We start from the raw sequence: 55851 nt of genomic DNA, 5'->3' as shown, positions 1-55851 counted from the left end.
TATCCCACGACCACGGGCGTGCCGATGCCGATGACCGGCGGGGTGATCGCCAGACCCTGACCATGACTGCCTGAGGTCACAGGCGGTTGATGCAAATGCATCTATTCTTGACGGCGGGATGCAAATGCATCTATTTTGGATGCAGTTGCATCTAACCGCCGGGATCGCGCCATGACCGCATCACTGAAACTGATCAGCCACAAGCTTTGCCCCTACGTGCAGCGTGCCGTGATCGCGCTGAAGGAAAAGGGGGTGCCGTTCGAGCGGATCGATATCGATCTCGCCAACAAGCCCGACTGGTTTCTCAAGCTCTCGCCGCTCGGCAAGGTGCCGGTGCTGGTGGTGACGACCGACAAGGGCGAGGTCGCGCTCTTCGAGAGCAACGTGATCTGCGAGTACATCGAGGAGACGCAAGGCGGCGTGAGGCTGCATCCGGGGGATGCGCTGCAGCGTGCCGAGCACCGCGCCTGGATGGAGTTCGGCTCGGCGATCCTTGGCGACCTCTGGGGGCTGGAGACGACGACCGATCCGGCGACGTTCGAAAGCAAGCGCCAGGCGCTCGTTGCGAAATTTGCGCGCGTCGAAGCCGCGCTCGGCGCAGGCCCGTTTTTCGCCGGCAATGCGTTCAGTCTGGTCGACGCCGTGTTCGCGCCGATCTTCCGCTACTTCGACCTGTTCGACGAACTGACGGAGCACGGCATCTTCAACGATGTGCCGAAGGTCCGTGCCTGGCGCGCGGAGCTCGCGAAACGCCCGAGCGTGCGCAGCGCGGTCGGCGCGGACTATCCGCAATTGCTGCGGGCCTTCCTCGTCCGCCACGACGCGCATCTGCTCAAGCTCGCGGCCTGAGAGCACGCGGATGTCGCCGTCGATGGCCTGGCTCATGCTCGTGATCGCCGGCGCGCTCGATGTCGGCTGGGCGATCTCGATGAAATATGCGGAAGGCTACACCCGCATCGGCTGGAGCATCGCTTCGCTGGTGTTGCTCGCCGCTTTCGTCTTCCTGCTCGGGCGCGCCTTGAAGGTGCTCGAGGTCGGCATTGCCTATTCGGTGTGGACCGGGATCGGCGCGGCCGGCACCTTTCTGATGGGGGTGGTGCTGTTCGGCGAGACCTTGAGCGCGATGAAGCTTGCAGGCATCGCGCTCGTCTTGATGGGGATCGTCGCTCTCAAGCTGGCTTGAGCTGCAGACTCACCGCACGTTGGCAAGGCGCATGTCGAGATAGGCCGTGATGGTCTCCATCAACGGCTCGAGCTTGGAATCGAAGAAGTGATTGGCGCCAGGAATGATCTGCTGGTCGATCACGATGCCCTTCTGTGTCTTCAGCTTCTCGACCAGGGTGTTGACGTCCTTGGGCGGCACCACCGCATCCTTCTCGCCATGCACGATCAGGCCCGACGACGGGCAGGGTGCGAGGAAGGAGAAGTCGTAGAGATTGGCCGGCGGCGCGATCGAGATGAAGCCCTCGACCTCGGGGCGGCGCATCAAAAGCTGCATGCCGATCCAGGCGCCGAAGGAGAAGCCGGCGACCCAGCAGGCGCGCGCCTCGGGATTGATGGTCTGCGCCCAGTCGAGCGCGGCCGCCGCATCCGACAATTCACCGGTGCCGTGGTCGAACGAGCCCTGGCTGCGGCCGACGCCGCGGAAGTTGAAGCGCAGCACCGAGAAGCCGCGATGCGCGAAGGCGTAGTAGCACTGGTACACGATCTGATGGTTCATCGTGCCGTGGAACTGCGGATGCGGATGCAGGATCATCGCGATCGGCGCGTTCTTCTGCTTGGCCGGGTGGTAGCGGCCTTCGAGACGGCCAGCAGGGCCGGTGAAAATGACTTCGGGCATCGGTGATCTCTTGATTGATTTCCTGGAGAGATGATCCCTAGCAATCAACCGATTGCGGCCTCGTCGGCAGATGCCGACCGAAGCGCGAAGGACGGGTGAGAAGGCGCGCCTTGCGGTGATGCGCTGAGAGCGCGCGGTGACTTGACGGTGCGCGTTCTAACATAGGCTGAGGGTCAAAAAGCAAGCATCTTGAACATCAACCAATGGGCTCAAGGCGTTAGCGTGTCATGAGCGCGTCACGCCGGCCGCTCATTCGGAATTGGGTTGCCAAGTCCGTGCCTGCAGCCCATGTCGGGACGGCGCGAAAGATCTCCGCGACGTGAGGTAATATCCTACTCAATGCGAACCCGGGTCTATCTCGATTGGAATGCGACCACGCCGCTCCGCCCGGAAGCGCGGGCTGCGATTCTGGCTGCCTACGATCTGACCGGCAATCCCTCCTCGGTCCATGCCGAGGGGCGGGAGGCGCGAAGGCTGGTCGAGGAGGCCCGCGCCACGCTGGCAGCTGCGGTCGGCGCGCAGCCGCGCAACGTCGTCTTCACCTCCGCTGGAACCGAGGCCAATGCGCTGGCGCTCTCGCCGGGTTTGCGGGGGCGCTCTGGCGGCCAGGTCGAGCGGCTGCTGGTCTCTGCGGTTGAGCATGTATCGGTGCTGGCCGGCGGCCGATTCCCGGCGGACAAGATCGGCCTGATCCAGGTCACGCGCTCCGGGGTGGTCGACCTCGATCATCTGAAGGCGCAGCTCAAGGACGGCCCGCCAGCCCTGGTCTCGATCATGGCCGCCAACAACGAGACCGGAGCGCTCCAGCCCGTCGCCGAGGCTGCAACGATCGTCCACGAGTCCGGCGGTCTCCTGCACGTCGATGCGATCCAGGCGCTGGGAAAAGTCCCGTTCGATATCAATTTGGTAGGCGCTGACCTTGCGACCTTCTCTGCGCACAAGATCGGCGGCCCCAAGGGGGTTGGCGCATTGGTGATGAGCGAAGGGATAGGCGGCCTGGAGCCGGCATTGCGGGGTGGCGGGCAGGAGCTCAACCGTCGCGCCGGAACCGAGAACGTCGCGGGGATCGCCGGCTTCGGCGCGGCGGTGAAGGCCGCGCTTCAGGCTCTGCCGGAGGATGCGAAGCGCATGACAAACCTCAGAGATCATTTGGAAAATGGCTTGCGCGGAATTGCCGGGGCGACGATCTTTGCGGACGGCGTGGCGCGGTTGCCGAATACCGTGCTTTTCACCGCGCCAGGCCTGAAGGCCGAAACCGCCGTGATCGGCTTCGATCTGGAGGGCATCGCCGTCTCCTCTGGATCCGCCTGTTCCTCAGGCAAAGTCCAGCCATCCCACGTCCTTTCTGCGATGGGCTATGATCCGGCGGTGGCCCAGGGAGCGGTGCGTCTCAGTCTGGGCTGGTCCACGGAACCAGAGCACATCAATAGGGCGTTAGAGGCTTGGCGAAAGCTTGGTAATACCCTACTTAAGGGCTAAGCGACGAAACACGGCTTGAACGGTTCTAAGCCCGTGCTTTCCGCTGAGAAATATCGTAATACTCGTCCGAGTTTGATCCACCGCGGTCCTTGAAACCGCGAGCGGAGGATGGAATGCCAGCCGTACAAGAGACGGTCGAGCGCGTGAAGCGCATCGACGTCGACCAGTATCGTTATGGGTTTGAGACCCTGATCGACTCCGAGAAGGCCCCCAAGGGGCTGTCGGAAGAGATCGTAAAATTCATCTCGCAGAAAAAGAACGAACCCGCCTGGATGCTCCAGTGGCGGCTGGAAGCCTATCGGCGCTGGCTGACCATGACCGAGCCGACCTGGGCCCGCGTCGAATATCCCAAGATCGACTTCCAGGACATCCACTATTATGCGGCACCGAAACCGAAGAAGACGGTCACCTCGCTCGACGAGATCGATCCGGAGATCCTGAAGACCTACGAGAAGCTCGGCATTCCCCTGCGGGAAGTCGCGATGCTCGAGGGTATCGAGCCCAAGGTGGGCGAGCAGGATCCGGCGCAGCGCAAGATCGCGGTCGATGCCGTCTTCGATTCGGTCTCGGTTGCGACCACCTTCAAGGCCGAGCTGAAGAAGGCCGGCGTGATCTTCATGCCGATCTCGGAGGCGATCCGCGAGCACCCGGAACTGGTGCAGAAATATCTCGGCTCGGTTGTCCCGACCTCCGACAATTTCTACGCGACCTTGAATTCGGCGGTTTTCTCCGACGGCTCGTTCGTCTACGTGCCGCCGGGGGTGCGCTGCCCGATGGAGCTGTCGACCTATTTCCGCATCAACGAGCGCAATACCGGCCAGTTCGAGCGCACGCTGATCATCGCCGACAAGGGCTCCTACGTCTCCTATCTCGAAGGCTGCACCGCGCCGCAGCGCGACGAGAACCAGCTGCACGCCGCCGTGGTCGAGCTCGTCGCGCTCGACGATGCCGAGATCAAATATTCGACGGTGCAGAACTGGTACCCCGGCAATTCGGAAGGCAAGGGCGGCATCTACAATTTCGTCACCAAGCGTGGCGACTGCCGCGGCGCCCATTCGAAGATCTCGTGGACCCAGGTCGAAACGGGATCTGCGATCACCTGGAAATATCCGAGCTGCATCCTGCGCGGCGACAACTCCCGCGGCGAGTTCTACTCGATCGCGATCTCGAACGGATTCCAGCAGGTCGATTCCGGCACCAAGATGATCCATCTCGGCAAGAACACGTCGAGCCGCATCATCTCCAAGGGCATCGCCGCCGGCAAGTCGCAGAACACCTATCGCGGTCTCGTCACCGCGCATCGCAAGGCGACCGGCGCGCGCAACTTCACCGCCTGCGACTCGCTGCTGATCGGCGACAAATGCGGCGCGCACACCGTGCCCTACATCGAGGCCAAGAACTCCTCGGCGACGTTCGAGCACGAGGCGACGACCTCCAAGATCTCCGAGGACGTGCTGTTCTACTGCATCCAGCGCGGGCTCAGCCAGGAAGAAGCGGTCGGCCTCGTCGTCAACGGCTTCGTCAAGGACGTGCTGCAGCAACTGCCGATGGAGTTCGCGGTGGAAGCGCAGAAGCTGATCTCGATCTCGCTCGAGGGATCGGTCGGCTGATCGCCGACCCCAGCGGTGCGCACCTTGCGCTCCAACATCAATTGATAGACTGGATACAAGATGGCTTTGCTTGAAGTGAAAGACCTCAAGGTTCGTGTCGAGGAACGTGAGATCCTCCATGGGCTGTCGCTGACCGTGAACGAGGGCGAGGTGCACGCGATCATGGGGCCGAACGGCTCCGGCAAGTCGACGCTCTCGCATGTCATCGCCGGCAAGCCCGGCTACGAGGTCACCGACGGCCAGATCCTGTTCAAGGGCGAGGACCTGCTGGAGATGGAGCCGGACGAGCGCGCTGCCAAGGGCGTGTTCCTGGCGTTCCAGTATCCGGTCGAGATTCCCGGCGTTGCCACCATGACGTTCCTGCGCACCGCGCTGAACGCGCAGCGCAAGGCGCGCGGCGAGAGCGAATATTCGACTCCGGATTTCCTGAAGAAGGTCCGCGAGGTCTCGAAGTCGCTGAACATCCCGCAGGACATGCTCAAGCGCGGCGTCAATGTCGGCTTCTCCGGCGGTGAGAAGAAGCGCAACGAGGTGCTGCAGATGGCGCTGTTCGAGCCGAGCCTGTGCATCCTCGACGAGATGGATTCCGGCCTCGACATCGACGCGCTGCGCATTGCGGCCGACGGCGTCAACGCGCTGCGCTCGCCGGGGCGCGCGATGGTCGTCATCACCCACTATCAGCGGCTGCTCAACTACATCGTGCCCGATTTCGTGCACGTGATGTCGAAGGGCCGCGTCGTGAAGAGCGGCGGCAAGGACCTGGCGCTCGAGCTGGAAGCGTCCGGCTACACCCAGTTCGAGGACGCCGCGTAAGGAATTTTGCGATGAACGTTGCTGTGGCAAAGACCGGGAACGGCCGCGCGGTGAGTGATCTCTTCGCCAGCGCCGAAGGCCGCTTGCCGGGTTCGCCTGACGTGATCGCGGCGCGCCGCGAGGCGTTCGAGAGCTATGAGCGTCTCGGCCTGCCGCACCGCCGGATCGAGGAATGGAAATACACGGATCTGCGCGCGCTGGTCGGTGAGGTGTTGCCGCTGGCGGCCGCGCCCGATGCGGCTGCGCTGAAGCGCGCCGCGGACGCCGTCAAGGCGCAGGCAATCGCAGGCGCCTGCAAGCTGGTGCTGGTCGACGGCGTGTTCGCGGCCGATCTGTCCGATGTGAAGGCGCTGGCCTCTGAAGTAACCCTCAAAGCTCTGCGGGAGATGCTGGACAAGGATGCCGGTCTCCTCAAGACCGCGTCCACCGATGCCGTGATCGCGCTCAACGCGGCGCTGGCGACCGACGGCGTGGTGCTCTCGATTGCCGATGGTGCGCAGCTCTCTGCGCCGGTCCAGATCATCCATGTCGCAACTGCCGCTTCGGCGTCGGCCTTCACGCGCTCGCGGGTGGCCGTCGGGAAGGGCGCCCGCGCCACCATCATCGAAAGCTTCGTCGCGGCCGGCGCCAAGGCCTACCAGGTCAACGACGCCGTCATCGTCGCGATCGGCGACGACGCCGACGTCGCCCATATCCGCCTGATGGATGATGCGCCTGATGCGGTGAACGTCACCTCGCAGTTCGTCACCGTCGGCGCCAACACCAAGCTGAACTTCTTCAACATGACCACCGGCGCGGCGGTCAGCCGGCTGCAGGGCTTCATTACGTTCTCGGGCGAGGGCAGCGAGCTCGCGGTCAACGGCGTGAACCTCCTGAAGAAGACCGAGCATGGCGACACCACGTTGGTGGTCGACCATGCCGTGCCGAACTGCGTCAGCCGCGAGACGTTCCGTGCGGTGATCGACGATCGCGCCCATTCGGTGTTCCAGGGCCGCATCATCGTCCGTCCCGATGCGCAGAAGACCGACGGCAAGATGATGACCCGTGCGCTGCTGCTCTCGGACGAAGCCGAGGCCGACAACAAGCCCGAGCTGGAGATTTTTGCCGACGACGTCTCCTGCGGCCACGGCGCCACCGCCGGCGCGCTGGATGACAGCCTGCTGTTCTATCTGAAGGCGCGCGGCCTGCCCGAGAAGCAGGCCCAGGCGCTGCTGATCCAGGCCTTCGTGGGCGAGGCGATCGAGCAGATCGCAGATGACGGTTTGCGCGAGCACGTGATCGGCATCGCCGAGCGCTGGCTGGAGCAGCGGTCATGAGCACGCATCCGGCCGTCAAGAACGGCGCCTATGACGTCGCGCGCGTGCGCCAGGACTTTCCGGCGCTCGCCATGCAGGTCTACGGCAAGAAGCTGGTCTATCTCGACAACGCGGCTTCGGCGCAGAAGCCGCAGTCGGTGCTTGACCGCATGACGCAGGCCTATACGAGCGAATACGCCAACGTGCATCGCGGCCTGCACTACCTCGCCAATGCGGCGACGGAGGCGTACGAGGGCGCGCGGACAAAGGTCGCGCAGTTCGTCAACGCCCGCCGTACCGAAGAAATCATCTTCACCCGCAACGTCACCGAGGCCATCAACCTCGTGGCGTCGTCCTGGGGCGAGCCGAACATCAAGCAGGGCGACGAGATCGTCCTCTCGATCATGGAGCACCATTCCAACATCGTGCCCTGGCACTTCCTCAGGGAACGTCATGGCGCGGTGATCAAATGGGCGCCCGTCGATGATGACGGCAATTTCCTGATCGACGAGTTCGAGAAGCTGCTGACGCCCAAGACCAAGCTTGTCGCCATCACCCAGATGTCGAACGCGCTCGGAACGTTCGTTCCGATCAAGGAGGTGGTGCGGCTGGCCCACGATCGCGGCATTCCGGTGCTGGTCGACGGTGCGCAAGGCGCGGTGCATCTGCCCATTGACGTGCAGGACCTCGACTGCGATTTCTACGCGTTCACCGGCCACAAGATCTATGGCCCGACCGGCATCGGCGCGCTCTATGCCAAGCATGAGCACCTTGTCGCGATGCGGCCCTTCAACGGCGGCGGCGAGATGATCCGCGAGGTTGCGAAGGACTGGGTCACCTATGGCGATCCGCCGCACAAGTTCGAAGCCGGCACCCCGCCTATCGTGGAAGCGATCGGCCTTGGCGCTGCCATCGACTACGTCAACTCGATCGGCAAGGAGCGCATCGCCGCCCATGAGCAAGATCTCACCACCTATGCCCAGGAGCGCTTGCGCGAGATCAACTCGCTGCGGCTGATCGGCACGGCGCGCGGCAAGGGCCCGGTCATCTCCTTCGAGCTCAAGGGCGCACACGCCCATGACGTCGCCACCGTGATTGACCGCCAGGGCATTGCGGTACGCGCCGGCACCCATTGCGTGATGCCGCTTTTAGAGCGGTTCAACGTGACGGCCACCTGCCGGGCCTCGTTCGGCATGTATAATACGCGGGAAGAAGTCGATCATCTGGCACAGGCGCTGCTGAAGGCGCGGGATTTGTTCGCATGACTGACACGGCCGAAGTCAAAGCCAATCCGATGGAGACCCAGTCGGCTCTGCCGCCTGAGGAGACCGAGCGTCTCACGACCGAGATCATCGCCGGGCTCAAGACCGTGTTCGACCCGGAGATCCCCGCCGACATCTACGAGCTCGGCCTGATCTATAAGGTCGAGATCAAGGACGATCGTTCGGTCGACGTGCTGATGACGCTGACGACGCCGAACTGCCCGGCCGCCGGCGAGCTGCCGACCATGGTCGAGAACGCGGTCGCCAGCGTTCCCGGCGTCGGCGTGGTCAACGTCAAGGTCGTCTGGGAGCCGCCGTGGTCGCCGGAACGCATGAGCGACGAGGCGCGCCTCGTGCTCAACATGTGGTAACGGTGTCAGCCCGCATTGAATTCGCTCCTCAACGGACCACATAGATAACATGACCCAGGCGACACCAGCATCCTCCACTCCGAAGCCGCGGCGGCCGCGCCCGCAGGTGATGCGGCTGACGGACGCTGCTGCCCGGCGCATCACCGAGCTGACCCAACGGGCGGATTCGGAGATCGTGGGCCTGCGCGTGGGGGTAAAGAATGGCGGCTGCGCCGGCCAGTCCTACACGGTCGAATACGCCCACGAGATTCGCCCGACCGACGAGGTCGTCGAGGACAAGGGCGTCAAGATCCTGGTCGATCCCAAGGCCGTGCTGTTCCTGCTCGGCACCGAAATGGACTACAAGGCCGACAAGATGCAGGCCCAGTTCGTCTTCAACAATCCCAACCAGGTCTCCGCCTGCGGCTGCGGCGAGTCGGTCGAGCTGCGGCCGGCCAAGATCGACGGGTAGCGCCTTCTCAGTACTCTCGTGTCCCGGACGCGCTGCAGCGCTATGGCGCGTCGAAGACGCGCGTAAACGCGCTTATGGCGCTGCTGCGCAGAGCCGGGACCCACGCTATAGTCGTCGGTGCAGAAGACTGGGCCCCGGCTCAGCAGCGCCATAAGCGAGTCGAAGGCGCGCGTAAGCGCGCTTATGTCACGCTGCGCCGCGTCCGGGGCACGAGAGAGCGTGCCCATGGACCGCGAATTCCTGATCGATCTGTTCGCCGATTTCGGCCCCGTCACCATTCGCAAGATGTTCTCCGGCTACGGCATCTCCGCTGACGGCGTCAATTTCGCGCTGTCGCTGCGTGCCGGCCTGTTCTTCCGTGCGGACGAGACGACCATTCCGGATTTCGAGGCCGAGGGCTCAAAGCCATTCCAGTACGCGACCCGCGCCAAGACCGTGCTGGTCAACTCCTACTGGGAGCTGCCCGCGCGCCTGTTCGATGATTCTGCAGAGCTTGCCCAGTGGGCGAGGGCGGCACTCGCCGCGGCTCAGCGCGCCAAGTTGAAGAAGCGGCCGAAGGCGAACAAGGCGGCGAGCAAACCCGCGAAGAAGGCTGTCAAGCCTGCGAAAGCGTCGAGAACGGTGACCAGGAAGAGTTCGCTTCGAAAGCGTGCCAAGCGAAAGGCCTGACGATCAATCCACGGCCTTGGTCAGGCCGACCCTCATGTCCTTGGCCGTGAAGACGCAGCTGCCGTCGGCAAGCACGCGGCCGTCGGCAATTCCGAGCACCAGCTTGCCGCGCCGGACCATGCGCATTGCAACCTCGTAACGCACGCGTTTTGTGTCGGGTGTAATGGTCCCCGTGCACTCGACTTCCCCGACGCCGATGGCGCGGCCCTTGCCCGGAGAGCCCGACCAGCCGAGCCAGTAGCCGATCATCTGCCACATGGCGTCGAGCCCCAGGGAGGCCGGCATCATCGGGTCGCCGTGATAATGGCAATCGAAGAACCAGTGGCTCGGTGTGATGTCCAACTCGCCGACGACATGGCCCTTGCCGAACTCGCCGCCGTCCAGGCTGATCTCCGTGATGCGGTCCATCATCAGCATCGGCGGTGCCGGCAGCTGCGCATTGCCCGGGCCGAAATAGCCGCCCTCGCTCGATCTCAGCAGCTCGTCCCTGGTGTAGGACGGTTGCGGCGTATGGAAATCGTGAGGATTGGGCAAGATGATGGGTCCTCGATGCCCGCGTCAGGCGCCGCGGCGGCGAGGAAGATGTCGGTCCGCAAGTGGGAATGTCAAGCGCGGACGGCGGCCGTCTCACGCCACCCGGCTGCGCGTCTCGACCGCGTATTCGGGATCGGCTTCGCAAATCACGCGGTTGCGGCCGTTGCGCTTGGCGGCGTAGAGGCAGGCATCGGCACGCTCGATCAGCGCGTCCGTGTCGTCGCCCTCCTTGAGCATGGAGACGCCGACGGAGATGGTGACGCGGCCGAGAATCTCGCCGGTCGATTTCTTCTTCAGTTCCTTCGCCATCACGGCGCGGCGGATGTGGTCGGCCACGGTGAGCGCCTGGCGCAGCGCGGTGTTGGGCAGCACGACCGCGAATTCCTCGCCGCCGTAACGCGCCGTAATGTCCTGGCCCTTGATGGTCTGCTTCAGCGAGAGGCCGACGAGCCGCAGCACCTGGTCACCGGTGAGATGGCCGTAGGAATCGTTGAACGACTTGAAGTGATCGATGTCGAACAGCAGCAGCGACAGCGGCTCGCCCGAGGCGAGCGCGCTCTGCACGGCCATGCCGATCATGCGGTCGAAATATTTGCGGTTGCCGAGGCCGGTGAGCGGATCGGTCAGGCTCTCGGCGCGGATCGCTTCCAGGCTCTGCTGGAGATTGCTGATCTCGTTCTTCGACAGCGTCAGCCGGTCTTCCAGCGCCTTGTTGGTCTGACGCATCTCGCTGGTCGAGCGCAGCAGCGCTTCGACGATACCCTTGATCTGGTCGCGACTCTTGGCCGACGACAGCTTGTCGGTCGCGCCCGACAGGCTGGCATCGTAGGCGCCGGTCATGCCGAGCGCCTCGCCCAAGACCTTCATCACGTCGTCGATCTCGCCGATGACGCGCGCGCCGACCTTGTCGATGCGATCGGTGGTCTTGATGTGGGAGAGATAGGTCTCGTAGATCTGCTCGAGATCGGCTTCGGTCAGCTTGCCGCTGCGCGCCAGCGTCTCGTTGATGATCTTGTTGAGCGGCGCGTTGTAGCCGGTGGCGTAGACGTACCAGATCTCATAGTTGCGGGGAATTGCCGTCTGCCGAAGCGATCGGATCTGACCGAGCGCCACCTCGGCGAACGCCATTGTGCGTTCGTGTTCGTCGAGCACCTTGATCACAGAACATACCCCACAACGGTCGGCGCGCCATCGACCGCAGCAATGCTAAAATTAATTATCTTCGTAGGCTAACGGACGATCGTGAACGCCCCGTAAATATACGTCCACGAAACCTCTAAAAACGTGTATTTCGATTTTCTGCAACCGAAAGCGGGAAGCGCACTTCAGGCGCCGGCAGGGGAGCGAACTGGCCGCAGCAGAAACGCCGGCAGATGCGAGTGATCGCCCGGCTCGGTGTCGATCTCGCGCTGGCGGCGCGGCTCGGGACGGCCGATCGAGGGCACATGGGAGGTGTTGGCCTGCTGGCGCGCATCGTGCCGCGGCTCCGCCCGGCGCTTGTCGTCGGACCGATGCCTTGCCGCGGCGGGCTGTCTTGCCTCGCGCGGCTCGTGGCTGCGCTCGCGGTCGTGGCCGCGTTGCGGCTTGCCGCGTCCGCCGCGTGAACGTTCGCGACCGCGCTGCTCGCGCGGACGCTCGCCGGCATCGGCGGCCTCGGCTGGGACTTCGTAATCGCCTTCGGCGCGCGGAATGCTCTGGCCGATCAGCTTTTCGATCGCCGCCATCGACTTCTGGTCGAGCGGTGTCACGATCGAGATCGCGGTGCCGGTTCGCCCGGCGCGGCCGGTGCGGCCGATGCGGTGGACGTAATCGTCGGCGTGATGGGGAACGTCGAAATTGAAGACGTGGCTGACCTCGGGAATGTCGAGGCCGCGGGCGGCGACGTCGGAGGCGACGAGCAGCGGCAGCTCACCCTTGCGGAACTGGTCGAGCGCGGCCATGCGGGCGGGCTGGTCCATGTCGCCATGCAGCGCCCCGACGCTGAAGCCGTGCTTCTGAAGCGATTTGTGGACGATCGCCACCTCGCGCTTGCGATTGCAGAAGATGATCGCGTTCTTGAGGTCCTTGGCCTCGCGTAGCAGGCGGCGAAGCAGCTCGCGCTTCTCGTGCGCCTCGCGTCCGGCGGGCACCTGGGCCTGCGTGACTGTCACGGCGGTGGTGGCGGGCCGGGAGACCTCGACCTTCTGCGGATTGTGCAGGAAGGCTTCGGTGATGCGCCGGATTTCCGGCGGCATGGTCGCGGTGAAGAACAGGGTCTGCCGCGTGAACGGGACGAGCTTGCAGATGCGTTCGATGTCGGGAATGAAGCCCATGTCCAGCATGCGGTCGGCCTCGTCGATGACGAGCAGCTCGACGCCGGTGAGCAGAAGGCCGCCGCGTTCGGTATGGTCGAGCAGGCGGCCGGGGGTTGCGATCAGCACGTCGACGCCGCGCATCAGCTTGGCATCCTGGTCACCGAAGGAGACGCCGCCGATCAGGAGGGCGACGTTGAGTTTCTGGCCGGCGCCGTAGCGGTCGAAGTTTTCCTTCACCTGGGCCGCGAGCTCGCGGGTCGGCTCGAGGATCAGCGTGCGCGGCATGCGCGCCCGGGCTCTGCCCTTTTCGAGGATGGTGAGCATCGGCAGCACGAAGGCCGCGGTCTTGCCGGTGCCGGTCTGGGCGATGCCGAGCACGTCCTTGCGTGCGAGCACGTGGGGGATCGCCTGTTCCTGAATGGGGGTGGGGGTGGTGTAACCGGTGGCCGCCACTGCGGCGAGGACTTTTTCGGACAGTCCGAGGTGAGAAAAGGACATTGAGCCTCTGGTCGAAACCGCCGTTCGGAATCGAGGGTAATAAGGCTGTCGCGTTCCACCCCGAAACGGCGCGCTCTCAAAGAAGCTGGGGGTGCTGACTCACGCGGACAAAGCGCAAGGCCCAGGAATCGCTCTTCGATCTGAGCCGCGTCGCCCCGGAACATAGGGAGGAATTGGCCAAAGTCAATGGAGCGGACGCGGGAAGGCCCTAAAAAACCTGAGGTTTTTGCCCAAATTGCGGGCGCGGCTTGGGTTTTCCGCTCCTCCAGCGGTCCGGCCGGAACCGCCAAGACGAGGGTTAATGCCCGTCCGAAGCCTTGGCCCGGAAGTCGCCGGGAGCCATGCCATAGGCGGCGTTGAACACCCGGTAATAGGTCGCCAGGCTCTCGAAGCCGCAGGCGCTCGCGATGTCGGCGATCAGCCGTTCCGGCGTGTCGCGCAGCAGGCGGCGGCTCTGTTTCAGACGCTCGTCGGTCACGGTCTGCGAGAAGCTCTTCTCCGCCGTCTCGAACAGCATGTGGAGATGACGCACGGAGATGCCGAGCAGGTCGGCCACCATGGTCGGCGCGAGATGAGGGTCTTGCAGACGGCGTGCGATCAGCCGCCGGGCCTGTGAGAGGCGGGCGGTCCGCAGCGCGGCCTGTCCGCGCCGGCTGCCGGGCCGCACGATGCCGCGTTCGATCAGCGCCAGATGGGCCAAAGCTTGAACCAAGGAGGTCTGGACCACGGAGGCCGCATCGGCGGCGGCATCATCCGCGCCGGCCTCGCCGAGATCGGCAAGGCAGGTAGCGAGCAGGGGCGCCAGGGCTGCATCGTTGAAGGTGCGGGGCGACAGCTCGCGCATGCGCTTGTCCTGCGCCGGGATGCTGCTCATCGGGATCTTCAGGATCCGGAGATGGAAGCCGCCGGCGCCCAGCGGCGCGGTGCGGTAGGGCAGGTCGGTATGGCTGGTGGCGAAGCTACCGCTCGCGATCGAAAAGTCGCTTGTGCGCATGCCGCCGAACCAGCCGCCACTGCCGAGCTGCTGGTAGACGCAAATCGCGTCACCCGGGGCGTTGGCGATGTCGGACGCACTGCGCTCGACCGCGTAGGGCGAAGCCTTCAGCTCGACGAGGCCGGCGCCGCCAAGCTGGCGCAGCGAGAATTCGCCGAAGAAGTCCGCGCGCCGTTCGGGTTCGAGCTCGGCGGTGACGCCGAACAGGCCCTTGGCGCGCACCTCGCGCCAATAGTCGAAGCGGTCCTGCGGCTCCACCTCGTTCGTACACCAATACACGGAAGACTCCCCTTCGGATGACCTGACCAGAGGAGCAGATTCACCCCAATTATTCCATAGGCGAGCTGGCGGATGGACAGCGACGCCCGAGACGGAGTCGGTAAGGCAGGCCAAGCCGCCTGTGCATTTCACTCCCGATTGGAAGCTTCCTCCGGCTGGGGCGCTGGGCTCTGAGCGGCCTCCAATCTTACCGGAGCTCCTTTCGCGGGCGGAGCTTTCGGCAGGACCTTTGCACTCTGCATCTGCTTCTTGGGTTCGCTTCTTTGCTGCTCTCGAGCGGCCGATGAAGCCTGGACGGGCGCGGTCGCGATGTTGAGGCTCAACAATTTCCACTGGCGAGAAGAGGCTTCAAACACGAGATCGAACTTCACCTGCTGCGGACTCGTTGGAACGTAGCCGGAGATGCGAAGGTGCCCGTCGGCGTCTATGTCGGGAGTGCCAGAAAGCTGAGGTGACAACAGCATCACACTAAATAAGCTGAGATTGCTCCTTCTCATGTCTGCGAAAACGAGCGCAAGATCGGCGGATGTGTTTCTAATCTGGAACTCTCGTGAGGCGAGATCCCGCAGGACCGTGTAGTTTCCGGACTGGTTGGCATCGTTGAGCGTCAGCAATGTTGAACGCACCAACAGCAGAGCTTGGTCGACCGGCACATGGACCTTGGTTCGTGCCGGCGCCGCGGGGGCTCTTTCGGTTGGGGTGGCGCCAGGAGCTGCACCGCCCGACGAGTTCTGGGAAGGAATGCTGGTCTGCGACGAAGCGCTGGTTGGGCGGAGGACCATGACACACAGCGCCAGGATGAAGGCGGCATAAAGCGGGGGGCGCAGCATGACACCTACCATCCGACGCGCAGGCCTGCGCGCGCGCCAACGAGGTTCTGATTGGTCGAGTAGCCCACGCCGCCTGTGAACTGCAGATTATCATTGAGACGGACCGCGCCGTTGAGTGCCAGACCGTTTTGTCCCTGGAAGTTGCCATAGTTCATCGTGAACGCCACGCGCTCGCTTGGGAGCACCGTTGGCACGCCTGCCATGGCCATTGCCATGGCGACGCCGGCCGTCGCTTTAGTGGTCCGATTTGAAATTTCGTCGATCCTGCTATTTACCCCCGCAAGCGCCTGGTCGAACTGTCCTCCCAGTGCCGAGAGGCTGGCATCAACATAGCTCTTGTTTGCAGCATCCGTTCCTGCCAGCGGGGCGGCAACGTTCTGAATTCTGTTGGCGCCCATGTTGACCGAGGCGCCGGGTGACACCTGCAGCGCTGTCGTGATGTTGGCCGTGCCGATGTTCGCCGTCGTGACGTTCGCCGTGGTCATATTCGCCGTAGTGACATTGGCAGTGGTCACGTTAGCAGTCGTGATCGTAGCCGTCGTCACGTTGGCGTTGGTTGCGTTGATCAGAGGCGTGTTGACCGAGGTATTTGCCGTCAATGTGTCGGTTGTCAGATTGCCTGTGTTGGTAATGCCATTGAACGTCGCGAGACCCGCCACGTTGAGGGTGCCTCCGATCGTGGCATTGCCTGTCGTGCTCAACGTGTCGGTAGAAATGTTTCCGGTGTTGTTGATGCCCGAAAAGTTCTGGGAGCCCGCAAAGGTCACCCCTCCGTTGAAGACAGCATTTCCATTGAATGTAGCCGTCGTGCCGGTGGCAAAGGTCGAATTGCCGTTGACGTTGGTCGTGCCCGTTGTCGTGGTGCCGTCCACGGTCATGTCCTGCGCAGCATGAATACTGTCACCGAAAAGCAGGGGGCCGGCGAAGAACGGGTCGAAGGGATTGGAGCAGTCGTCGTCCTGCACGATCAGAACTTGCTGTTCGCTGCCGTTTACGAAAGAACAGACGGCATGGATCGCATGGGCCGGTTTCGGCGCCAACATGCAGGCGGCGACGGCGAGCAGCGGACCCCAATTCTTCAATGAACGGCTGGTGAGGCTTTGTTGGGATATCATTTCGAATCTCCAGAAGCCGAGGATGTAACCTCTGAAACGGCTTGTCGTGCGTAATCTTGCACAACGATCGCCGATCTTCTGTCGTCGGCAGGCAACAGCGTTGTCGGATGGGTTTACATAAGACGAGTGAGGCTTTGCGATTTGCGCGACAGCGCGTCAGCATGACGCAGGCCTGTTGATTGATCCGCGCTCATTCTTGATGTTAGGCGAGTGGGATCTTTGCTTTTTACGAAGTGAGGAACCAGTCCGAATCTTGCAATCTTTGCGTGAATCGCTAGCTTCCAAAGCTCATTGGAATGCACCGTCCCATGGCTTGTGCCAGCGAATTTGCACCCCGACGCTTCAGCACCGATGACTTGCCCGAGCGAGAAAGGCTCGCCCGATGGCGTGAGGAGTTCGGAAGGACGCTGGTACGTGTAGATATCGAACCCTTGTCGAACGACGTTCCGTTCAGGGCGGAGGCCGTGCTTCAAAACCTCCCGGGTGTGCGCCTCGCGTCCTGCGATGGCTCCGCGGCGCGCCTCGATCGCACGCGCGCGTTGGCTGCCGACGGTGGGGACTGGATTGGGTTATTCATCAATCTTGGGCAAGCTGCATCCGTATCCCAGCGCGGTGCCGAATTGGAGCTTGGACCGGGTAATGCGGCGTTCGTCCGCCCGGGCGAAGCTGCCCTGCTGTGCGGCACAAGACATCTCCATTTGTTGTTTCCGCGCGCCGCTCTGGCCCTCCGGACACACGATTTGGACGGCGCGGTCATGCGGCCAATTGCGCACAACGATCCGGCGCTGCGGCTGCTTCTCGGGTACCTTGATCTCGTTCAGAATGCGCCTGGTCTTGAGCAGACCGCGCTGCAGCAAACGGTTGTCAATCACATTCACGATTTCGCTGCGCTGATGATCGGCGCCAACCGCGATACGCGACAGCAGGCAAGGGGCGCGGTCGCGGCGGCACGTTTGGCCGCTGCCATCGATTTCATCGGAAAATCCTTTACGGATCCCGGATTGTCGCTGGCATGTGTTGCCGATCGTCAACACATCTCGGCGCGCTATCTGCAGGAACTGTTGGAGAAGTCGGGGGCATCATTTACCGCACGCGTGAACGAATTGAGGTTGAAGCGGGCGTTTGCGCTCGTCACAAAATTCCCGGACCGGCCTGTGTCCGAGATTGCGGCTCAGGTTGGATTCTCGAATGTCTCGCATTTCAATCGATTGTTCCGGAATCGGTTCGGCGATAGCCCAAGTGGGGTACGCGACCGTGCCTGACGGTTCTGGCCGATGATGGATCCCGTCGCCCGTGATGATAGGCGCTTGAACCGATCTGCCCAGTTTGCGCACTATGTATTGAGCATTTTGGCCAGGGATGCGGGGGCGGGAACTTCACATGACATGTATGTTGTCCAAGGCGGCTTTGGCTCTCGGCCTGGCTGCGTTGCTGGTGGGCGCAGCTCCCGCCCAAGCCGAGAAGCGCGTCGCGCTGGTCGTCGGTAACAACGACTACAAGAACGTGCCGAAGCTGCTCAAGGCGGTCAACGACGCCCGCACCATGGGTGATACGCTGAAGCAGCTCGGCTTTTCGGTGATGGTCGCCGAGAACCAGAACCGGCAGCAATTTTCCGAGACGTTGCTCGCGTTCGACAAGGCGGTCGAGCCCGGCGACACCGCGTTCTTCTTCTATGCCGGTCATGGCTTCGAGATCGCCGGCCAGAACTATCTGCTGCCGACCGACGTGCCCGCGGCGACGGAAGGACAGGAGGAGCTGGTGCGCGATGCTTCCATCCTGGCCGACCGCATCGTCGAGCGCCTGCAGAACAAGAAGGCGCGGACCTCGATCCTGGTGTTCGATGCCTGCCGCAACAACCCGTTCGAACGCAAGGGCACCCGCGCGGTCGCCGGCGGCGGCGGGCTAGCGCCGATGACGCAGCTGCCGGAAGGCGTGTTCTCGGTGTTTTCGGCAGGACCTCGCCAGACCGCGCTCGATCGTCTGTCCAATGACGACACCAATCCCAATTCGGTGTTCACGCGCACTTTCGCCAAGGAGCTGCTCCAGCCCGGCGAGAACCTCGTGCAGGTGGCGCAGCGCACGCGCCGTCTGGTCAGCGAGATGGCCGACACCGTCAAGCACAGGCAGGTGCCGGTCTATTTCGACCAGATGGTCGACGACGTCTTCCTCAGCGGCATGGCGAAGGATACCACGGCGCGGCCGGCCGAGCCGCCGCAGAAGCTCACGGCGCTGCCGCCGGTGTCGGTGCCGCAGATCCCGAAGGAAGAGACGATCAACGCGCCGATCGCGAGCTTCTCGCGGCACGATGGCGGCTGGAGCATTACGTTCTCCTTCGCCGATCCGACGCTCGGCATTTCCTGGCGCATGGCCGGCAAAGGCGATTTCCGCGAAACCGGCTTCATCGACACGCTCGATCCGCGCACGCGCAAGCGGATGCCGAACCCGTCGATCGAGCTGCCGCCGGATGCGCAGGCCGGCACCATCGAGGTCCGCTATGTCGATCAGTCCGGCGAGACGCAGGGACCGTTCCCGATCAAGTTCGATCCCGAGGCCGCACTGATCCGCGACCAGCGCAAGATCCTCGACATGACGTCGACCAGCTGGCTGTCGTTCCGCGTGTTCAACGGCCTATTGGTCTACTACACGCACCTCGTGTCGCACCGCTGCGCCATCCGCGAGGTGCGCATCGGCATCGACACCGCCGTGCCCAACCAGGTGCTGAAGATGCCGCCTTGCGACATGCGCGACCCCAGCGCAATTACCGCCGGCATGCCGCTCTACGTGAAGCTCGCACCAAGCACGCAGTCCGTCTCGGTGGAGCTGACCTATCGCGACGGCAGCGTCTCGGAGATCAAGACGTTTCGGAGCGCGAACCGGAGTAATAATTGATACGCTGTTCGGCCGGAGGATTGTGATGGGATCACCTTACGACGTGGACGAACTTACATCGGACAAGCCAAGGTGAAAGTGCTAGAGCAGGGGATGATAAAATTCATCATCGTCACGTTCCTTACGACGCTTCCGGTTCTGGCCCAGACCACTCCAGTCCCCGCACCGCCACCACTGACCGACCGCGAGCGAGTCCAAGCAGACCGTTCGAAAGCCGCCGAAGATGAGAGGCTAGCTCCGATCACTCGACCATGGGATCGCGATGCCGATGGCAAGCGCCCATGGGAACGGAAGTCGTCAAAGCCCTGAGACGAGCGAACATCGCTTCCCAGCGGAAGGAACAACTCCTTTGGTCCCTGGATTGTCTGTCAAACCAGGGAGACGATCCATGATCCGCAGATCCATTCTCGTGACCATCGCTTGTGCCGCACTTTCGACGGCGGCCTTTGCCCAAGGCGGCGGTGGTGCTGGGGGCGGCGGTGGTGCAGGTGCAGGTGGAGCGGCCGGCGCCGGCACGGGGACCGGTGGCGCCAGCTCGGGGGCTGCGGCCAACTCAGGTGTCGGAGTGGGCTCGTCGTCCAGCAGCGCCAACTTCGGGCCGTCGGCTCCCTCCGGGATGGGAACGCATGACACCACCACGGGAGCCAACGTCAACACCAACATCGGCCGACCCAATCCGAATGTTCAGCCCCCGACCGCGAACGCCAAGACGCCGGCAGCAGCGCAAGCCGAGCGAAACATGGGCGTCGGTCACGCCCCCAACGGGTTGCCGATCGGCAGTCCGGGCACCGGGACCAGCAACGAGGACCAGAAATAGTCTGGCCCCGTTTCACACAAGGCCCGCGTTCTGCGGGCCTTTTGTCGGGCGCTTGTTTGCCGCTGGAAACCGCGGTGCGCTTTTCCCTGCAAATTGAGACTGCCTTCGGCCTGAATCGCGCTAGTATCGTCCGGCATAGCTTGATCGATGCTCACGGCGCGGATCGCGGCGGCAATGATATCCGAGCAACAACAAAGCCGGACCATGAAGGTCCGCTGCTGCATCGTCGGCGGCGGCCCGGCCGGCATGATGCTCGGCTATCTCCTGGGACGGGCCGGCATCGATGTCGTGGTGCTGGAGAAGCATGCGGATTTCTTCCGCGACTTCCGCGGCGACACCGTGCATCCCTCGACGCTTCAGGTGATGGACGAACTCGGGCTGATCGACGGCTTCCTGAAGCTGCCGCATCAGCGTCTGCAGAAGATGGACGGCCTGTTCGGCGGCACGCCGGTGCGCATCGCCGATCTTGGCCGGCTCCATACCAAATATCCCTTCATTGCCTTCATGCCGCAATGGGATTTCCTGAATTTCCTGCGCGAGGCCGGCCGGCGCTTTGCGCAGCTCAAGGTGATGATGAGCACGGAGGCGGTGGATCTGATCCGTCGCGGCGAGACGGTCGCCGGCGTGCGGGCGAGGACGCCTGACGGCTTCATCGACATCGAGGCCGATCTCACCGTTGCCTGCGACGGCCGCCATTCGATGGTGCGCGAGCGCGCCGGCCTTGCGGTCGAGGAGATCGGCGCGCCGATGGACGTGCTTTGGTTCCGCGCCGGCCGCAGGCCCGAGGAGACTGAAAGCCTCTTCGCGCGGATCGAGCCTGGCAAGATGATGGTCACCTTCGACCGCGGCGATTACTGGCAATGCGCCTATGTCATCGCAAAAGGACAGTATGAGGCAGTCAAGGCGAGGGGACTATCGGCGCTGCTCGACGATGTCGTGCGCATGGCGCCGATCCTCAGGTCCGGCATCGCCGAGGTGAAGAGCTTCGACGACATCAAGCTGCTCACCGTCGCGATCAACCGACTGACGCGCTGGACGCAGCCGGGCCTGCTGTGCATCGGCGATGCCGCGCATGCGATGTCGCCGGTCGGCGGCGTCGGCGTCAATCTCGCCGTGCAGGACGCGGTCGCGACCGCCAACCTGCTGGCGGACAAGCTGGAGCACGGTTGTCCCTCGGAGAACGAGCTCGATGCCGTCAGGCGTCGCCGCGAGTTTCCAGTGAAGATGACGCAAGCAATGCAGGTGATCGTGCAGAACAACATCATCCGCGGCGCCTTACAGGGCGGCGACCAGCCGCTGAAGGTGCCGCTGATCGTGCGCCTCATCACCGCGCTGCCGTGGCTTCAGGGCATTCCGGCGCGCCTGATTGCGCTCGGCGTGCGGCCCGAGCACGTGCATTCGCGGGCCGCGCCGGGATCGTAGCGCAAGGCTTCGGTAGGGATAACGCCGTGCTAAATCGCGCACTGCGCGTTGCGCGCTTGCAACAGCCCCAACGGATTCACAGGCCGATGCGTGCCCAGCCGCCACATTAACCGTGTTGATTTCAATTTTAGTAAGAGCCGTCGGTGACCGTGCGGCCATCAAAGACACGGGGTGTACCATGCGTAACAAATTGATTGCCGCCTTCGCCTGTACGACAGCTCTGATTTCGACCGGCGCTGCTTCGGCGGCCGATCTCGCTGCGCGCTACACGAAGGCGCCCGCCTATGTCGAGCCGCTGTTCAACTGGACCGGTTTCTATGTCGGCGGCCACATCGGTGGCGCATGGACAAACGAGCAGTTCATCAACAACGGGACCGGCGCGGCGTTCGGCGATTTGCTTCCGGGAGAGGGCTATCGTCAGCGCAATTCGGGCGTCATGGGCGGCGCGCAGATCGGCTACAACTGGCAGGCCAACAACTACGTGTTCGGTGTGGAAGGCACGATCTCCGGCCTCGACAACAAGGGTACGGTCGTGAACACCGCGTTCGCACCGGCGAACGATGTGTTCTCCTGGCGTGCCAATGTGCTGGCGACGGTCGTCGGCCGCGCCGGCTTTGCCGTGCAGAACAACCTGTTCTACATCAAGGGCGGCTATGCGGGGGTCAACAACCGGCTCTCGGTCACCGACCCGGTTGTGACGGGTACGGGCGGACAAACTCACTGGGCCAATGGCTGGACCGTCGGCGCTGGCTGGGAATACGGCATCACCCGCAACTGGATCGTCGGCCTCGAATACAATTACGCGGCCTTCGGCAGCCAGACCTATCAGCTCGGCGGCACGGCGGGCAATTACACCTTCGATGCCAAGCCGCGTGACATCCAGTGGGCCGTCGTGCGCGCGAGCTACAAGTTCGACGCGCCGACCATCGCCCGCTACTGAGCACGTCGACGCAACGCGACCAACGATCAAAAAAGAGCACTGCCAAAATTCAAAAGCCTCGGCTTCGACCGGGGCTTCCTTTTTGTGCGCAATGTTGTGGTGCAGGCCCGGACTCAGGCCATCACCGAGAAGCCGCCGTCGACCGGGATCGCGGTGCCCGTGACGAAGTTCGACGCGGGCGAGGCGAGGAACACGGCGATGCCGGCGAAGTCGTCGATGTCACCCCAGCGTCCCGCGGGCGTGCGCGCCAGCACGCGCTCGTGCAGCCCCGAGACCTGCTGCCGCGCGCCGCGGGTGAGATCGGTGTCGATCCAGCCTGGCAGGATGGCGTTGACCTGGATGTTGTCGGGCGCCCAGGCATTGGCGCAGGCGCGGGTGTACTGCACGATGCCGCCCTTGCTCGCCGCATAGGCTGTCGCGAAACTCGCGCCGAAGATCGACATCATTGAGCCGATATTGATCACCTTGCCGTTGCCGGATGCCTTCAGCGCCGGATAGGCCAGCTTCGAGCACACGAAGGCGCTGGTGAGGTTGGTGTCGATCACCTTGTTCCATTCGTCGAGCTCGAGTTCGTGCGGCGGCTTGCGGATGCTCATGCCGGCATTATTCACGAGGACGTCGATGCGGCCGAGCTCCTTCACCACGCGGTCGATCATGGCCGCGACGGCCGCCTTGTCGGTGACGTCAGTCGCGACGGCAATCGCCTTCACCCCGCGCTGCCTGAGATCGGCGACCGCTTCCGCGGACTTGGTCTCGTTGCGTCCGATCACGGCGATGTCGGCGCCGGCATCGGCAAGGCCGCGCGCCATGCCGAGCCCGATGCCGCCATTGCCTCCCGTGACGATCGCGACCTTGCCGCGGAGATCGAACCGGCTGGATGTCATGCTTGTATTCCCTGGTTTCTTCTATTGGTTGCTCTGCCAGATCAGCACCAGCCCGAATCCGGCCATGGCTGCGCCATAGCCGGCCCATTGCAGCTGGTTGACCATGAAGCTCGACCGCGGCCACGGGACGGTGCCCGTGCCCTGTCCGATCCAGAGCAGGCCGACGGCGGTCGCAAACAGGCCTGCGACAAGCAGTAATCTGCGCATGCATTCCTCCCGTTGGTCTGGTTCTGTCGCGGTCTGCGGCATCAACGATCGCCGCGGCCACGAAAACTTCGACTCAGACTAGCCGTGGCTTCGGTCCGGATACAATGGCTGGGTGCAGATCGTCGGGAGCACGCCTATGCGCTCCCTGCAACGAAAAAGCCCCGGACGATGCCGGGGCTTTGACGTCTGAACGGGAGGTCAGATCAGTACTTCGCGACGACCGGACCGGTCCAGTTGAAGCGGTAGACCAGCGAGGTGCTGATGGTCTGCACCAGGGGCTTGAAGCTGATGGAGTCGGTCGTCGCGACGTTGCCAACGTCGGTGCGGACGGCAATGTCCTTACGATCGTAGTAGGCAGCACGATATTCGGTCTTCATGAACCAGCCCGGCGCCGTGATGCCGAAGATGTTCAGATTGTTCTCGACGCCACCGCCGACGAACCAGCCATTGCGGTTGAACGAGTCGGTGTGGAAGCCCGAAGCCGTCCCGGCGAGATTCGTCAAGCCAGCGCCCGACCAGTGCGATCCACTGTAACCGCCATTGACGTACGAGAGAACATTCGGAGCAACCAGATAGCCGACGCGAACACCCGCAGCCCATGCGTCCTGCATCTTGATGCGGCCGGTCAGCGCAGCAAACTCATCGTTGATGCTGCCGCGCAGGCTGCCGAACTGACCATCGGCGAACACACCAGCCACCCAGGTGCCGGAGAACTGCCAGTCGTAGCCGGCACCGACCGTTCCAAACCAGCCATCGCCGCCAACACGCTGATCGATCGTCACGGGAACTCCAACGAAGTTGGTGTGGGAGTCCGCATCCCAGACGCCGCCGCCGGCGCCGCCGAAGATGTAGAAGCCGGTCCAGCTGGCGACGGGCGCCGCGACCGGAGCCTTCGTGTAGGGACGAGCCGCAAGGTCGGCCGCCGAGGCCGAACCGGTCATCGCCGCGACCGCGGTCAGAGCGAGCAAAGTCTTCTTCATGTCAAAATCCCCAACCTTAGGTCTGTAGGCGCGAGCGCACCGAAGTTCGTATCATCTGATACCCGGACTATAGACGGTTCTCGCCGAAATGCTGTTGCCGGGCAGGCACAGTCGCCGGAAAACGCCGGTGCGTGGGTATTCGGAGCGCCATCGCGCAAATCAAAATTAATTCGATATTTCAACGCGTTGGGGAATTTGAGAATTTTGATTTCGGGTAACGTCTCGTTAGCAAATTCGGCTTTGTCCGAAATGGAGGCAATCCTGCCTCGCGCTTGGCGCCGGTGAGTCGATGGCTGAGTCGCCATGCGGCGATTGCGGGACGCGACGAAAACATCGACGGATCGTCCGGCCGGATCGCCGGAAAATGCGGTCACCCCCTCAAACAAAACGGCCCCGGCTTTAGGCCGGGGCTGTCTCGGAAGGCGGCCGGCCTGGTTACGGCCTCACACGTCCAGCAGCTCTTCGCTGGCAAATTCGGCCTTGTCCGAGATGAATGCGAAGCGCGCCTCGGCCTTGGTGCCCATCAGGCGCTCCACCGAATCGGCCGTGGTATCGCGATCGTCGGCGAGCAGCACCACCTTGAGCAGCGTCCGCTTGGTCGGATCCATGGTGGTCTCCTTGAGCTGCGCCGGCATCATCTCGCCGAGGCCTTTGAAGCGGTTCACCTCGACCTTGGCGTTGGCGCTGAACGCGCTCTTGAGCAGCGCCTCCTTGTGGGCGTCGTCGCGGGCGTAGACCGACTTCGAGCCGTGGGTCAGCTTGTAGAGCGGTGGCACCGCGAGGAAGAGGTGGCCCTCGTCGATCAGCCGCGGCATCTGCCGGTAGAAGAAGGTGATCAGCAGCGAGGCGATATGGGCGCCGTCGACGTCGGCGTCGGTCATGATGATGATGCGCTGATAGCGCAGATCCTCTTCGCGATAATGCGCGAGCGTGCCGCAGCCGATCGCCTGCACGAGATCGGAAAGCTGCGCGTTCGCCGTCAGCTTGTCCTTGCCGGCGGAGGCGACGTTGAGGATCTTGCCGCGCAGCGGCAGCACGGCCTGGGTCTTGCGGTCGCGCGCCTGCTTGGCGCTGCCGCCGGCCGAGTCGCCCTCTACGATGAAGAGCTCGGAGCCTTCGGTGCCGGCGTCGGTGCAGTCGGCGAGTTTGCCGGGCAGGCGCAGCTTCTTGCCCGCGGTTTTCCGCGCGGTCTCTTTCTCCTGGCGGCGGCGCAGCCGCTCCTCGGCGCGGTCGATCACGAAGTCGAGCAGCCGGTTGGCCATGTTCGGATTGCCCGACAGCCAATGGTCGAACGGATCCTTCATCGCCTGCTCTACGATGCGCTGCGCTTCGGCGGTGGCGAGGCGGTCCTTGGTTTGGCCCTGGAATTCAGGCTCGCGCACGAACACCGAGAGCATCACGGCCGCGCCGACCATCACGTCTTCCGAAGTGACGGAGGCCGCGCGCTTGCCCTGGCCGACGCGCTCGGCGTGATCCTTCAGGCCGCGCAAAAGTGCGCTGCGCAGGCCGGACTCGTGCGTGCCGCCATCGGGCGTCGGCACGGTGTTGGTGTAGGAAGACAGGAAACCGTCGGCATCCGCCGTCCAGGCCACCGCCCATTCGCAGGCGCCATGCGCGCCGTTGCGGCCCGACTTGCCGGAGAAGATGTCGGGATGCACCAACGTGTCGGCGTGGATTGCGGCCGCCAGGTAATCCTTGAGGCCGCCGGGGAAGTGGAACGTCGCCTCGGCCGGCACGTCCTCGATGCCCTTGAGCAGCTCGGGCGCGCAATTCCAGCGGATCTCGACGCCGCCGAACAGATAAGCCTTCGAGCGCGTCATCTTGAACAGGCGCTGCGGCTTGAACGCCGCTTTGGCACCGAAGATGTCGGTATCCGGCTTGAAGCGCACGCGCGTGCCGCGGCGGTTGCTGACCTTGCCGAGGTCCTCGAGCTTGCCCTTCGGGTGACCGCGCTCGAACGTCATGCGGTAGAGTTTCTGGCTGCGCGCGACCTCGACCTCGAGACGCGAGGAGAGGGCGTTCACCACCGAGATGCCGACGCCGTGCAGACCGCCCGAGGTTTCATAAACCTTGCTGTCGAACTTGCCGCCCGAATGCAGGGTGCACATGATGACTTCGAGCGCCGACTTCTTCGGGAATTTCGGGTGCGGATCGATCGGGATGCCGCGGCCATTGTCGGTGACGGTCAGGAACCCGTCAGCGCTGAGGTCGACCTCGATGAAGGTCGCGTGCCCGGCCAGCGCCTCGTCCATCGAGTTGTCGATGACTTCTGCGAACAGGTGATGCAGCGCCTTCTCGTCGGTGCCGCCGATATACATGCCGGGCCGGCGCCGCACCGGTTCCAGGCCTTCGAGCACCTCGATGTCGGCCGCCGTGTAATCGGCTTCCCCGCCGCTTCCGCGTGACGCCGCCTTGGCGGCACGGGGTTTCGGCTCGTCACCGCCGAAAAAGTCGTCTTTTGCTTTGGGTTTCAATTGCTTGGACATATATCTTGATGCGTTTTGAGGGCCGCGGAAGCGGCGAATCGGTTAGGCCGACTATGCCACTTCTCACTCGGAAAGGTTACCGCGGGCCGGGCGGTGTGGGTTGGGAGCCAATCCCGGCGATTTTACGCCGCAGCCCCACCAGTTCCCGCCAATTTGACGTTCCCACCCGAGCATGTCGGGATTTTGTGACTTGATGTCACACAAGTCCTTGGCTTACCAGTCCTTTTCATCGAGCAGCACCTTGAGACGGGGCGGGAAGGCTATTTTTGATGGAGCAGTTTGCGCACGGCCTGGCTGACCTCGTGCGTGTTCACCAGGCTTGGGCGGCGCCAATCGTGTTCCTGCTCGCCTTCGGGGAGTCGCTTGCGTTCATCTCGCTCTTGATCCCGGCCTGGGGCGCGCTGGTGGCCATCGGAGCGCTGATCGGGGTGAGCGGCATCAACTTCTATCCGGTCTGGATCGCCGGTGGCCTCGGGGCGGCGCTGGGCGACTGGGTCTCGTACTGGTTCGGCTACCGCTACAAGGAGCACGTCGCCCAGATGTGGCCGCTCTCGCGCTACCCGGAGCTGCTGCCCAGGGGCGAGGCCTTTGTCCGGAGCTGGGGGATACCCAGCATCTTCATCGGGCGCTTCTTTGGGCCCTTGCGCGCCTCGGTGCCGCTCGCGGCCGGCATCTTCGAGATGCCCTATTGGAGCTTCCAGGCCGCCAATTTCGTCTCGGCCCTGATCTGGTCGGCCGTGCTCCTGCTGTTCGGCGACGTGCTCGCCAAGATCATGGAATGGATCTGGCGCGTCATCTGACGCCAGAACCTTGACGGGAACCGCAACTGGCCTTATAGCCGCGCGCCATGATCAACGCCGCGACCATCCTGTTCGCTCGTCGCCGCCGCCGCAGCTTAGCGGTTTGGGCGGTCGATCGCGTTTGAGATCATCGTCTTTGCCGCTGGACCCGATCCGCGGCATTCTCTCCTGTCAGCGCGATCTGATCCGGCGGCTTCCCCCGAGGAGGCCCAGCAGGAGACCACGATGTACACGCCACCCCATTTCAAGCAGGACCGCGCCGCGAGCCTGAAATTCGCCGAAGAGCGCGGCTTCGGGACCATGTGCGCCTTTGACGGCCACAAGCCCGTTGCCTCGCCATTGCCGTTCTACCTGACCTATGCCGCGGACGGCACGCCGCAGGCCGCCTTTCATCTCGCCCGTCACAATCCGCTGCTAAAGCTTGCGGGGGGTGACGTGTCCTGGCTGCTCGCGGTCAACGGTCCCGATGCCTATGTATCGCCGGACTGGTACGTCTCGCCGGATCAGGTCCCGACCTGGCTCTACCAGTCGGTGCATCTGACCGGGCCGGTGCGGCTGTTGTCGGACGATGAGCTGTCGGTGCAGCTCGACACGCTCAGCGCCAAGTTCGAGAGCCGGCTCTTGCCGAAAAAGCCGTGGACGTCAGGCAAGATGACAGCGGGCCGGCTCGAGACGATGAAGAAGGCGATCGTTGGGCTGGTCATGACGGTTGAGGAGGTCGAAGGCAGCTTCAAGCTGAACCAGCACAAATCCGACGCCGACTATGTGGCGATCGCCAATGCGCTTAGCGCCGGCGATGCCGACGCCAAGCAGATCTCACATTTGATGCGGCAAGCCAGGCCGCAAGCCTTCGCAGAACAAGTTTTCGCAGACGATACGAACATGCTCGAAAGGAGCGCACCATGAGCCTCGCTGACACCACCAAAGCCCCGATCGCCAGCGCGGCCAAAAAGCCCGCCACCGTCTTCGTCGACGGCGGCTCCGGCACCACCGGGCTCGGCATCAACGAGCGGCTGAAGCTCCAGAGCGACGTCGCGGTGAAGACCATAGCCGATGACAAGCGCAAGGACCCCGCGGCCAAGAAGGCGCTGATGGAAGAGGTGGACCTCGTCATCCTCTGTCTGCCTGACGACGCCGCCAGGGAGACGGTCGCGCTCGTCGACAGCATGGGAACTTCTGCGCCGAAAGTGCTGGACGCTTCCACCGCCTATAGGGTCGCGCCCGACTGGGCCTATGGCTTTCCCGAGCTGACGCCAGACCAGGCCGGCAAGATCAGGGCGGCGAAAAAGGTCTCCAATCCCGGCTGCTATCCGACCGGCGCGATTGCGCTGCTGCGGCCGATCGTCGATGCCGGCCTGCTGCCGCAGGACTATCCCGTCACCGTCAACGCGGTGAGCGGCTATTCCGGCGGCGGCAAGTCGATGATCGCGAGCTTTCAGGATGGCAGCGCGCCGTCATTCGAGCTCTATGGCCTCGGCTTCGAGCACAAGCATCTGCCGGAGATGCAGCTCTATTCCAACCTGACGCGGCGGCCGATCTTCATTCCCTCGGTCGGCAACTACCGGCAGGGCATGCTGGTCTCGGTGCCGCTCCAGCTCGACACGCTGCCGGGCAAGCCTGCCGGCGCCGACCTGCAAGCGGCGATGGCAAAGCGTTACGCCGGCTCGAAATACGTCAAGGTGATGCCGCTGCAGAACGAGGCGACCAAGGGCGGCCGGCTCGAGCCGGAGGCGCTCAACGAGACCAACATGCTCGAGCTCTACGTCTTCGCCAGCGACAAGTATCATCAGGCATTGCTGGTCGCCCGGCTCGACAATCTCGGCAAGGGTGCATCCGGCGCGGCCGTGCAGAACATGCGCCTGATGCTGGGCCTGCCGGAGGAGTAAGGCACGCTCTCGTGCCATGGACGCAGCGCGGCGCCGCTTCGGCGGCGCGCTGCAAAGGCGGCGAGCGACTTGGCTCGCGCGCCGTTCCTTACTGGAGAACGACGTCGGCCGGGAATGGCCGGACAGGCCGGCCGGCACACACATTGTTGCGGGCGGTCACGCTGTCGAGATGGTATTTCTCGAGGTCGCTCAGCAAGCGATTGGAAATATCGCACACGTCCTGGTGGTTGCGCGCGTAGTCGACCGCGGCGGCCCAGGCGAGGGACGCGCGAACATAGGCATCGCAGCGGCTCGACATCAACGCGCGCGTCATCGGCTTTGTGGCCTCGACGGCCTCGCTGCGCAGGCGCGTCAGTTCAGGGCATTGCGCCTGCGCGCCGGCCTGGCTGCAAGCTCCGGCGAGCGCGATCATTGCGACGGCTGAAAGACAGGTCCGCATCAGGCATCCTCGCATCGGTTGCCTCGGCTCGCATGACAATATCGTAGATTGCAGGGGCCTGCAGCTCCTTTCGGATGCTCACACCACCCCGAAGATCGCCAGCGCCAGCACGGCCTGGGCGAGGAAGCCGACGGTGAAGGCCAGCGTGCGGAACACCGGGATTCCCATCGCATAGACGATGGTATGTGCGACGCGCGACCAGAAATAAACGGCGCAGGCGAGCACGGTCCATTTCGTGGAATAGTCGATTGCGTTCAGGATCAGCACCAGCGGCGCGAAGATCACGAGGTTCTCGACCGCATTGTCATGCGCGAACATCAGCCGGTTCGCCCACTCCGCCTGCGGCTTGTCGCCCCGCGAGGGGTTGGCCATGGCACCGCTCAACCCGCGCACCTGGCATCGGTTGATGATGTAGGGAATCCAGAGAACCCCCGTCAGGATCACCGTCAGTGTCAGCCAGAACAATTCGCGTGTCATAGTGCCGATCCCCTGTGTCGTCGCTGGATTGAGACGAGTCTATACGAAAGCACGCGAGATTCCGCTATGCGCGAACTCTGACATAGCTGCCGGGTGCGTCCTCGATCGGTGGGAATGCGTCGCTGCCGACCGCGCGCGCCGGGACTTCTTCGGGATCGAGTCGGCCCAGCCACTCCCGCCAGTCCGGCCACCACGAGCCCTTGTGCTCCACGGCGCCCTTCATCCACTGCGCGACGTTGACGTCCTTGATGTTGTCGTTGGTCCAGTACTGGTACTTGTTCGAGGCCGGCGGATTGACCACGCCCGCGATGTGACCCGAGCCCGACAACACGTACTTCACCGGACCGCCGAAAAACTGCGAGCCGTACAGCACCGATTCAGCGGGGGCGATGTGATCCTCCCGGGTGGCGAGATTGTAGACGGGCACCTTGACCTTGGAGAGATCGAGCAGGGTGTTGTCGAGCACCATCGTGCCGGTCGACAGCCGGTTCTCCAGATAGCAGTTGCGCAAATAATAGGAATGGTTCGCCTGGGTCATGCGCGTCGCATCGGAATTCCAGTGCAACAGGTCGAACGCGCTCGGCTGCTGGCCCTTCAAATAGTTGCTGACGACATAGGACCAGATCAGATCGTTGGAGCGCAGCATGTTGAAGGCCATCGCCATCTTCGAGCCTTCGAGCACGCCGGCCGTCTTCATGTCCTGCTCGAGCGCTGCGATCTGCTCCTCGTCGACGAACACGAGGAGATCGCCGGCATGGGTGAAGTCGACCTGGGCGGCGAAGAACGTCGCGGACGACACGCGCTGACGGCGCTTCTCGGCGAGCCAGGCCAGCGTGGTCGCGAGCATGGTGCCGCCGACGCAATAGCCGGCGGTATGCACCTTCATCTCGCCGGTGACCTTCTCGATCACGTCCATCGCCGTGAGCAGGCCTTCCTTCATGTAGTCTTCCCAGCCCTTGTTGCCGAGCCGCTTGTCGGGATTGACCCATGAGATCACGAACACGGTGATGCCCTGGTCGACGCACCACTTGATGTAGGATTTCTCCGGTTTGAGATCGAGGATGTAGAACTTGTTGATCCAGGGCGGCACGATCAGGAGCGGTGTGCGCAGCACCTTCTCCGTCGTCGGCGTGTACTGGATCAGTTGCATCATCTCGTTCTGGTAGATCACCTTGCCCGGGGTCGTCGCCATGTTGACGCCGACGACGAGATTGTCCGGATTGGACTGGCGGATCTTCAGCATGCCCTTGCCGGCCGCGATGTCCTCGGCCAGCATCTTGAGGCCGCGCGCGAGGTTCTCGCCGCTGGATGCCACCGTCTCGCGCAGCACCTCGGGATTGGTCAGCACGAAGTTCGATGGCGAGAGCGCATTGGTGACCTGCTGGACATAGAACTCGGCCTTGCGGCGGGTGTGCGGATCTAGCCCTTCAGCATCGCGCACCAGCTCCTGCGCCCATTTGGTCGTGAGCAGATAGAGCTGCATGACGAAATCGAAGAACTGGTTCGATTTCCATTCCGGATCGGCAAAGCGCTTGTCGCGCGGCGAGGGTGCGATCGCGGGGTCGGCGTCCTGACCGGCCATACGTCGCACCGCCGAGCCCCAGAGGTCGAGATAGTCCTTCGCGAGCTTGGTCCGCAGATCGGAGGAGCGGGACGTATCCGACAGCCAATATTCGGCGACCGACGTGAAGGTCTTGACCACCTCGGCAAGCTCGGCTGGCGGGCGATCCTGCACCTCGCCGCTCTCGCGCGGCTTGAGGTAAGCGGCGAGCGCCTTGCCGCCGCTCTCCATCGCCCGCGCGACATTCATCGCGAAGGCTTCCGCATCGAACTTCGTCTCGGGTTTCGGCGTGTCGGTCGTGGCCATACTCATGAGCAGAACAGTAACGATTCATTCCGTATTCGTCACCGCGAAGCTCGCATGTTTGACGTTAAACACTCTCGAAGATGTGTTGCACTGCGACAAATCTTCTTGGTTCCGTCACAATCAAGCCGCACCGCTCGGCTTGGTAGCGCCGGGCTATTTTCTCGCTCACGCCATTTGGGCAGCAATGGTTTGAGCTTGGGTTCGGTCTTGGGGTAAGGTTGCCCGGGGCCGTGCTTTGGGACGAGTAGGGGATTTCCCAAGTGTTGGCGTTATGGGACCTGCAAAAGACGCTGTCGATCCGCGGCGCGCTGTTGATCGGGGCGCTCGCGCTGGGCGGGTGTTCGAGCCAGCTCGCGGATCTGACGCCCACCGATGCGCAGCCGCATGCCAGGGAGTCCGGCACCTATCTGCCGGTGCATGATCTGCCGCCGGATCGCGACCAGGCGATCATCCCGCCGGAGCAGCGCGCCAAGATCGAGGCCGAGCTCGCCGCCGCACGCGATCGCCAGGCTGTGGCCGCCAAGGACGCCAAATAGGCCCGTGACGGGAGACGGGCAACGTAATCGCTGGCGCCTCCGCTTTGCCGTGCTAAAAGACCTCGGTTCAGCCAAGAGTCAGGGCGAACGACTTCAGTCTTCGTCGTCGACGATTGCTCTAAGTATTTGATTTTGAGTGATTTTCGCGATGATCCTGAACGCCTTTTGGAATGGCCCTCGTGGCCTGTCGATTCTGTCCTGACCGGTTGCCCGGAGCCCAGAGAGCCATGGAAGAATTTTACCGCATTCGCCGCCTTCCGCCTTACGTGTTCGAGCAGGTCAACCGGGCCAAGGCGGCTGCGCGGAATGCCGGCGCCGACATCATCGACCTCGGCATGGGCAATCCGGACCTGCCTGCTCCGCCTCATGTGCTGGAGAAGCTGAAGGAGACCCTCGGCAAGCCGCGCACCGACCGCTACTCGGCCTCGCGCGGCATCCCCGGACTGCGCAGGGCCCAGGCCGCCTACTACGCCCGCCGCTTCGGTGTGAAGCTGAACCCCGACACCCAGGTGGTGGCGACGCTCGGCTCGAAGGAGGGTTTTGCCAACGTGGCGCAGGCGATCACCGCGCCCGGCGATGTCATCCTCTGTCCGAACCCGAGTTACCCGATTCATGCGTTCGGCTTTTTGATGGCGGGCGGCGTGATCCGCTCGGTGCCATCGGAGCCGACGCCGCAATTCTTCGAGGCGGCGGAGCGGGCGATCATCCACTCGATCCCGAAGCCGCTGGCGCTCGTTGTCTGCTATCCCTCGAACCCGACCGCCTATGTCGCGAGCCTCGACTTCTACAAGGACCTCGTCGCCTTCGCGAAGAAGCACGAGATTCTGATCCTGTCCGATCTCGCTTATGCCGAAGTCTATTTCGACGAGAACAACCCGCCGCCCTCGGTGCTGCAGGTGCCGGGCGCGATGGACTGCACCGTCGAGTTCACCTCGATGTCGAAGACCTATTCGATGGCCGGCTGGCGCATGGGCTTTGCCGTCGGCAATGAGCGCGTGATCGCGGCGCTCGCCCGCGTCAAATCCTACCTCGACTACGGCGCGTTCACGCCGGTCCAGGTCGCGGCGACGGCTGCGCTGAACGGCCCGGACGATTGCATCAAGGAAATGCGCGACACTTACCGCAAGCGCCGCGACGCGCTGGTGGAATCGTTCGGCCGCGCCGGCTGGGAGATTCCGCCGCCGGAGGCCTCGATGTTCGCCTGGGTGCCGCTGCCGGAAGCGTTCCGCAGCATCGGCAGCATGCAGTTCGCGACCCTGATGGTGGAGAAGTCCGGCGTTGCGGTCTCGCCCGGCGTCGGCTTCGGCGAGCATGGTGAAGGATATGTCCGCATCGCCATGGTGGAAAACGAGCAACGGATCAGGCAGGCCGCGCGCGGCGTGCGCCGCTTCCTTGAAAGCGGCATCGAAACGTTGCACAACGTCGTTCCGCTCGCCAATCGGCGTTGAGTTCTCTTCGGCAGGTTTTCTAAGACATCATGGTTGCACCCCTGAAAGTGGGCATAGCGGGGCTCGGCACCGTGGGCGCCGAAGTTGTCCGATTGATTGAAACGCAGGCGCGCGTGCTCGCGGGCCGCAGCGGCCGCGGCATCCGCGTCGTCGCCGTCACTGCGCGCTCGAAGGCGAAGAATCGCGGCATCGACCTGCGCGGCGTCGAATGGGCCAAGGATCCGATGGCGCTCGCCACTCATCCCGAGATCGATTGCTTCGTCGAGCTGATGGGCGGCGCCGGCGATCCGGCGCTGTCGGCGGTGGACGCCGCGCTGGGCGCCGGCAAGTCGGTCGTCACCGCCAACAAGGCGCTGCTGGCCAAGCACGGCCTCAAGCTCGCCAAGGCGGCTGAAAAGCACGGCGGGGCGCTGAATTTCGAGGCAGCCGTCGGCGCAGCGATCCCGGTCATCAAGACGTTGCGCGAAGGTCTGGCCGGAACCGGCATCAACCGCGTCTACGGCATCCTCAACGGCACCTGCAATTACATCCTGACCCGGATGGAGCAGGAGGGGCTTTCCTTCGCCGAATGCCTCAAGGACGCGCAGCGGCTCGGTTATGCCGAGGCCGATCCGTCCTTCGACGTCGACGGCCACGACACCGCGCAGAAGCTCGCCATTCTCGCCAGCCTCGCCTTCGGCACGAAAGTTGCTCAAAGCGCCGTGTATGTCGAAGGCATCTCGTCCATCGCGCCGGAAGATCTGCGCGCCGCCGCCGATCTCGGTTACCGCGTCAAGCTGCTCGGCGTTGCGGTTCGCACCGCCAAGGGCATCGAGCAGCGCGTGCATCCAACCATGGTTCCCAAATCCTCCTCGATCGCGCAGGTGATGGGTGTCACCAATGCGGTCACGATCGATGGCGAGGGCATTCCACCGATCACGCTGGTCGGCCCCGGTGCCGGAGGCGCAGCGACCGCATCCGCGGTGGTCGCCGATATCGCCGATGTCGCGCGCGGCATCCGCGCCAATCCGTTCGGCCGGCCGATATCGCAGCTGCGCGACACCAAGAAGGCGCCGATGGAGCGGCACGAGGGTGGTTATTACATCCGCCTGCTCGCGCGCGATTTCCCCGGCACCGCGGCTGCGATCGCGACCCGGCTTGCAGAGCAGAAGATTTCGATCGAGTCGATCGTGCAGCGTCATCCCAACGGCGGCGCTGCGCCGGCGAATGGCAAGGCGGTCCCGGTGCCCGTCATCCTGATCACCTATGCCACGCATGAGGACGCCGTACGTCGTGCACTCGCCGCCGTGCAGAAGGACAAGGTCATCAGCGGACGGCCGCAGGTGATCCGGATCGAGAAGAACTGAGCATGCTGGGACCCGGAGGGCCGCGCTAGCGCAAAGTGTGAAGCGGTTTTCCGGAAAAGAGCATGCTCGAACTAAAAGGCGTTCGTTCGAACGAACACCGGGCGTTGAGAGTTGATGCGGGCAGAGATGTCTGTCCCAAACCGTTTCGAAGGAGTAAGCCGATGTCGACCCATATTTCAGTCCCGCCGCACGCGTTGCTCGAGCGCATCCTCACGCTGGAGATTGTGCGGGTGACGGAGCGGGCGGCGGTGTCGTCGGCGCGGTTGCGCGGGCACGGCAACGAGAAGCAGGCTGACCAGGCCGCCGTCGACGCCATGCGCCGCGAGCTCAACAAGCTGCCGATCGAAGGCACCATCGTGATCGGCGAAGGCGAGCGCGACGAGGCGCCGATGCTCTTCATCGGCGAGAAGGTCGGTATGAATGCCGGTCCCCAGGTCGATATCGCGGTCGACCCGCTCGAAGGCACCACGCTGTGCGCCAAGAACATGCCGGGCGCGATCGCGACCATGGCGATGGCCGATGGCGGCACGCTGCTGCACGCCCCCGACGTCTACATGCAGAAGCTCGCGATCGGACCCGGTTACGACAAGGGCGTCGTGGATCTCGACGCTTCGCCTGCCGACAACGTCCGCCGCCTCGCCAAGGCCAAGGGCGTCAAGCCGGAAGGCATCACCGTGCTCGTGCTCGACCGTCCGCGCCATGCCGATATCATCGCGAGCGTGCGCTCGACCGGCGCTGCGGTGCGCCTCATCACCGACGGCGATGTTGCCGGCGTGATCCACTGCGCCGACCCCGACAACACCGGCGTCGACATGTATCTCGGCACCGGCGGTGCGCCGGAAGGCGTGCTCGCGGCCGTGGCGCTGCGCTGCATCGGGGGCCAGATGCAGTGCCGCCTCATCCTCGACTCCGACGAGAAGCGCGAGCGCGCCGCCAAGATGGGCGTCAACGACCCCAAGATGATCTACGGCATCGAGGACATGGCGCGCGGCGACTGCCTGTTCGCCGCCACCGGCGTCACCACGGGCTCGCTGCTCTCGGGCGTCAAATTCCGCAAGGACGGCGTGATCGAGACCGAGACGGTGGTGATGCGCTCCGTCACCGGCACCGTGCGCTACATCAAGGCCGAGCATCGCGAGCTGGCGAAGTTCCATCTGGATTGATGTTTGCTGTCATTCCGGGGCGACGCGAAGGCGTCGAACCCGGAATCCAGAGATGACAGCGCGAGATTCCGGGTTCTCAGGGCCGTGCGTGGCGCGGACCCATCGCCCGGAATGACAATGATAAGAACAAATGGGAAGCGCACATGTCCGATCTCTCCGCCGTCAAAGCCCTGGTCTTCGACGTGTTCGGCACCGTGGTCGACTGGCGCACCAGCCTGATCAGCGACTTCATGTGGTGGGGCAAACAGCGCGGCATCGCCACCGACTGGACCGCGCTGGTCGACGGCTGGCGCGGCATGTACGTCGCGTCCATGGATGATGTGCGCAAGCACCCGGAACGCGGCTACGTCATGCTCGACGATCTGCACCGCCGCTCGCTGGAGAAGCTGGTCGAGAAACTCGAAATCAAGGGCCTCACCGAGGCCGATCTCGATTATCTCACCAAGGGCTGGCACCGCCTGCATCCCTGGCCCGACAGCGTCGCCGGCCTCAAGCGGCTGAAATCCAAATTCGTGATCGCGCCGCTCTCGAACGGCAACGTGGCGCTGCTCACCAACATGGCGAAGTTTGCAGGGCTCCCGTGGGACCTCATCATGTCGGCCGAGCTATTCGAGCACTACAAGCCTGATCCCGAGACCTATCTCGGCGCCGCCCGTCTGCTGTGCCTCAAGCCGGAAGAGGTGATGATGGTCGCCGCCCACAACGGCGATCTCGCTGCCGCGCAGAAGTACGGGCTGAAGACTGCCTTCGTGGCGCGACCAACCGAATACGGTCCCTTGCAGAAGGTCGATTTCGAGGCGACCGGCAATTGGGACATCGTTGCAAAGGACTTTGGCGGCATCGCCGATAGATTGGGCTGCTAGGCCGCGTTTTCCAGATGCGATCGGCTTCGGTTGCTTTTCGGGGACGCCTTGGCGCAGGCAACATGGGATGCGAAGAGCATGGGCAAGCGGATCCCCGAACCATATCGACATCTCCGAACCTTCGCGTTCGGCGACAGCCCCGCGCTGGCGGATGAACTGGTCGAGCTCGTCATCAAGGGCATCAAGACCGCGACGTGCAGCACCGAAGACGAGCCGAACACCTCCACGCCCGGTGAGCGCTGGGTCGTGCTCGACGGCCGAGGAGAGCCGCGTTGCGTCATCGAATCCGTCGACGTGACGTATCGGCGCTTCAACGAGGTCGACGCAGCGTTTGCGCATGAGGAAGGAGAAGGCGACCGGAGCTTGGCCTATTGGCGCCGCGCCCATCAGTCCTATTTCGGCAGGCTCGGACGATATAGCGATGACATGATGCTGATGTGCGAGCGTTTTCGTCTGGTCGAGGTCTTCGGCGACAGTCCACCCGAGGGCTCGTTCGAACTGACGGAGCCCGGGGGATAGCACCTCACGCGATACGCAGCGTAAGATCGCCGCCCTCGGTCTCGGCAAAGCCCGCCTGTAGAACCTCTTCGCGCTTGTGACGCAGATGCGCACGCAGGATGTGGGCGAGGCCGACGCCGTCGCGGCGCTGAAGCGCGTTGAGGATCGCCTCATGCTCCTTCACCGCGAATGCCCAGCGCTGCGGCGTCATCGGCGTGACGTAGCGCGCCCGCCGGATGCGCGCGGTCACCGAGGTGTAAAGCCCCGCGAGCACGGGATTTCCGGCTGCGGTGACGATGGCTTCGTGAATGGCGCGGTTGCCGCGATAGTACTGGATCAGGTCGCCGTCGCGATAATGCTGCACCATGGCCGCATGGGCCGTGGCGATCGCGTCGATCTCGGCGTCCGTGATGCGCTCGCAGGCGAGCTCGCCGGCGAGGGCCTCTAGGCCCTGGCAGACCTCGAACAGGTCGCGCATGTCCTTGTCGGTCAGTTTTGCTGCGCGCGAGCCGCGATGCGGCAGCAGCTGCACGAGCCCTTCCGCCGCCAGCACCTTGAGCGCCTCGCGCAGCGGCGTGCGCGAAATCTCGAGCCGCTCGCACAGCTCGCGCTCCGGAATCCTCGCACCCGGGGGATTTCGCCGTCGAGTAGGATGGCGCGGATGCGGCCGACGACTTCCTCGTGAAGCATGGGTCCGAGCTCAATTTGAATGCAAAAGTGAACTTATACGCATTTATTTGTAAGTTATAGCTTGAAAATTCCAAATTTTGCATTCAAAAATGCAAAAGACAGAAAGGTGTGAGGAAATGGACCTGCAACTGGCGGCAGAAGACCTCGTCTTCGAGCGCGACGAGGGCATCGGGCGGATCACCTTCAACCGACCGCAGGCCCGCAATGCCTTCACCTTCGCCATGTACGAACGGCTTGCCGCGATCTGCGAGGAGGCCAACGGCGACCATGCGATCAAGGTGCTGGTGCTGCGCGGGGCCGGCGACAAGGCCTTCGCCTCGGGCACGGACATCAACCAGTTCCGCGAATTCAGGACGCCGCAGGACGCGATCGACTACGAGAACCGCATCGATCGCGTGCTGACCACGCTGGAGCAGTGCCGGGTGCCGACGATCGCGGCGATCAACGGGTTCTGTACCGGAGGCGGGGCGGGCATTGCTGCGGCCTGCGACCTCCGCATCGGCACGAAAGCTGCGAGAATCGGATTCCCCATCGCCAGGACGCTCGGCAACTGCCTGTCGATGTCCAATGTCAGCCGTCTCACCGCGCTCATCGGCGCCGCGCGCGTCAAGGATCTCATCTTCACCGCGCGCCTTGTCGATGCCGCGGAGGCTGCGAGCATCGGGCTGCTGGGCGAGGTCGTCGACGATCTTGCGGTCCTCGACCAGCGTGCCGAGGAGGTGGCCCGCCTCCTCGCGAGCCATGCGCCGCTGACGCTGAATGCGACCAAGCAGGCGGTCGCCCGCCTGCAAAGGCGGCTGACCCGGGACGAGGGCGAGGACCTCATCCTGATGTGCTACACGAGCCAGGACTTTCGCGAAGGGCTCGATGCTTTCCTCAACAAGCGCGCGCCGCAATGGCGCGGCCAATAGGACGAGCCGATGCAAAGCGACCGATCTCAATCCACCTCCCGCCGTTCGGGACCGCTGGCCGGCCTCAAGGTCATCGATCTCACCCATGTCATGGCCGGGCCGACCTGCACCTTGATGCTCGCCGACATGGGCGCCGACGTCATCAAGATCGAGAAGTGGCCCAACGGTGACGACACCCGCCATTCGGTGCCGCCGAAGATCGGCGAGGAGGCGGCGTCCTTCCTGATGATGAACCGCAACAAGCGCGGCATCGTGCTGGATCTGAAGACCGACGGTGGCAAACAGGTGCTGCGACGGCTGATCGCGGATGCCGACGTGCTGGTCGAGAACTTTGCGCCGGGCGCGATGGAGCGCCTCGGCTTCGGCTACGAGGCGCTGCACACGGAATTCCCGGCGCTGATCTACTGCTCGCTGTCGGGTTTCGGCCGCACCGGTCCCTACAAGCACCGCAGGGGATTTGACCTCGTCGCGCAGGCGATGAGCGGCATCATGAGCTTTACCGGCGAACGCCCGGACGGTCCGCCCGTCAAATGCGGTCCGCCGCTGTCCGACATCACGGCCGGCCTGCTCGCGAGCATGGGCATCCTTGCGGCCTACGCGCATCGTCTCAAGACCGGCAAAGGGCAGTGGGTCGAGACCTCGCTCTATGAAGCCGCCCTGGTGCAGACCTATTGGCAGTCGACCATTGCGCTTGCGGCCGGCACAGCGCCGCGCGCCATGGGCTCGGCGCATCCGCTCAATGCGCCGTATCAGGCGTTCGAAGCCTCGGACGGCTGGCTCGTGGTCGGCGGCGCCAACAAGAAGCATTGGCTGCTGATGCTGGAAGCGCTCGGCGCGAGCGAGCTTGCCGCCGATCCGCGCTTCGTCACGGGCGCCGATCGCATGGCCAATCTGAAAGAGCTCGAAGCCGTCCTGAGCGAACGCTTCCGCACCAAGTCGCGGGCGCATTGGCTGGCGGCGCTGGACGAGAGGGGCGTGCCGTGCGGCCCCGTGCACGACATGCTGGAGGCCTTAAACGATCCGCAGACGCTGGCGCGCGAGATGGTCGTCGAGGTCGAGCATTCCACGCTCGGTCCCGTCAAGACGATCGGGCTTCCGATCAAGTTTTCGGAGACGCCAGGCAAAGTGCTGTCAGGCGCGCCGGTCTATGGTGAGCACACGAGCGAGGTGCTGGCCGAGCACGGGTTCGACCAGTCACGAATCGAAGCGCTCGAAAAAGAAGGCGCGATCGTGCTCGCATCGGGACAACGCGAGGAACGCGTCGCCTGAACAGGGGGCCGACAACAACAAAAGACAAGATCAGCTGGAGGAAATCATGGGTCGGACGTCAACATTTCTGCTCTCTGCGGCCGTAGCCGTGCTGGTCGGCACGATGCCGGCGAGTGCCGCCTGGCAACCACAAAAGCCGATCGAGTTCGTCGCCACCGCCGGGCCTGGCGGCGGCACCGACAATCTCGCGCGCGCGGTGCAGAACATCATTACCAAGCACAAGCTGACGGAGCAGCCGATCGTCGTCGTCAACAAGGGCGGCGGCAGCGGCGCCGAGGGCTATGTCTACGGCAAGGCCTCCGCGGGCGACCCCTACAAGGTGATCTTCGGCACCTCGAATGCCTGGCAGCAACCGCTCGTCTCCAAGGTCGCCTTCAACTACACCGATCTCACCCCGATCGCGGCGATGGCGCAGGACGAGTTCTTGCTCTGGGTCAAGCAGGACGCGCCGTACAAGACGGCGGGCGACTATCTCAAGGCGGCCGCATCGGGCGAATTCAAGATGGGCGGCGCGCAGTCGAAGGACACCGACGAGGTGCTGACGCGCATGATCGAGAAGGCCGGCAAGGTCAAGCTGACCTATATCCCTTTCAAGAGCGGCGCCGAGACCGCCGTGCAGCTCGCCGGCGGACATCTCGACTCCCACGTCAACAATCCCAGCGAAAGCCTCGGGCAATGGCGGGGCGGCACGCAGCGGCCGCTCTGCGTGTTCAGCCCGAAGCGGCTGCCGCAGGGGCCGAAGGTCACCGCGACCGAAGGCTGGAGCGATGTTCCGACCTGCGTCGAGCAGGGCCTCGACATCAAGCAATATGAGCAGCCGCGCACCGTGTGGCTGCCCGGCAAGGTCACGCCGGAGCAGGCCGCGTTCTATGTCGACCTCATGAGGAAGGTGCAGGCAACGCCGGAGTGGAAGGACTACATCGAGAAGACCTCCCAGGTCGACACGTTCCTGACTGGTGCCGAGTTCGACAAATTCATCAAGGAGGACCTCGATCACGTCAAGCAGGTCGCGAGCGAGCAGGGCTGGCTGGTCAAGTAAGGCATTACGCCATGATCTCCCGTCGTGCGCTTGAACTTGCGACCGCCGTCCTCGCCGGCAGCTTCGGTGTCGCCGTCGTCGTCTCCAGCCTCGACAACGGCATCGGCTGGTCGAGCGCAGGCGTCGATGCCGGCACGTTCCCGTTCCTGACCGGCATCGTCATCGTGCTCGGGAGCCTCTACAATCTGGTGCGCGGCGTGCTGTCGGCCGCGACAGTGGCAAACGTCCCCATCGCCATCACGTCCATCGAGCTGCGGCGGCTCGCCGGCCTGTTCGTACCGGCTGCGATCTTCGTCGCTGCGATCCCGCTTGCCGGGATGTACGTCGCCTCGGCCCTGTATGTCTTTTCGGTGCTGGCGATCCCCAGGCACCAATCCATGCCGCGCGCGCTCGCCATGGCGGCGGCCACGGCGCTCGCGCTCTACGTCGTGTTCGAGCGCTTATTCCAAGTCAGCCTGCCGCACGGCGCGCTCGCCGCCGCGCTTGGTTTCTGAGGGGGCAGCGAGATGGACAATCTCCAGGAACTCCTGCACGGCTTCACCATTGCGGTCACGGTGCCGCATCTGGCCCTGATGGCGGTTGGCGTGCTGCTCGGCATTCTCGTCGGCGTGCTGCCGGGACTGGGCGCGCCGAACGGGGTGTCGCTGCTATTGCCGCTGACCTTCGGCATGCAGCCGGTCTCAGCGATCATCCTGCTCTCGAGCATGTATTGGGGCGCGCTGTTCGGCGGCTCGGTGACCTCGATCCTGTTCAACATTCCCGGCGAGCCATCGTCGGTCGCGACCACCTTCGACGGCTATCCGATGGCACGCGACGGCCGGCCGACCACGGCGCTCGCGACCGCCTTCGGCTCCGCGGCTTTCGGCGCGCTGATCGGCGTCATCCTGATCACCTTCCTCGCATCCTGGGTGGCGCAGGTTGCGCTCGCGTTCGGGCCGGCCGAGTATTTTGCGGTCTATTTCCTCGCCTTTGCCAGCTTCGTCGGCATGGGCGGTGCGGCACCGGTCAAGACCGTCGTGGCGCTGGCGATCGGCTTTGCGATCGCCGCCATCGGCATCGACACGGTCTCCGGCAGCGTGCGTCTCACCATGGGCGTAGATGAGCTGGTCAAGGGCGTCAGCTTCGTCGTCGCGGTGATGGGCCTGTTCGGCATCGGCGAGCTCCTGGTCGCGGTCGAGGAGGAGTTTCACGCCCGCGCCGTGTCCTCGAAGATCGATTGGCGCGAGGTGTTTCGCGCCGTCGGGCGCCTGCCGCGGCATGGCGTTGCCCTGCTGCGCAGCGCCGCGATCGGCTGCTGGATGGGGATCACGCCGGGCGGCCCGACCGCGGCCTCCTTCATGAGCTACGGCATCGCCCGCCGCTTCTCCCGCCGTGGCCGGCATTTCGGCACCGGAGAGGTCGAAGGCATCATCTCGCCGGAGACCGCCGATCATGCCGCCGGGACCAGTGCGCTGTTGCCGATGCTCTCGCTCGGCATTCCAGGCTCGGCCACTGCGGCCGTGATGATGGGCGGGTTGATGATCTGGGGTCTCAATCCCGGGCCGATGCTGTTCGTCGATAGCAAGGACTTCGTCTGGGGCCTGATCGCCTCGATGTATGTCGGCAACATCGTCGCGGTCGCGCTGGTGCTGATGACCGTGCCCGTGTTCGCCGCCTTGATGCGGATTCCCTTCGTCGTGATCGCGCCCCTGATCGTGATCATCTGCGTCGTCGGCGCCTATTCGGTGTCGAACTCCTATCTCGACGTGGTCATGATGCTGGGGTTCGGCATCGTCGGCTATCTCTTCAAGAAGCTGTTCTATCCGCTGGCGCCGCTCGTGCTCGCGATCGTGATCGGCGACAAGGCCGAGGACGCGTTCCGGCAATCGATGCTGATCTCAAAGGGATCACTTAGCATCTTCTTTGCGAACAAGTTGGTGACGTGCCTGATCGTGGGCGGCATCGCGCTGCTGCTGCTGCCGCTGGTCTTGCAGCTCACACGTCTCTGGCGCAGGCCAGCGTCGCCCGCAATCGACACTCCAGCCCAGGAAAAGGTGATCATATGACCGCAAAGCCGCTCATTGCATTGGCAATGGGAGATCCCGCCGGCATCAGCCCCGAGCTGACGGCGAAGCTAGTGGCGCAGGACGACATCCGCGCGAGCTGTCGGCTCGTCGTCATCGGCGACCGCCGCATCTTCGACGAAGGCGCGCGCATTGCCGGCCTCGAGCCGGAGCTGACGATGGTGGAGCAGGGTGTCGAGCTTCGCGCGGCGCAGGAAGATGCACTGTTCGTCGATCTCCGCCACCTCGACCTCAGCGAGGTCGAGCCGAGGACCGCGACCCTTGCCGGCGGCAAATTCGCGCTGACGAACTATCGGCACGCGCTCGAACTCGGCCGCGACGGCCACGTCGACGCGGTCTGTTTCACCCCCTTCAACAAGCAGGCGATGCGCTTTGCCCGTGCCGAGTACGATGACGAGATCGCGTTCTCGGCCGAGGTCGTCGGCCTCAAGACGCCGGCAAGCGAATTCAACGTGCTGGACCGGCTCTGGAATGCACGGGTCACTTCGCACATCCCGCTGAAGGACGTGGCTGCAAAGCTGTCGAGCGAGCGCATTCATCGCGCGCTCAGGCTGACCGATTCCTGCATGCGCAAGGCCGGCTTCGCGCGGCCGCGCATCGCCGTCGCAGGCCTCAATCCGCACGCCGGCGACGGCGGCAATTTCGGCCGCGAGGAGATCGAGGTGATTGCGCCGGTGGTCGCGGACGGCCAGCGCGAGGGCATTGCCGCGGAGGGACCGTTCCCGGCCGACACCGTGTTCCTGCGCGCCAGGGCCGGCGCGTTCGATGCCGTGCTGACCATGTATCATGACCAGGGCCAGATCGCCATGAAGCTGATGGGCTTCGATCGTGGCGTGACGTTGCTTGGCGGCTTCCCGTTTCCGATCTGCACGCCCGCGCACGGCACTGCCTACGACATCGCAGGGCAAGGCATCGCATCGATTGGCGCTAGCCGCGCTGCTCTGCTGCTCGCAACGGAGATGGCGGTGACTCGTTCTGGCTGATTTTGCACGCACGGGGGGAGCGAGCGCCGACTACCGCGCGCGCCTTGCGCGCAGACTTAGACTTTAGGGAAAAACTGGAAACTTCCGCCGTCGCGACGAGTTGGCGACCCATGAACAATCTCCCACGTCGGAGCTGGAACATGGTCGATGACGGCCCACTACGAACTGCGGTGGACACCGCATGGTGCGTGTACCGCGCCCGGCATCGCGATGTCGATGCTGCGGATGGCCGTCGCTGCCTGCTCGAGCGTCATCTGCAAGGGAGGCGGGAAGCGCGAGAGAGTAACGGCGACGCCCAGGAACTCGCAGCATTCGGGCTTGCCTATCTCGAGCGGCTTTCCGATGACGAATGTTGAGGTTCATTGAGGGTCTCGCCTGTCGCGTGGCGAGCGCAAGCGCGAGGCCGGATTGGACGCTGCTGGCGATTTCGAACCTTCTATCCGCAGCTATCGTGTTCATTCTTCGTTCAGCGGTGTAGCAGGCTCTCATGCGCATCGCCCAGCTCGCTCCCCTGGCCGAAAGCGTCCCTCCGAAGCTCTACGGCGGCACCGAGCGGGTGGTGGCCTGGCTTGTGGATGAGCTCGTCGAGCGCGGCCACGACGTCACCCTCTTCGCCAGCGGTGACTCCCGAACGACGGGCAAGCTCCACCCGGTGTGGCCGCGCGCGCTGCGTCTCGGCCGGAAGGGCACCGATCCGAGTGCAGCCTGCGCGATGCTGCTGGAGGCAATCGCGAAACGAGCCAGAGACTTCGATGTGATCCACGCCCATGTCGACTGGCTGCATCTGCCATTGCTCAGCCGCCTTGGCGTGCCGTTCCTGACAACCCTGCATGGCCGGCTCGATCTGCCTGGGCTGCCTGACGTGGTTCGGCAATTCCCCGATGCGAGGTTCGTCTCGATTTCCGATCACCAGCGCCTGCCGCTTCCGGAGGCGAAATGGATTGGAACGATCCAGCACGGATTGCCTTCGGAGCTGTTGCACGCCTCCTACGGGGCCGGGTCCTATCTGGCGTTTCTTGGCCGTCTCACGGCGGACAAGGGTCCGGAGGACGCCATCCGTATCGCGCACGCCGCCCGGATGCCTCTCCGCATCGCCGCGAAGATTCCGCGCGCCGAGACCGCCTACTTCAGGAAACACCTCGCGCCCCGGATCGACGGCGAGAAGATCCAGCTCGTCGGCGAAGTCGACGACGTGAAGAAGCAATCATTGCTTCGGGGAGCAGCCGCTCTGGTATTTCCAATCGCTTGGCCGGAGCCCTTCGGATTGGTCATGATCGAGGCGATGGCGTGCGGAACACCGGTGATCGCCTATCGCTCCGGCTCGGTTCCTGAGGTCATCGAACACGGCCTGACCGGTTTCATCGTCGAGAGCGAGGAGCAAGCCGTCAAGGCGGTCGGCGAATTGGGCAAGCTGGATCGAAAGAGGGTGCGCGCCCGGTTCGAGGAGCGCTTCACTGCACGCCGAATGGCGCAACAATACGAAGAACGATACCGGGAGCTGATTGCCCCGGCAGCACGAGGACTCGACACGCAGCCGTTGGAACCATGAAAGGAGATGGCAATGTCGCTGACGAAAGCGGGGCAGATTTGCATCTTTCTTGTCTTCGCCTTGGCGGCATTGCCGGCGTTTGGCGCCGAGATGACCGTGGACGCCATCAATTCCGCCGAACCGTCAAAGACGACTCTCTCGAACGACAAGCCCACCCCGGCGGGGGTGCGGCTGCAGGTTCTCTTGGATAGGGCGCATTTCTCGCCCGGCGAGATCGACGGCAGGTTCGGCGAGAATGCCAGAAAGGCGCTCCGGGCCTATACGGAAGCGCAGCAATTGCCGAGTTCGGACGCTCTGACGGATGAGGTCTGGAAGGCGCTGCGGGCGGACGATCGACCGGCGACGATGACCTACACCGTCGCCGAGCAGGATGTCGCGGGCCCGTTCCTGCGCAAGCTGCCATCGAGGATGGAGGAGATGAAGGGCATCCCGAAGCTCAGCTTCACCAGTCCGCGCGAAGCACTGGCCGAGAAATTTCACATGAGCGAGCAGCTCCTGGCGGCGCTGAACCCCGGCCGGCAATTTGACCGCGCCGGCGAGACCATCGTCGTGGTGGACAGCACCCATGGCGGAAGCGCTGCGCCCCCCACCAAGGCCGACAGGATCGAGATCGACAAGCGGCGCCAGACGGTGAAGCTGTTCGACAAATCGAACGTGCTGATCGGGTTCTATCCCGCGACCGTTGGCAGCGAGGAGAAGCCGTCGCCCTCGGGTACGTTCAAGGTCACGGAGATCAGCCGAAATCCGACCTACCGCTACAATCCCGCCTACCACTTCAAGGATGTTCGTTCCCACAGGCCCTTCAAAATCAATCCCGGTCCGAACAATCCGGTTGGAACGGTCTGGATCAACCTCTCCGCCGAAGGCTACGGCATTCACGGAACGCCATCGCCGGGAAAGATTTCGAAGGTTCAGTCGCACGGCTGCGTGCGTCTCACCAACTGGGATGCAGAGCGTGTCGCAGCCAGCGTCTCGAAGGGTACGCAGGTCGCGTTCGTGGATGGTTCGGGCTGACGCGGGACTTCGCGATGGCTATCGCCGACGGCTTGTCGGCCGCATCCCGCTGCAGAGAAAATCACGTCCGGATTGACTCCGCCATGGATTGCTATCAATCCAAATCTGCTGACCCGATAAGGGTACTCCCGGAGCCCACCTCTCATGTTACTCGACGGCGACTTTTGCTTCAGGGCAGCTCGATGCGACGACGCTGCAACGGTTTTCAACATCACTCTGGCATCGATCCGCGGCCTTGCAGCGGCCTCCTATTCGCGGGCGCAGCTGGAGAACTGGATGGGTGAGCGCACGCCGGCGTTTTATGAGGAGCTCATCGCCAGGGGACGAATGACCATATGCTTGCGAAACGGCGTTGCGGTCGGATTTGTCGACGCCGAACCCGGCGAGGTAACCAGGCTGTTTGTCTTGCCCGAAACCGCGGGGTCTGGAATCGGCCGGCGTCTGCTCGAAATCGGTATCGCCCAGGCGCGGTTGGGCCACAACGGACCGATAAGACTCGAAGCGACGATCAATGCCGAAGGCTTCTACCGAAAGTGCGGCTTCCGAAGCACAGGAAGAGGCTATTTCTCCCACGGTCTTGGTGGCGAGCCTATCGAGATCGTGCACATGGAGTTATGAACTCGACATTTCCAACCCGCTTCGGAGCCGCGGCGTCACGCTAATTTCAATCTCGAGAAGGTGTCCAAGGCGGATCTGCCGTTTGTCGCGCCGATCGAGCGGACCAGAGGATACGAAACTTTGGTGGACCGATGGGATGGGGCACTGCATCTGTCGGCAATCGATGACGATCACTGCGAGCGCCTTCTCTGGCGGCATTTGTCGCGGCGAGTTGATCATTGTCTATGCTGACACGCCGCTGCGCCGCCAGGATGACATGGTCATTGCGCGCAGCAACGCGACATGGTCAATCCCTGCTACTTTGCGATCGGCGTCGTCAGCTCCTTGTCGGCTGTATCCACCACGAACACGGCAAGCAGCTTCGCAGGCTCGGTGTCGCTGGCATTGGCACTGACGGCATGGCGGTCGCCGGGCTTTTCAAAGAAGTTCTCTCCCTTGTGAAAGACTTTTGCGGGGCCGTCATTGACCTGACTGCGGATCGCGCCTTCCAGGACCGTGGCATAGATGAAGGCGGAGGGCGCGTGGATGTGGGCCGGCGAGGAGCCTCCGGGACCATACTCGACCAGAACACCCTTCATGCTCTTGCCGGGGACGTTCGGCAGCGCCTGGTCGAACACGACCGACACCTTCGCCGATGGAGCGGCGGGCTCGGCCGCATGGGCGGTCAGGACGGTCGCGGCATGAACCGCCGTTGCGATCAACAATCTCCGCATGGGATTTCCCTCTGCTGCAGCTGGAGTAATGGCAGGACCGACGGAGCCTCAGAGGCTCACGAGCCATGTTGCGAGCGACGTCGTCCCGAGCCGCGCCTCACCGAGCGGGTTCAGCGATGTGTCGTCGATGGGGGCGCCGTAATACAGCGCCGTCGGATCTCCGATCACGGGACGTGTGTCGCCGGACGCCTTCAGGCGACGTGCGATGAATTCATTGAAGGGGGCCTTCTCAGGGCCAGCGATATCGATCGTGCCGTTGAGCGGCCGGCCGGTCGCGACCTCCGCGAGGCGATCGACGACGTCATCGGCCGCGATCGGCTGAAACTGAGCTGTGGGAACGACGATCTTTCCGTCGATCACACCGGCGTCGGCGATGGCCCCGAGGAATTCGAAGAACTGGGTGGCGCGCACGATCGAGTAGGGGACCGAGGCGGACTTGATGATGGTTTCCTGCGCCAGCTTGGCACGGAAGTAGGCGTTGTCGGGTGAGCGGTCGGTTCCGACGATCGAGAGCGCCACGTGATGTTTCACGCTCGCTGCAGCCTCTGCCGCGACGAGATTCTTGCTCGAACGCTGAAAGAAATCGAGCACGGCGGCCGGCTCCCAGGACGGCGCGTTGGCGACGTCGACGACGACATCAGCACCAGCCAGGGCGGCCGCGAGACCTTCGCCGGTCACGGCGTTCACGCCGGATTTCGGCGAGGCTGCCACCGGGTCGTGGCCTTGCCGTTTGAGCTTCGCCACGAGCCTGGATCCGATCAATCCAGTTCCGCCGATCACGACGATTTTCATGGCATGTCTCCTCGTTATTTCGGAGCGCGAGACGATGCAGGCCAAAAGGAACTCACGCTTCTCGCGTCGATCAACGTAATGCGAAGCGACTCTATCCGACCCTTGGCGCAGGCGCTTGCCTGTAACCGACGTGCCTTGCCGGAAAATGCTTTAGAAGCTGGGCTGTGACGTCACGAAATCGGATCGCAAGGGCATCATTCCCTCGGGCCGTGAGCGCAACCTGCGATGATGATAGATTGCCAGTGTTTTGCCCGACGTGTCAAAGCGTCTTGGTGGAGGCGAGGCGGCAACGAAGGCTTTAAAAAACACCAATGAAAACAAACTTCAAGCTACTGTGCATGGGGTTGTTTTCGCGAGTTTTGATCGGGCAGGCGAGATGGCGGCCTCTCGCCTCACGCCGCGCAGATGATCACGCCGTACCAGCCGAGCCCGCGATAGGTCTCGTATCCCGGGGTCGCATGGAACGCGACCAGCGTACCCGTGCGTTCGTGATAGAAGCCGGAGCGCTGGCCGTTCAGCGAGATCGAGATGCGCTCGGTGAGGATGCCCTGGCCGTCGGAGGCCGCGATCACGCGCAAATTCGAATCGACCAGCAGCACACGCGCCTTGTCGCTATCGCCGACGCGGACGCCCTGGACGATGGCGCGGGCCTGTGGCTCCCAGTCGAAATGGATGGCGAGCACGCCGATCGGCGCGCCGCCGGCCTGGCCGCCGGCGCGGACGCTGGCGCAATAGGTCGCGACCTGCGCATTGCCGAGCAGAGGCTGGTTCTCGACGTCGCCGGCGACATAGTCGTCACCGGAGTGCAAGGATCGCGCCTCGCGAAACCATTTGGTGTGAGCGACATTCTGGCCGACGACGCGGAAGCGATCGGCGCGGCCGTTGGCGATGACGTTGCCGTCGAGGTCGCAGAGCCAGAGATCGAGATAGACGGTGTACGCGCCGAGGATCACGCCGAGGCGCTGCGAGGCATGGGAGACGGCCGCCGCGCCAGGCGAGGCCGCGCAATCGACCACGGCGGAGTCGGTCGCCCACCAGCGCACGTCGCAGGTGCGTTCATAGAGATTGCGGTCGATCAGCTCGATCGCATTGAGCGACAGGTCGACCATCCGCTCGCCGCGGGAGCGCTGGCTCATGCGCTCGATCGAGGCGACGAGATCGCCCGTGCGTTTCGTCAATTGGGTTTCGAGCTCGCGGGCGATGGTCTCGACCTGCTGGCCGACGCCGCGCACCTCCTGCGCCACCACCGCAAAGCCGGCGCCTTGCGCGCCGGCGCGCGAGCTCTCGATCAGCGCGTTCAGCGCCAGCATCTTCATCTGGTTGGTGATCTGCTGGATCGACTTGGTCTTGGCGATCGCGATCTGGTTGACCTCCGCGGTGAGGCGGTTGATCAGCGCGGAGATGTCGGAATCATCGTCCGTAGGTTCGGTGGCAATCGGCTTGGCTTTCAGACCCGGCGCAGCAGACATCGGGGACTTCCCTAGGCAATGTGGTCTGATCTGCAATGAACCCGGAACAACAACTTACAGATCGAATACGATTCTTTTTCGAGGATTCCGCCTAACGCCCGCTTAATTTGCCGTTCCGCGGAATGCCTAAATGGTAGTCACTCCGGCCGGTTGGGCGGGCCATCCACCGCTTTGTGTAGCCGGGCCGTTGCAAATCCTGGCCGATTGCCGGCCAATCCTTGAAGCTAGGGACCGTGCGTTCGCGTGATCGCCTGGACCTTCGAGTTCCCATCAACCTGCCTCCTGTCATGACGCCACCCGCCACCGCCTTGCCCATCGAAGTGCCCCAGGCTTTCCTGGGTGTGGCGCGCTCGTTCACAGACAAGCTCTGGCGTGACCGGTTGGACGGGCGCGGAGCGGCCCAGGCGCTCGCCATCGTGCAGCGGCACCGGCTGCCGGAGCTGCTGGCGCGGGTGCTGGCCGGCCGCGGCATCGATATCGAGGCCGTGCCCGATTTTCTCGATCCGACCATCCGAAAGCTGCTGCCGGATCCGTTCACGGTGACAGAGATGGAGGCCGCCGCGAAGCGGATCGCCGATGCGGCGGCGAAAGGCGAGAAGGTCGCGATCTTCGGTGACTACGACGTCGACGGCGCGACCTCGGCGGCGCTGCTCGCCTGGCACCTGCGTCATTGCGGACTTGATCCGCTGATCCACATTCCCGATCGGATATTCGAAGGCTACGGCCCGAACACTGAGGCGGTGCAGTCGCTCGCCGCGAAGGGCGCGACGCTGCTCGTCACCGTTGATTGCGGCACCACCAGCATCGAGCCGCTGGCCGAGGCCAAGCGGCTCGGCATGTCCGTGGTGGTGATCGACCACCACCAATGCGGCCTTGATCTCCCCGAGGTCGACGCGCTGGTCAATCCGAACCGCCCCGATGACCTCTCCGGCCTCGGTCACCTCGCCGCCGTCGGCCTCGTGCTGGTGACCTTGGTCGCGGTCAATCGCGAGCTGCGCCAGCGCGGCTTCTGGAGCAGCGAGATGCCCGAACCCGATCTGCTCGGCATGTTGCATCATGTTGCGCTCGGCACGGTCGCCGACGTGGCGCCGCTGATCGGCCTCAACCGCGCCTTCGTAGCCAAGGGGCTGATCGCGATGCGACGGCGCGACCATATCGGCCATACCGCGCTGATGGACGTAGCGCGCCTGAACGGCCCGCCCGAGGCCTGGCATCTCGGCTTCATGCTGGGGCCGCGCGTCAATGCGGGCGGCCGCATCGGCCGCGCCGATCTCGGCGTGCGGCTGCTGCTCGAAGCCGACAGTGTCGAGGCAGCGCGGATCGCGGCCGAGCTCGACCGGCTCAACAATGAGCGCCGCGTGATCGAGCAGGCGGCGGAAGCGCAGGCCGAGGCCGAGGCACTGGCCTCGATTGGTCTCGAAGACAAGCTCGGCGTCATCGTCACGGCGTCTGAAGGCTGGCATCCCGGCGTCGTCGGTCTCGTCGCCTCGCGTCTCAAGGAGAAATTCTCGCGGCCCGCCTTCGCCATCGCGCTGGAGCCCGGCGGCATTGGCACCGGCTCGGGCCGCTCGATCGCCGGCGTCGATCTCGGCAAGGCGGTGCGGCAGGCGGTTGCCGACGGCATTCTGCTCAAGGGCGGCGGCCACGCGATGGCCGCGGGCGTGACGTTGCGGAAGGAGAAGCTCGCCGAGTTCCGCGCCTATCTCGAGACTGCGCTGGCGCAGGACGTCGCCGAGGCGCGCCATGTCAACGAGCTCTACATCGACGGCGCGGTCTCCGCGCGTGCGGTGACGCCGGAGCTGGCGACGACGCTCAACCGCGCCGGTCCCTTCGGCAGCGGCAATCCGGAGCCGGTGCTGGCGCTGCCGGCGCATCAACTCGTGTTTGCCGACGAGGTCGGGCAAGCGCATCTGCGCCTGCGTTTCAAGGCGGGCGACGGCGCTATCGTCAACGGCATCGCATTCCGTTCGGTCGGCCAGAAGCTCGGCAATGCGCTGCTCGCCAATCGCGGCCAGCAGATGCATGTCGCGGGCTCGCTCTCGGTCGATCGCTACCAGGGCGCCGAGCGCGTGCAATTTCGCGTCGTCGACGTCGCGCTACCGGATCAGGGGCCATCCGTGATTAGATGACAACGGCCTCGAACAACAAAAAAGGGAGTGAACATGGCAGGGCAGGTGGAGGGCAAGGTTGCGCTGGTGACAGGCGGCGCGTCCGGCATCGGCGAGGCGATCGTCGAGCTGTTCGCACGCGAGGGCGCAACGGTCGTCATCACCGACATTGACGAGCTGCGAGGCCCCGAGCTCGCGACGCGCATCACCAAGGCAGGCGGCAAGGCGATCTTCCTGGAGCAGGATGTCACCAGCGAAGAGCGCTGGATCGAGATCGTCGCTGAAGTCGGCAAACGCTATGGCCGGCTTGACGTGCTCGTCTCCAATGCGGGCATCGGCATCTCCGTGCCATCGATCGTCGACATGACGCTCGCTGACTGGCGCAAGCAGAATGCGATCAATCTCGACGGCGTGTTTCTCTCCGTGAAGCATTGTCTGCCCCTGATGCGCAAAACCGGCGGCGGCTCGATCGTCATGATGTCCTCGCTGGCGGGCCTGCGCGGCGCGCCGGGGTTATCGGCCTATTCGGCGACCAAGGGCGGCGTGCGGCTGTTCGCCAAATCGATCGCGATGGAATGCGCGGCTGCTGGCGATGGCATCCGCGTCAACTCTGTTCACCCCGGCATCATCGACACGCCGATCTGGGGTAAGATGCCGACGGGGGCGACCGGCGCCGGTCAGAACGCTCCGATCGATCCGGAGGAGCGCGCGCGGCTCGTCACGCCGCTCGGCCGTGCCGGCCAGGCCACGGAGATCGCCTCCGGCGTGCTGTATCTCGCCTCCGATGCTTCGCGCTATGTCACCGGCAGCGAGCTCGTCATCGATGGCGGCATGAACGCGGGCGGGGTGCCGCGGCGGGCCTGAGGCGCGCAGGGCAGGGTAGCGGTCGCAGGGGCTGACGCGCAGGCGCCGTCCCTGTACAACTCGGAGCCGCTCCCGACCGACAGAGGTATCCTTCGCCATGGCGCACAGCCTTCACGCTTCCTCACCGGCGCCCGCGCCATTCCGGTCCAACCGGCCGGACCTCGCCACCGACGCGATCCGCGCCGCGCGTGAGGATCTCGCCGCCTGCTTCCGCATGGCCGCGCGCAACGGCTTTGAAGAGGGAATCTGCAATCACTTCTCGGCCGTGGTGCCTGGCCATGACGATCTTTTCCTCGTCAATCCCTATGGCTACGCCTTCCGCGAGCTGACGGCGTCAAAGCTCTTGATCTGCGACTTCCACGGCAACGTGCTCGATGGCGAGGGCGTACCCGAGGCGACCGCCTTCTACATCCACGCCGAGATGCACAAGCGCTTGCCGCGCGCCAAGGTCGCCTTCCACACCCACATGCCCTACGCAACGGCGCTGTCGATGACTGAGGGCGATCCACTGATCTGGGCCGGACAGACCGCACTGAAATTCTATGGCCGCACCGCGGTCGACCGGGACTATAATGGCCTCGCGCTCGACAATCGCGAAGGCGCGCGTATCGCCTCGGCGGTCGGCGATGCCGACATCGTCTTCATGAAGCATCACGGCGTGATGGTGCTGGCGCCGACCATCGCGGAAGCCTGGGACGATCTCTATTATCTTGAGCGCGCCGCCGAGGTGCAGGTTCTGGCGATGTCGACGGGCCGCAAGGTGCTGCCAGTCGATCCAGCGATTGCGGCCGCGACCTACAGGCAGATGCGCGAGGGCGATTCCGAATCCGCGCGGCTGCATCTCGCCGCGATCCGCCGGCAGCTCGATGCGGAAGAGCCGCAGTACCGGCACTGAATGTGGGAGGTCATTCCGGGGCGAGGCGAAGCCTCGAACCCGGAATCCAGAGATTGTAGCGCGAGATTCCGGGTTCTGGCTATGCGAGCCCCGGAATGACAAGGTAGCTACGACCCCTGCCGCAGCTTCGCCAGCACCTTCAGCCCGCCATAGCCGTCGGCTGGCACAATCCCGGCGCGCTGCTGAAAATCCTTGATCGCCTTCATCGTGTCGTTGCCGACGCGCCCGTCGGTGCCGCCGGTATCGAAGCCGGCCTTGGTCAGGCGCGTCTGCATCTCCTGTACTTCGGCGAGCGTCAGTGCACGCTCGGAGCCAGGGAAGGGCTGGATAAAGGGTGGGGCTCCCAGGCAGCGATCGCCGAGATGGCAGATCGCCAGCGCATAATTCATGGAAGGGTTGTAGCTCTTCACTGAATAGAAATTTGGCCCCAGCAGGAAGGTTGGTCCGCCCGCAACAGGCGTCCACATCTGCGCGGATGCGTTCGGCTGCGGAAACGGATGGCCATCGGCGCGGGTGACGCCGGCCGCCTGCCACGCCGCATAGGTGCGGCTTCCGCTCATATTGCCGGGCGCGCGCACCTCGTAGCCCCAAT

Annotated in this window: 57 protein-coding genes (2 of these 57 only partly in view); 38 read left to right on the top strand and 19 right to left on the bottom strand. The window is 64.0% G+C overall.

The window, feature by feature from the left end:
• The 3 genes from BRAD3257_RS21175 to BRAD3257_RS21165 form a co-directional block, all read left to right on the top strand.
• On the top strand, positions 1-60 hold the end of the coding sequence (locus tag BRAD3257_RS21175; RefSeq protein ID WP_122403417.1) for an anhydro-N-acetylmuramic acid kinase. It extends 1044 nt beyond the left edge of the window; the window shows 60 of its 1104 coding nt (coding positions 1045-1104); the start codon falls outside the window, past its left edge; the stop codon is at positions 58-60.
• 111 nt (positions 61-171) lie between these two features.
• A complete protein-coding gene (locus BRAD3257_RS21170; protein ID WP_122403416.1) occupies positions 172-849 on the top strand; it encodes a glutathione S-transferase family protein in 678 nt (225 codons plus the stop codon).
• Between the two features lie 10 nt (positions 850-859).
• A complete protein-coding gene (locus tag BRAD3257_RS21165) occupies positions 860-1183 on the top strand; it encodes a DMT family transporter (protein WP_122403415.1) in 324 nt (107 codons plus the stop codon).
• Positions 1184-1192: 9 nt separating this feature from the next.
• On the opposite strand, the gene BRAD3257_RS21160 is transcribed toward BRAD3257_RS21165, so the two are convergent.
• A complete protein-coding gene (locus BRAD3257_RS21160) occupies positions 1193-1840 on the bottom strand; it encodes an alpha/beta hydrolase (RefSeq protein ID WP_025036034.1) in 648 nt (215 codons plus the stop codon).
• Positions 1841-2179: 339 nt separating this feature from the next.
• On the opposite strand from BRAD3257_RS21160, the gene BRAD3257_RS21155 reads away from it, so the two are divergent.
• The 8 genes from BRAD3257_RS21155 (at position 2180) to BRAD3257_RS21120 (ending at position 9790) form a co-directional block, all read left to right on the top strand.
• Positions 2180-3319, top strand: a complete 1140-nt coding sequence (locus BRAD3257_RS21155; protein WP_122403414.1) for a cysteine desulfurase family protein — start codon at positions 2180-2182, stop codon at positions 3317-3319.
• A 113-nt stretch (positions 3320-3432) separates the two neighbouring features.
• The gene (gene sufB, locus BRAD3257_RS21150; RefSeq protein ID WP_122403413.1) at positions 3433-4929 is read left to right on the top strand and encodes a Fe-S cluster assembly protein SufB; all 1497 of its coding nucleotides are present in this window, start codon (positions 3433-3435) and stop codon (positions 4927-4929) included.
• 60 nt (positions 4930-4989) lie between these two features.
• On the top strand, positions 4990-5742 hold the full coding sequence (gene sufC, locus BRAD3257_RS21145) for a Fe-S cluster assembly ATPase SufC (protein ID WP_122403412.1): 753 nt from the start codon (positions 4990-4992) through the stop codon (positions 5740-5742).
• Between the two features lie 11 nt (positions 5743-5753).
• Positions 5754-7058 (top strand): Fe-S cluster assembly protein SufD, encoded by a 1305-nt coding sequence (gene sufD / locus BRAD3257_RS21140; protein WP_122403411.1) that lies wholly within the window; start codon positions 5754-5756, stop codon positions 7056-7058.
• On the top strand, positions 7055-8302 hold the full coding sequence (locus BRAD3257_RS21135; protein ID WP_122403410.1) for a cysteine desulfurase: 1248 nt from the start codon (positions 7055-7057) through the stop codon (positions 8300-8302). The genes sufD and BRAD3257_RS21135 overlap by 4 nt, the downstream gene beginning before the upstream one ends.
• Positions 8299-8670, top strand: coding sequence for an SUF system Fe-S cluster assembly protein (locus tag BRAD3257_RS21130; protein WP_122403409.1), 372 nt, complete (start codon positions 8299-8301; stop codon positions 8668-8670). The genes BRAD3257_RS21135 and BRAD3257_RS21130 overlap by 4 nt, the downstream gene beginning before the upstream one ends.
• Before the next feature lie 49 nt (positions 8671-8719).
• Positions 8720-9121, top strand: coding sequence for a HesB/IscA family protein (locus BRAD3257_RS21125; protein WP_122403408.1), 402 nt, complete (start codon positions 8720-8722; stop codon positions 9119-9121).
• Positions 9122-9346: 225 nt separating this feature from the next.
• Positions 9347-9790: a TfoX/Sxy family protein gene (locus BRAD3257_RS21120; RefSeq protein ID WP_122403407.1), complete on the top strand. Its 444-nt coding sequence runs from the start codon at positions 9347-9349 to the stop codon at positions 9788-9790.
• 3 nt (positions 9791-9793) lie between these two features.
• On the opposite strand, the gene fabA is transcribed toward BRAD3257_RS21120, so the two are convergent.
• The 6 genes from fabA to BRAD3257_RS21090 form a co-directional block, all read right to left on the bottom strand.
• Entirely contained in the window at positions 9794-10324 is a 531-nt protein-coding gene (gene fabA, locus BRAD3257_RS21115) for a bifunctional 3-hydroxydecanoyl-ACP dehydratase/trans-2-decenoyl-ACP isomerase (protein ID WP_122403406.1), read from the bottom strand.
• A gap of 93 nt (positions 10325-10417) precedes the next feature.
• Positions 10418-11485, bottom strand: a complete 1068-nt coding sequence (locus BRAD3257_RS21110) for a GGDEF domain-containing protein (RefSeq protein ID WP_122403405.1) — start codon at positions 11483-11485, stop codon at positions 10418-10420.
• Between the two features lie 164 nt (positions 11486-11649).
• The gene (locus tag BRAD3257_RS21105) at positions 11650-13116 is read right to left on the bottom strand and encodes a DEAD/DEAH box helicase (protein ID WP_122403404.1); all 1467 of its coding nucleotides are present in this window, start codon (positions 13114-13116) and stop codon (positions 11650-11652) included.
• Positions 13117-13414: 298 nt separating this feature from the next.
• Complete coding sequence (locus BRAD3257_RS21100; protein WP_122403403.1) at positions 13415-14389, bottom strand: helix-turn-helix transcriptional regulator; 975 nt, start codon at positions 14387-14389, stop codon at positions 13415-13417.
• 128 nt (positions 14390-14517) lie between these two features.
• Positions 14518-15219 (bottom strand): hypothetical protein, encoded by a 702-nt coding sequence (locus BRAD3257_RS21095; RefSeq protein ID WP_145987018.1) that lies wholly within the window; start codon positions 15217-15219, stop codon positions 14518-14520.
• Between the two features lie 5 nt (positions 15220-15224).
• Complete coding sequence (locus BRAD3257_RS21090; RefSeq protein ID WP_122403401.1) at positions 15225-16334, bottom strand: YadA-like family protein; 1110 nt, start codon at positions 16332-16334, stop codon at positions 15225-15227.
• A 308-nt stretch (positions 16335-16642) separates the two neighbouring features.
• On the opposite strand from BRAD3257_RS21090, the gene BRAD3257_RS21085 reads away from it, so the two are divergent.
• The 5 genes from BRAD3257_RS21085 to BRAD3257_RS21055 all read left to right on the top strand — a co-directional run bounded on the left by BRAD3257_RS21085 (position 16643) and on the right by BRAD3257_RS21055 (position 22402).
• Positions 16643-17596 (top strand): AraC family transcriptional regulator, encoded by a 954-nt coding sequence (locus tag BRAD3257_RS21085; RefSeq protein WP_160118830.1) that lies wholly within the window; start codon positions 16643-16645, stop codon positions 17594-17596.
• 118 nt (positions 17597-17714) lie between these two features.
• A complete protein-coding gene (locus tag BRAD3257_RS21080) occupies positions 17715-19223 on the top strand; it encodes a caspase family protein (RefSeq protein ID WP_122403399.1) in 1509 nt (502 codons plus the stop codon).
• Between the two features lie 388 nt (positions 19224-19611).
• Positions 19612-20040 (top strand): hypothetical protein, encoded by a 429-nt coding sequence (locus BRAD3257_RS39750; RefSeq protein ID WP_160118829.1) that lies wholly within the window; start codon positions 19612-19614, stop codon positions 20038-20040.
• Between the two features lie 204 nt (positions 20041-20244).
• Positions 20245-21462, top strand: coding sequence for an FAD-dependent oxidoreductase (locus tag BRAD3257_RS21060; protein WP_122403397.1), 1218 nt, complete (start codon positions 20245-20247; stop codon positions 21460-21462).
• A 178-nt stretch (positions 21463-21640) separates the two neighbouring features.
• Positions 21641-22402, top strand: coding sequence for an outer membrane protein (locus BRAD3257_RS21055; protein ID WP_122403396.1), 762 nt, complete (start codon positions 21641-21643; stop codon positions 22400-22402).
• A 113-nt stretch (positions 22403-22515) separates the two neighbouring features.
• On the opposite strand, the gene BRAD3257_RS21050 is transcribed toward BRAD3257_RS21055, so the two are convergent.
• The 4 genes from BRAD3257_RS21050 to parE form a co-directional block, all read right to left on the bottom strand.
• The gene (locus BRAD3257_RS21050; protein ID WP_122403395.1) at positions 22516-23286 is read right to left on the bottom strand and encodes an SDR family NAD(P)-dependent oxidoreductase; all 771 of its coding nucleotides are present in this window, start codon (positions 23284-23286) and stop codon (positions 22516-22518) included.
• A 21-nt stretch (positions 23287-23307) separates the two neighbouring features.
• Positions 23308-23493, bottom strand: a complete 186-nt coding sequence (locus BRAD3257_RS21045; RefSeq protein ID WP_122403394.1) for a hypothetical protein — start codon at positions 23491-23493, stop codon at positions 23308-23310.
• Positions 23494-23696: 203 nt separating this feature from the next.
• Positions 23697-24473, bottom strand: coding sequence for an outer membrane protein (locus BRAD3257_RS21040; protein WP_122403393.1), 777 nt, complete (start codon positions 24471-24473; stop codon positions 23697-23699).
• A gap of 443 nt (positions 24474-24916) precedes the next feature.
• A complete protein-coding gene (gene parE, locus BRAD3257_RS21035) occupies positions 24917-26959 on the bottom strand; it encodes a DNA topoisomerase IV subunit B (protein WP_122403392.1) in 2043 nt (680 codons plus the stop codon).
• 269 nt (positions 26960-27228) lie between these two features.
• Between parE and BRAD3257_RS21030 the strand changes: the two genes are divergently transcribed.
• The 3 genes from BRAD3257_RS21030 (at position 27229) to argC (ending at position 29645) form a co-directional block, all read left to right on the top strand.
• Positions 27229-27759: a DedA family protein gene (locus BRAD3257_RS21030; RefSeq protein ID WP_122403391.1), complete on the top strand. Its 531-nt coding sequence runs from the start codon at positions 27229-27231 to the stop codon at positions 27757-27759.
• Between the two features lie 225 nt (positions 27760-27984).
• Positions 27985-28665, top strand: coding sequence for an FMN-binding negative transcriptional regulator (locus tag BRAD3257_RS21025; protein WP_122403390.1), 681 nt, complete (start codon positions 27985-27987; stop codon positions 28663-28665).
• Positions 28662-29645 carry an N-acetyl-gamma-glutamyl-phosphate reductase gene (gene argC, locus BRAD3257_RS21020; RefSeq protein ID WP_122403389.1) on the top strand — a complete coding sequence of 328 codons (984 nt, stop codon included), beginning with the start codon at positions 28662-28664 and terminating at the stop codon, positions 29643-29645. Before BRAD3257_RS21025 ends, argC begins: the two co-directional genes overlap by 4 nt.
• Positions 29646-29733: 88 nt before the next feature.
• On the opposite strand, the gene BRAD3257_RS21015 is transcribed toward argC, so the two are convergent.
• The 3 genes from BRAD3257_RS21015 to BRAD3257_RS21005 form a co-directional block, all read right to left on the bottom strand.
• Positions 29734-30057: a hypothetical protein gene (locus BRAD3257_RS21015; RefSeq protein WP_122403388.1), complete on the bottom strand. Its 324-nt coding sequence runs from the start codon at positions 30055-30057 to the stop codon at positions 29734-29736.
• A 105-nt stretch (positions 30058-30162) separates the two neighbouring features.
• Positions 30163-30561 (bottom strand): MAPEG family protein, encoded by a 399-nt coding sequence (locus BRAD3257_RS21010; protein WP_122403387.1) that lies wholly within the window; start codon positions 30559-30561, stop codon positions 30163-30165.
• Positions 30562-30625: 64 nt separating this feature from the next.
• Positions 30626-32434, bottom strand: a complete 1809-nt coding sequence (locus tag BRAD3257_RS21005; RefSeq protein ID WP_162500291.1) for a PHA/PHB synthase family protein — start codon at positions 32432-32434, stop codon at positions 30626-30628.
• Between the two features lie 254 nt (positions 32435-32688).
• On the opposite strand from BRAD3257_RS21005, the gene BRAD3257_RS21000 reads away from it, so the two are divergent.
• From BRAD3257_RS21000 to BRAD3257_RS20975, 6 genes are all read left to right on the top strand, one after another.
• Positions 32689-32964: a hypothetical protein gene (locus tag BRAD3257_RS21000; protein ID WP_122403385.1), complete on the top strand. Its 276-nt coding sequence runs from the start codon at positions 32689-32691 to the stop codon at positions 32962-32964.
• 227 nt (positions 32965-33191) lie between these two features.
• Positions 33192-34412: an LL-diaminopimelate aminotransferase gene (locus BRAD3257_RS20995; RefSeq protein WP_122403384.1), complete on the top strand. Its 1221-nt coding sequence runs from the start codon at positions 33192-33194 to the stop codon at positions 34410-34412.
• A gap of 29 nt (positions 34413-34441) precedes the next feature.
• Complete coding sequence (locus BRAD3257_RS20990; protein WP_122403383.1) at positions 34442-35758, top strand: homoserine dehydrogenase; 1317 nt, start codon at positions 34442-34444, stop codon at positions 35756-35758.
• Between the two features lie 161 nt (positions 35759-35919).
• Positions 35920-36921 (top strand): class II fructose-bisphosphatase, encoded by a 1002-nt coding sequence (gene glpX / locus BRAD3257_RS20985; RefSeq protein ID WP_122403382.1) that lies wholly within the window; start codon positions 35920-35922, stop codon positions 36919-36921.
• Positions 36922-37064: 143 nt separating this feature from the next.
• Positions 37065-37784, top strand: coding sequence for a haloacid dehalogenase type II (locus BRAD3257_RS20980; protein WP_122403381.1), 720 nt, complete (start codon positions 37065-37067; stop codon positions 37782-37784).
• Between the two features lie 78 nt (positions 37785-37862).
• Positions 37863-38303 (top strand): ASCH domain-containing protein, encoded by a 441-nt coding sequence (locus BRAD3257_RS20975; protein ID WP_122403380.1) that lies wholly within the window; start codon positions 37863-37865, stop codon positions 38301-38303.
• A 4-nt stretch (positions 38304-38307) separates the two neighbouring features.
• On the opposite strand, the gene BRAD3257_RS20970 is transcribed toward BRAD3257_RS20975, so the two are convergent.
• Entirely contained in the window at positions 38308-38835 is a 528-nt protein-coding gene (locus BRAD3257_RS20970; RefSeq protein ID WP_244607658.1) for a GntR family transcriptional regulator, read from the bottom strand.
• Between the two features lie 253 nt (positions 38836-39088).
• Between BRAD3257_RS20970 and BRAD3257_RS20965 the strand changes: the two genes are divergently transcribed.
• The 10 genes from BRAD3257_RS20965 (at position 39089) to BRAD3257_RS20920 (ending at position 48418) form a co-directional block, all read left to right on the top strand.
• On the top strand, positions 39089-39883 hold the full coding sequence (locus BRAD3257_RS20965) for an enoyl-CoA hydratase/isomerase family protein (RefSeq protein WP_122403379.1): 795 nt from the start codon (positions 39089-39091) through the stop codon (positions 39881-39883).
• 9 nt (positions 39884-39892) lie between these two features.
• A complete protein-coding gene (locus BRAD3257_RS20960; protein ID WP_122403378.1) occupies positions 39893-41152 on the top strand; it encodes a CaiB/BaiF CoA transferase family protein in 1260 nt (419 codons plus the stop codon).
• A gap of 46 nt (positions 41153-41198) precedes the next feature.
• Complete coding sequence (locus BRAD3257_RS20955) at positions 41199-42191, top strand: Bug family tripartite tricarboxylate transporter substrate binding protein (RefSeq protein WP_122403377.1); 993 nt, start codon at positions 41199-41201, stop codon at positions 42189-42191.
• A gap of 11 nt (positions 42192-42202) precedes the next feature.
• Positions 42203-42685, top strand: a complete 483-nt coding sequence (locus BRAD3257_RS20950; RefSeq protein ID WP_122403376.1) for a tripartite tricarboxylate transporter TctB family protein — start codon at positions 42203-42205, stop codon at positions 42683-42685.
• A 12-nt stretch (positions 42686-42697) separates the two neighbouring features.
• Positions 42698-44236: a tripartite tricarboxylate transporter permease gene (locus tag BRAD3257_RS20945; protein ID WP_122403375.1), complete on the top strand. Its 1539-nt coding sequence runs from the start codon at positions 42698-42700 to the stop codon at positions 44234-44236.
• Positions 44233-45237 carry a 4-hydroxythreonine-4-phosphate dehydrogenase PdxA gene (locus tag BRAD3257_RS20940; RefSeq protein ID WP_122403374.1) on the top strand — a complete coding sequence of 335 codons (1005 nt, stop codon included), beginning with the start codon at positions 44233-44235 and terminating at the stop codon, positions 45235-45237. Before BRAD3257_RS20945 ends, BRAD3257_RS20940 begins: the two co-directional genes overlap by 4 nt.
• 140 nt (positions 45238-45377) lie before the next feature.
• Positions 45378-45593 carry a hypothetical protein gene (locus tag BRAD3257_RS20935; RefSeq protein ID WP_122403373.1) on the top strand — a complete coding sequence of 72 codons (216 nt, stop codon included), beginning with the start codon at positions 45378-45380 and terminating at the stop codon, positions 45591-45593.
• A 131-nt stretch (positions 45594-45724) separates the two neighbouring features.
• On the top strand, positions 45725-46786 hold the full coding sequence (locus BRAD3257_RS20930; RefSeq protein ID WP_122403372.1) for a glycosyltransferase family 4 protein: 1062 nt from the start codon (positions 45725-45727) through the stop codon (positions 46784-46786).
• Positions 46787-46798: 12 nt separating this feature from the next.
• Positions 46799-47800, top strand: coding sequence for a L,D-transpeptidase family protein (locus BRAD3257_RS20925; RefSeq protein WP_122403371.1), 1002 nt, complete (start codon positions 46799-46801; stop codon positions 47798-47800).
• A gap of 144 nt (positions 47801-47944) precedes the next feature.
• Complete coding sequence (locus BRAD3257_RS20920; RefSeq protein ID WP_122403370.1) at positions 47945-48418, top strand: GNAT family N-acetyltransferase; 474 nt, start codon at positions 47945-47947, stop codon at positions 48416-48418.
• A gap of 296 nt (positions 48419-48714) precedes the next feature.
• On the opposite strand, the gene BRAD3257_RS20915 is transcribed toward BRAD3257_RS20920, so the two are convergent.
• The 3 genes from BRAD3257_RS20915 to BRAD3257_RS20905 all read right to left on the bottom strand — a co-directional run bounded on the left by BRAD3257_RS20915 (position 48715) and on the right by BRAD3257_RS20905 (position 51392).
• Positions 48715-49131: a cupin domain-containing protein gene (locus tag BRAD3257_RS20915; protein ID WP_122403369.1), complete on the bottom strand. Its 417-nt coding sequence runs from the start codon at positions 49129-49131 to the stop codon at positions 48715-48717.
• 48 nt (positions 49132-49179) lie between these two features.
• Entirely contained in the window at positions 49180-49923 is a 744-nt protein-coding gene (locus BRAD3257_RS20910) for an SDR family oxidoreductase (protein WP_122403368.1), read from the bottom strand.
• Positions 49924-50315: 392 nt separating this feature from the next.
• A complete protein-coding gene (locus tag BRAD3257_RS20905; RefSeq protein ID WP_122403367.1) occupies positions 50316-51392 on the bottom strand; it encodes a methyl-accepting chemotaxis protein in 1077 nt (358 codons plus the stop codon).
• Positions 51393-51679: 287 nt separating this feature from the next.
• Here BRAD3257_RS20905 and recJ point away from each other — a divergent pair, with 287 nt between their 5' ends.
• From recJ to BRAD3257_RS20890, 3 genes are all read left to right on the top strand, one after another.
• Entirely contained in the window at positions 51680-53521 is a 1842-nt protein-coding gene (gene recJ, locus BRAD3257_RS20900) for a single-stranded-DNA-specific exonuclease RecJ (RefSeq protein ID WP_122403366.1), read from the top strand.
• A gap of 33 nt (positions 53522-53554) precedes the next feature.
• The gene (locus BRAD3257_RS20895) at positions 53555-54364 is read left to right on the top strand and encodes an SDR family NAD(P)-dependent oxidoreductase (protein WP_162500290.1); all 810 of its coding nucleotides are present in this window, start codon (positions 53555-53557) and stop codon (positions 54362-54364) included.
• Positions 54365-54461: 97 nt separating this feature from the next.
• Positions 54462-55259 (top strand): aldolase, encoded by a 798-nt coding sequence (locus BRAD3257_RS20890; protein ID WP_122403364.1) that lies wholly within the window; start codon positions 54462-54464, stop codon positions 55257-55259.
• Positions 55260-55366: 107 nt separating this feature from the next.
• Here the strand turns inward: BRAD3257_RS20890 and BRAD3257_RS20885 are convergent, their stop codons facing one another.
• On the bottom strand, positions 55367-55851 hold the 3' end of the coding sequence (locus BRAD3257_RS20885; RefSeq protein WP_122406688.1) for a lytic murein transglycosylase. Its footprint extends 745 nt past the window's final position; 485 of the gene's 1230 nt are visible here — the last part of the coding sequence; its start codon lies beyond the right edge, outside the window; it ends in the stop codon at positions 55367-55369.

Origin of the sequence: Bradyrhizobium vignae (genome assembly GCF_900324035.1) — a bacterium.
GTDB lineage: Bacteria > Pseudomonadota > Alphaproteobacteria > Rhizobiales > Xanthobacteraceae > Bradyrhizobium > Bradyrhizobium vignae.
This window is presented reverse-complemented; position numbering and strand designations above follow the sequence as displayed.

Coding starts and splice junctions, on each gene's coding strand:
- BRAD3257_RS21170 (WP_122403416.1), top strand. CDS start 172: ATGACCGCATCACTGAAACTGATCAGCCACAAGCTTTGCCCCTACGTG.
- BRAD3257_RS21165 (WP_122403415.1), top strand. CDS start 860: ATGTCGCCGTCGATGGCCTGGCTCATGCTCGTGATCGCCGGCGCGCTC.
- BRAD3257_RS21160 (WP_025036034.1), bottom strand. CDS start 1,840: ATGCCCGAAGTCATTTTCACCGGCCCTGCTGGCCGTCTCGAAGGCCGC.
- BRAD3257_RS21155 (WP_122403414.1), top strand. CDS start 2,180: ATGCGAACCCGGGTCTATCTCGATTGGAATGCGACCACGCCGCTCCGC.
- sufB (WP_122403413.1), top strand. CDS start 3,433: ATGCCAGCCGTACAAGAGACGGTCGAGCGCGTGAAGCGCATCGACGTC.
- sufC (WP_122403412.1), top strand. CDS start 4,990: ATGGCTTTGCTTGAAGTGAAAGACCTCAAGGTTCGTGTCGAGGAACGT.
- sufD (WP_122403411.1), top strand. CDS start 5,754: ATGAACGTTGCTGTGGCAAAGACCGGGAACGGCCGCGCGGTGAGTGAT.
- BRAD3257_RS21135 (WP_122403410.1), top strand. CDS start 7,055: ATGAGCACGCATCCGGCCGTCAAGAACGGCGCCTATGACGTCGCGCGC.
- BRAD3257_RS21130 (WP_122403409.1), top strand. CDS start 8,299: ATGACTGACACGGCCGAAGTCAAAGCCAATCCGATGGAGACCCAGTCG.
- BRAD3257_RS21125 (WP_122403408.1), top strand. CDS start 8,720: ATGACCCAGGCGACACCAGCATCCTCCACTCCGAAGCCGCGGCGGCCG.
- BRAD3257_RS21120 (WP_122403407.1), top strand. CDS start 9,347: ATGGACCGCGAATTCCTGATCGATCTGTTCGCCGATTTCGGCCCCGTC.
- BRAD3257_RS21105 (WP_122403404.1), bottom strand. CDS start 13,116: ATGTCCTTTTCTCACCTCGGACTGTCCGAAAAAGTCCTCGCCGCAGTG.
- BRAD3257_RS21095 (WP_145987018.1), bottom strand. CDS start 15,219: ATGCTGCGCCCCCCGCTTTATGCCGCCTTCATCCTGGCGCTGTGTGTC.
- BRAD3257_RS21090 (WP_122403401.1), bottom strand. CDS start 16,334: ATGATATCCCAACAAAGCCTCACCAGCCGTTCATTGAAGAATTGGGGT.
- BRAD3257_RS21085 (WP_160118830.1), top strand. CDS start 16,643: ATGGCTTGTGCCAGCGAATTTGCACCCCGACGCTTCAGCACCGATGAC.
- BRAD3257_RS21080 (WP_122403399.1), top strand. CDS start 17,715: ATGACATGTATGTTGTCCAAGGCGGCTTTGGCTCTCGGCCTGGCTGCG.
- BRAD3257_RS39750 (WP_160118829.1), top strand. CDS start 19,612: ATGATCCGCAGATCCATTCTCGTGACCATCGCTTGTGCCGCACTTTCG.
- BRAD3257_RS21060 (WP_122403397.1), top strand. CDS start 20,245: ATGAAGGTCCGCTGCTGCATCGTCGGCGGCGGCCCGGCCGGCATGATG.
- BRAD3257_RS21055 (WP_122403396.1), top strand. CDS start 21,641: ATGCGTAACAAATTGATTGCCGCCTTCGCCTGTACGACAGCTCTGATT.
- BRAD3257_RS21050 (WP_122403395.1), bottom strand. CDS start 23,286: ATGACATCCAGCCGGTTCGATCTCCGCGGCAAGGTCGCGATCGTCACG.
- BRAD3257_RS21045 (WP_122403394.1), bottom strand. CDS start 23,493: ATGCGCAGATTACTGCTTGTCGCAGGCCTGTTTGCGACCGCCGTCGGC.
- BRAD3257_RS21040 (WP_122403393.1), bottom strand. CDS start 24,473: ATGAAGAAGACTTTGCTCGCTCTGACCGCGGTCGCGGCGATGACCGGT.
- parE (WP_122403392.1), bottom strand. CDS start 26,959: ATGTCCAAGCAATTGAAACCCAAAGCAAAAGACGACTTTTTCGGCGGT.
- BRAD3257_RS21030 (WP_122403391.1), top strand. CDS start 27,229: ATGGAGCAGTTTGCGCACGGCCTGGCTGACCTCGTGCGTGTTCACCAG.
- BRAD3257_RS21025 (WP_122403390.1), top strand. CDS start 27,985: ATGTACACGCCACCCCATTTCAAGCAGGACCGCGCCGCGAGCCTGAAA.
- argC (WP_122403389.1), top strand. CDS start 28,662: ATGAGCCTCGCTGACACCACCAAAGCCCCGATCGCCAGCGCGGCCAAA.
- BRAD3257_RS21015 (WP_122403388.1), bottom strand. CDS start 30,057: ATGATCGCGCTCGCCGGAGCTTGCAGCCAGGCCGGCGCGCAGGCGCAA.
- BRAD3257_RS21010 (WP_122403387.1), bottom strand. CDS start 30,561: ATGACACGCGAATTGTTCTGGCTGACACTGACGGTGATCCTGACGGGG.
- BRAD3257_RS21005 (WP_162500291.1), bottom strand. CDS start 32,434: ATGAGTATGGCCACGACCGACACGCCGAAACCCGAGACGAAGTTCGAT.
- BRAD3257_RS20995 (WP_122403384.1), top strand. CDS start 33,192: ATGGAAGAATTTTACCGCATTCGCCGCCTTCCGCCTTACGTGTTCGAG.
- BRAD3257_RS20990 (WP_122403383.1), top strand. CDS start 34,442: ATGGTTGCACCCCTGAAAGTGGGCATAGCGGGGCTCGGCACCGTGGGC.
- glpX (WP_122403382.1), top strand. CDS start 35,920: ATGTCGACCCATATTTCAGTCCCGCCGCACGCGTTGCTCGAGCGCATC.
- BRAD3257_RS20980 (WP_122403381.1), top strand. CDS start 37,065: ATGTCCGATCTCTCCGCCGTCAAAGCCCTGGTCTTCGACGTGTTCGGC.
- BRAD3257_RS20975 (WP_122403380.1), top strand. CDS start 37,863: ATGGGCAAGCGGATCCCCGAACCATATCGACATCTCCGAACCTTCGCG.
- BRAD3257_RS20965 (WP_122403379.1), top strand. CDS start 39,089: ATGGACCTGCAACTGGCGGCAGAAGACCTCGTCTTCGAGCGCGACGAG.
- BRAD3257_RS20960 (WP_122403378.1), top strand. CDS start 39,893: ATGCAAAGCGACCGATCTCAATCCACCTCCCGCCGTTCGGGACCGCTG.
- BRAD3257_RS20955 (WP_122403377.1), top strand. CDS start 41,199: ATGGGTCGGACGTCAACATTTCTGCTCTCTGCGGCCGTAGCCGTGCTG.
- BRAD3257_RS20950 (WP_122403376.1), top strand. CDS start 42,203: ATGATCTCCCGTCGTGCGCTTGAACTTGCGACCGCCGTCCTCGCCGGC.
- BRAD3257_RS20945 (WP_122403375.1), top strand. CDS start 42,698: ATGGACAATCTCCAGGAACTCCTGCACGGCTTCACCATTGCGGTCACG.
- BRAD3257_RS20940 (WP_122403374.1), top strand. CDS start 44,233: ATGACCGCAAAGCCGCTCATTGCATTGGCAATGGGAGATCCCGCCGGC.
- BRAD3257_RS20935 (WP_122403373.1), top strand. CDS start 45,378: ATGGTCGATGACGGCCCACTACGAACTGCGGTGGACACCGCATGGTGC.
- BRAD3257_RS20930 (WP_122403372.1), top strand. CDS start 45,725: ATGCGCATCGCCCAGCTCGCTCCCCTGGCCGAAAGCGTCCCTCCGAAG.
- BRAD3257_RS20925 (WP_122403371.1), top strand. CDS start 46,799: ATGTCGCTGACGAAAGCGGGGCAGATTTGCATCTTTCTTGTCTTCGCC.
- BRAD3257_RS20920 (WP_122403370.1), top strand. CDS start 47,945: ATGTTACTCGACGGCGACTTTTGCTTCAGGGCAGCTCGATGCGACGAC.
- BRAD3257_RS20915 (WP_122403369.1), bottom strand. CDS start 49,131: ATGCGGAGATTGTTGATCGCAACGGCGGTTCATGCCGCGACCGTCCTG.
- BRAD3257_RS20910 (WP_122403368.1), bottom strand. CDS start 49,923: ATGAAAATCGTCGTGATCGGCGGAACTGGATTGATCGGATCCAGGCTC.
- BRAD3257_RS20905 (WP_122403367.1), bottom strand. CDS start 51,392: ATGTCTGCTGCGCCGGGTCTGAAAGCCAAGCCGATTGCCACCGAACCT.
- recJ (WP_122403366.1), top strand. CDS start 51,680: ATGACGCCACCCGCCACCGCCTTGCCCATCGAAGTGCCCCAGGCTTTC.
- BRAD3257_RS20895 (WP_162500290.1), top strand. CDS start 53,555: ATGGCAGGGCAGGTGGAGGGCAAGGTTGCGCTGGTGACAGGCGGCGCG.
- BRAD3257_RS20890 (WP_122403364.1), top strand. CDS start 54,462: ATGGCGCACAGCCTTCACGCTTCCTCACCGGCGCCCGCGCCATTCCGG.